The following is a 55,285-nucleotide window of genomic DNA, read 5'->3' as shown; positions in this document are numbered from 1 at the left end:
GCATGCGATTCAGTTTGGCCGGAGCCGGTAGAATCAGCGAATGGGGTGTTGCGGACATGCCGGTTCTCTAAAATGAAAGTGCAGGGCGATGAAGCGGCGCTTATTCGGCCGTGCGGCTGGCAGCTTGCCACTGGTTGACTACCAGGGTGATGCGTACCTCGCCGTAGTTCATCACCAGACGGCGGGGCAGCCACATCTCTTCTACCCGCTCCCAGTCACGGTAGTCGATTTCCCAGCCATCCTGCTGCAGGAAGCGGGGGAAGCCCAGCTCGTCGGTTTCCAGCTGATAGCTGGCGTGGTCGCCGGGCAAGCCGCGCACCCAGTCGGGCATGGCGCGTACCGGCAGTGACCAGCCCAACTGCTCTTCCATCAGGGCTTCCGGAGTTTCGGCTTCGAAGCGGCCATCGCTGGTGCTCAGCGAAAAGCGTCCTTCACGTCCTTCCAGTACGCTGCGTCCGCCGCCAAAGGGACCGCTGATCAGCATGCGGAAGTAGAACGGTGTCTGGTTCCAGTCGAGGTTGGCGCTGATGTTTTCCTGGGGGGTGCGCAAGCCTGCTTTGCCCACCAGTGTCCAGCTATCGAAATCTTCGACCTGCGCCTGCTGGCGCTCCCACTGGCCTGCCTGACGACCGCTTTCGTCGACTGGTGCCTGGTTGGCGCAGCCGGCCAAGGTCAAGAGAGCAAGGGCGGCTACCCATAGACGCGCAGTAGGCAGGCGACCAGACAGTCGGGGGCTTGCCGAACGAGCGAAGGGAAATGACGTAGTCAACATTAGAAGCTCCATGTCAGTAGGGTCTGGATCCAGAAGAGTGCACTATTAGGGCGTGCTGGCGGGCGTTAGTTCAGGATGCCGTTCCAGCAGTTCGTCTATTTGGGGGTGATGGTCGGCACGCCGCATGGCTCGGGCGATGGCTTGACGCGCTTCGTCGCTGCGCCCCAAGGCATGCAGCACTTCGGCCAAGTGGGCGGATACTTCCTGATCGGGGAGTCGCGAATAGGCGCTTTCCAGCCACGCCAGGGCGTCATCCAGTTTGCCCAGTCGGAAGTATACCCAGCCCAGGCTATCCATGATGGCCGGGTTGTCGGGATCGACTTCATAGGCGCGCTCGATCAGGTCCCGGGCTTCTTCCAGGCGCTCGGTGATGTTCAGGTCGGCCAGGGTATAGCCCAGCGCATTCAGGGCATCGGGGTTGTTGGGCTCGGTGCGCAGGATCTGCTGCAGGTCGCGCTCCATGGCGGCCAGGTCGCCCATCTCCCAGCCACGCATGGCACGCAGGTACAGCAGTCGCGTGTCGTCGGGCGTGCGGGTGATTTCTCGGTCCAGCAGGGCGCTTGCCTCTTGCTCCATGGCGAGATCGTCCAGCAGCTGCACTTCGAGCAGTACCAGATCGCCAAAGTAGGTGTCGTGGCGCATGCGCTCGATGCGCAGGAAGGCGCGCGCGTCCAGCAGGCGGTCGTCGTCGATCAGCATGCGAGCGGCGGCTGCTCGCGCAGGCAGGAACTCGTTGCCATCGCGCACCTGGCGGTAATAGAGCAGGGCGTTGTCGATATCGCCCTGAGATTGTGCAATGGCGCCCAGCAGAAAGTAGGCAATATTGGGAATTCTGTCCTGGCCGATCAGAGGCTGCAGCAGCCGATAGGCGGGCTCGCTGTGGCCCTCTTCGAGATAGAGCTGAGCCAGGGCGATGCGCAGTTCCTGATTGCCGCCGTGGGTTTCCAGCAGGGCGTTGGTCTGGGTTTCGGCGGCGGTAATGTTGTTGAGGCGGATTTCGGCCTGGGCCAGCATGAGAATGAAGCGCACGTCATCGGGTGACAGGCTCAGCCCTTGCTGGGCCGCCCGCTGAGCTGCGCGGTGGTCGCCGCTTTCCAGCGCCAGGCGTGCCTTGGCCAGCCATAGTGCTGCGGACTCGGGCTCGCGCTGCTCGACCAGGTCGAGGTGCTGCTGAGCGGTTTGTGTCTCGCCCAGGGCGGCTTCGATGAGCGCGGTGCCCAGCAGCACATCGCTGTAGGAGTCGCGCTCGGCAGCAACCGGTTGCGCCAGATAGGTGCGTAACGGCTGTACCAGGACATTGAGTGGCGCTGCTTCCGCCACCGCAAGCTCGGCGAAACTCGATATGTCGCCGTAGCCGCCCGATTCGGCAATCACCAGCCGCTGTTCCAGGCTGTCCAGCCAGTCACCGCGCTGCAGTGACAGGGCGGCCAGCAGCCGGTTGGGCGTTTCCGCGGTGGGCGACAGCTCGCGCCAGCGTAGCGCAGATGCTTCCATCAACGCGGCGTCGTTGCCAAAGCGTGCTGCAAAGGTGGCGCGCTCGGCCAGCCCGGGCGCGCTGTAGCGCTGGGCGGCTTCCAGGTAGCCACGGCTTGCATAACGATAGTCGCCGCGCTGGCCAGCCAGCTCGGCGGCCAGCAGCGTGCTGAGCCCTGCCGCATCCAGGCCGCGTGTGACCGGCGGGGCCGTCAGCATGGGGTCGCGGCTAGCACTCATGAACCCGCGATCTGGAAGCGTGGAGGACAGCTGACAGCCGCTCAACAGCAGCGTCGCGGCCAGCGGTAACAGAGGGAGACCCGATAGTGCTCGGGACAAACCCGGAAGTGTTGCGCGGTGGGGCATGCGTATCTCGATCAAGTGGCCGAGTGTTCAGCATAGCGGCTTGGCTGCCTGCGGCAAAGTGGTGTGCGCCAGAACATGCAGTGTTGTGATAGAATGTTCCACCTTGAAAGCGGGCCGAGTCAGCACAATTCACCCGTAAAGCTGCCTTGTTCGGCTCCTCTCCAAGCGATAACGACGAACAGTGACGTGACGACCGATCCACTAGCGAAGACGCAGACCGCATGACGCTTCTTGCCCTGGGAATTAATCATCGTACTGCCAGCGTGGCCGTGCGTGAGCAGGTGGCCTTTACGCCAACGCAGCTGGAAAGCGCGTTGGCCGAGCTGCGTGGCCTGCCACATATCCACGAAGCCGCGGTGCTCTCGACCTGCAACCGTACCGAGCTCTACTGCGTGACCGATGCCGCAGGCGAGCAAACCGTGCTGGACTGGCTGGGACGCTTTCACAATCTGCGGGTCGATGATTTGGCACGCTGTGCGTACCACTATCATGACAACGAAGCAGCTCGCCACCTGATGCGCGTAGCGGTCGGGCTCGACTCCATGGTGCTGGGTGAGCCGCAGATTCTGGGGCAGTTGAAAGACGCGTATCAGCAGGCGCGCCAGGCAAAGGGCTTGGGGGGAGAGCTGGAACGGCTGTTTCAACACACCTTTGCCGTGGCCAAGCAGGTGCGCACCGAAACGGGTATCGGCAAGAACCCCGTGTCGGTGGCTTACGCGGCGGTCAGCATGGCCAGCCGTATCTTCGATGATTTCAGTCGTGCACGGGCGCTTTTGATCGGTGCCGGAGAAACCATCGAGCTGGTGGCGCGCCATCTGCATGAGGCGGGCGTGCGTCAGCTCACCGTGGCCAACCGTACCCGGGAGCGTGCCGAACAGGTGTCTGCGGCGCTGGGCGGGACGGCCATCACTCTGCCCGAGATTCCGGATGCGCTGGAGCATGCCGATATCGTGATCTCGTCCACGGCTTCCCCGCTGCCGATTCTGGGCAAGGGTATGGTCGAGCGTGCCCTGAAGAAGCGCCGTCATCGGCCTGTCTTCATGGTCGATATTGCAGTGCCACGGGATATCGAGCCACAGGTGGGTGAGCTGGCCGATGTGTTTCTCTATACCGTGGATGACCTGGAAGAGGTCATCGAAGAGAATCGCCGCCATCGCCAAGTGGCCGCCGACCAGGCCGAGTCGCTGATTGAACACGGCGTCGGCAGCTGGCAGCATGAGCGCCGCATTCGCAATGGCGGCGAAGTGATTCGAGATTATCGTCGTCATGGCGAAGCGCTGCGCGATCAAGCGCGGGAGCAGGCGCTGGAACGCCTTGCCAAGGGGGAAGACCCGGCCAAAGTCATCGAGCGGATGGCTCATCAGCTGGCCAACCGCTTCATGCATCAACCCACGCTTGCCATTCGTGACGCTGCTTCGCAGGAAAACCATGAATTGCTCAACGCCGCGCCGCGCCTGTTACTGCCGCCCAAACCTGCCTTCGAGCAGCCTGCGCCTCCGGTAAAACGCCAGAAGGATGATACACCCGCATGAAAGAGACTTTGCGCCAACGCCTGGATAGCTTCTCCGACCGTTTCGAGGAGCTGGCCATGCTGCTGTCCGATCCCGAGGTGATCAACAATCAGCAGCGCTTCCGTGACTATTCGCGGGAATATGCTGAATTGGAAGAGCTGGTGGCCGCCTGGCAACGTTACCGCGGGGTCGAAGACAGCATCGCCGAGGCCGAACAGCTGAGCCGTGACAGTGATCCGGAGATGCGTGAACTGGCAGAAATGGAAATCAGCGATGGCCGCGAACAGCTGGCAGCGCTGGACGTCGAGCTGAAACGTCTGCTGATCCCCAAGGACCCTGACGATGGCCGTGGCGTGTTTCTGGAAGTGCGGGCGGGCACCGGTGGCAATGAAGCGGCGATTTTTGCCGGTGATCTGTTCCGCATGTACTCTCGTTACGCCGAGAAGCGCGGCTGGCGGGTAGAAATCGTCAGTGCCAGCCATGGCGAGCAGGGCGGTTATAAAGAGGTGATCTCCCGGGTCAAGGGCGACGGCGTCTACGCACGGCTGAAGTTCGAGTCGGGCGCCCATCGGGTACAGCGCGTGCCCGCGACGGAGTCTCAGGGGCGTATCCATACTTCTGCCTGTACCGTGGCGGTCATGCCCGAGGTGGATGAAGTGGGCGATGTGGACATCAACCCCGCCGACCTGCGGGTGGACACCTACCGCTCCAGCGGTGCCGGTGGCCAGCACGTCAACACCACCGACTCGGCGATTCGCATCACCCACTTGCCCACCGGCGTGGTGGTAGAGTGCCAGGAAGAGCGCAGCCAGCACAAGAACCGTGCCAAGGCCATGTCCTTGCTGGCGGCCAAGCTCAAGCGCAATGCCGTGGATTCACAGCGCCAGGAGCAGGCCGATGCACGCCGTTCGCTGGTCGGCTCGGGAGACCGCAGTGAGCGGATTCGGACCTATAACTTTCCTCAAGGTCGCATCACCGACCACCGCATCAACCTGACGCTCTACAAGCTGACCGAAGTGGTCAGCGGCGAGCAGCTCGATGACGTGATCGAGCCCCTGATCCATGAGTATCAGGCAGAGCAGCTCTCGGCCCTGCAGGACGGCTGATGACCTTCGACGCCTTGCTGTCACAGGCGGCCCAGCGGTTGGCGCAGGCAGGCTCGCCCACGCCGCGCCTGGATGCCGAGGTATTGCTGGGCTGCGCTGCCCAGTGCAGCCGCACGTGGCTCTATACCTGGGGCGATCGCGAATGCCCCACCTGGGAGCGAGCCCGTTTCGAGGCGCTGGTAGCCGCGCGTGCCCAGGGACAGCCGGTGGCGTATCTTACCGGTGAGCGAGAGTTCTGGGGGCTGCGGCTGGCGACTTCTCCCGACACGCTGATTCCCAGGCCCGACACGGAAACCCTGGTGGAGGTGGCGCTTTCTCGCGCCGCTGCCCCGGTGGGCAGGCTACTGGATCTGGGAACGGGCACGGGCGCCATTGCGCTGGCGCTGGCCAGTGAAAAGCCGGGCTGGCAGGTCATCGGTGCCGACATTCGCCCCGGAGCCGTGACGCTGGCCGAGCGCAATGCCGACGCACTGGGGATCACCAATGCCCGGTTTGTGTTGAGTGATTGGCTCAGCGCGTTCGTGCCTCCGGCAGAGGAGCCGCCTTTCGATATCATCGTCAGTAACCCCCCTTACATTGCGGCCGATGATCCGCATTTGAGCCAGGGCGACGTGCGTTTCGAGCCGCACTCGGCGCTGGTTGCCGATGCCAACGGCATGGCAGACCTGCTTCATGTGATCGAGGCGGCCAAGGCCCACCTGGCCCCTGGTGGCTGCCTGGCAATGGAGCATGGCTACCAGCAGGCGGCCAGTGTGCGTGAGGCACTGTTGGCGGCGGGCTATCAGAACGTTGAAAGTGTGCAAGACATGGGGGGCCATGAACGGGTTACTCTGGGGCACCTTTATTGACCGCCTGATTCATTTGTATTGGATCCTGCCATGAAACCAAAAAATAGAACGCTGGACCGTATCGACCTCAAGATCCTTCGCTGTTTGCAGGAAAATGCGCGTATTTCCTACGTGGATCTCGCCGCAGAAGTTGGGTTATCCACAACCCCTTGTCTGGAGCGGGTCAAGCGCCTGGAGCGTGCCGGTATCATTCGTGGCTACCAGGCCATTCTGGACCCTCGCGCCCTGAAGGCGAACCTGCTGGTGTTTGTCGAGATCAGCCTGGAGACCCAGTCGCCTGCGGTCTTCGATGAGTTTCGGCGCGCGGTGGAAAAGCTGCCGCAAATTCAGGAGTGCCACCTGGTGTCCGGGCAGTTCGACTACATCCTGAAATGCCGCATCCCGGAAATGGCCGCTTATCGCCAACTATTGGGGGATGTGGTCTTGACCCTGCCAGGGGTGAAAGAGTCCAAGAGCTATGTGGTGATGGAAGAAGTGAAAGAGAGCTTCAATCTCCACATTCCTGATTTCGAGGAATTCGAGGATAAGTAAGCCAATGATGGACGATCAGGCGCTGCTGCGTTACAGCCGCCAAATCATGCTGCCCGAAGTGGATATCGAGGGTCAGGAGCGACTGCGCGGCGCCCACGCCGTGATTATCGGGGCTGGCGGGTTGGGCTCGCCAGCCGCGCTGTATCTCGCGGCGGCGGGAGTGGGGCGGATTACCCTGGTAGATGCCGACCATGTGGAGCTTTCCAACCTGCAGCGCCAGATAGCCCACCAGCAGGCCAGCCTGGGCCTCAACAAAGCGCGTTCGGCGCAGCAGCGCCTTGAAGCACTGAACCCTGAATGCCAGGTGGTGGCTATCGAGCGTCACGCCGAAGGCGAGCTGCTGGCAGAGCTGGTGGCCTCGGCTCAGGTGGTGCTGGACTGTACCGACCGTTTTTCCAGCCGTTATGCCATCAATGCCGCGACGCAGCGAGCCGGTGTGCCGCTGGTCTCGGGAGCGGCTATCCGCTTTTCCGGCCAGCTGGCGGTATTCGACCCGCGTCAGCCAGATAGCCCCTGCTACGCCTGCCTCTATCCCCCTGAGGAGGGCGAAGACGAAGCCCTCAGCTGTGCCGAGAGTGGCGTCATGGCCCCTTTGGTAGGCTTGATTGGCTGCTTTCAAGCCGTCGAGGCCTTCAAACTGCTGAGCGGTGCGGGTGAGGCACATCAGGGGCTGTCGGCCTTCGATGGGCTCAGCGGGCAGTGGCGTCATTTCCAGGTGCCGCGTGACCCGGCGTGCCCGGTGTGCGGTGGGCGTGACTGACGTCGCCCACCGCCTGCATTACGCGCTGGCGGTGGAGTCCTCCGCCTTGGTCGCCTCCGATGTCTTCTTCTGACGAGGCGCGGAGCTGGGCGCAGGCTTGTCAGCAAAGACACTCTTGAACACCTCGTTGTCGGGGTTCATGTCGATGGTGCCGTGGAACGTGCTGCCATCTTCCAGCACCAGGCAGGGCGTCGTGATCGTGCCGGTGACCTTGGCGCCGCCGTGGATCGTGGCCTTGTGCAGCGTAACGAGATTGCCCTCTACGGTACCGGAAATTCTCAGCGTGTGTGCGTAGGCATCGCCCTGCAAGTGCCCCGTGGCGCCGAGCTTGACGGTATGCTGTTTGCAGAGGATGGTGCCGGTGACCTGGCCTTCGATGGTCAGGTCCTCGTCACTCTGAATGTCCCCACGAAGCTGTGTCTTGCCGCCGATCACCGACGTGCTCTGGCGGGCACCAGGCAGGCTCTTGAGCTCGCTTGGCGCAGGCTGAAGGTCAGTGGTGGGAAGGGCGGGGTGTTCAGCGTGAGGTTTGGTTTTTTTGAACATGAGATATGCCTGCGGAGTAGGGCAAGGTCGCCGTGCAGCGAAACGCCACCCTTTGGGCAGGCTTCACCAAAATAGACCGAATGACGTTAATGTACGCTTCGGGATGGGCTTGCAAAGCGTGAAGATACGTCTGTGGTTGTGCGATATTCCGGCTACCGCTGGCGCCTCCCTACGGCTATAAACAACGCTGGTTCGAGCGGGGGAAAGTGCCATGCAGATGGAAACATGGCTGATCATCGTGGGCGTTGTGGTCATGACGATCATCGTGATGGATGGTCGGCGCAAGAAGCGTCGTCTCGGCGTGGCGGTGATCACCCATCCGGAGCCTGAAGCGCTGATGGTTGAGGTCGCCGTCGAATGTGCCAATGAGGCGGTGGTAGGGAGTCATGTGGGCGCTGCCACGCGAATTCATGGCATCGTGACGGCACAAGAGAATATCTCGATCAGCGGCAGTATTCAGGGGGAGGTCCATACCACTCACGGCATCACCCTCACGTCACTGGCATCTGTCCAGGGGCTGCTGTCGGCCGGTGAGCTGGCGTGCCATGCCGGTGCCACGGTGAATGGGTCTATCGTGCCCAGTCCGCCTGTTCCGGCAAGCATGAAAAAGCCCGCCTGAATAGGCGGGCCTGGGTACGGTCTTTTGCTTTTTTATGCGGATGAATCAGTTGCGGATCAGGTAGTCGAAGGCGCCCAGCGACGCTTTGGCGCCTTCGCCCATGGCAATGATGATCTGCTTGTAGGGCACGGTGGTGACATCGCCTGCGGCAAACACGCCGGGCACCGAGGTCATGCCGTGGGCGTCGACGATGATTTCGCCACGCGGTGACATCTCGATGGGGGAGCCCTTCAGCCACTCGGTATTGGGCACCAGGCCGATCTGTACGAAGATGCCTTCCAGAGCGATGTTCTTGACTTCGTCGGTCTGGCGGTCCTTGTAGGTCAGGCCGTTGACGCGGCTGCCATCACCGGTCACTTCGGTGGTTTGCGCGTTCAGCACGATATCCACGTTGGGCAGGCTCTTGAGCTTCTTCTGCAGCACGGCGTCGGCGCGCATTTCACCCATGAACTCCACCAGCGTCACATGGCCGACGATACCTGCCAGGTCGATGGCCGCTTCGACGCCTGAATTACCGCCACCAATGACCGCAACACGCTTGCCCTTGAACAGCGGGCCATCGCAGTGGGGGCAGTAGGCCACGCCCTTGTTGCGATACTGCTGCTCGCCGGGCACGTTCATTTCCCGCCAGCGGGCGCCTGTGGCCAGTACCAGGGTCTTGCTCTTCAGTTTGGCGCCGGATTCGAAGGTCACTTCGTGCAGGCCACCTTCGGTTTCTGCTGCTTTGAAGGCGGTGGCACGCTGCAGGTTCATGACGTCCACTTCGTACTGCTTGACGTGCTCTTCCAGGGCGCTGACCAGCTTTGGGCCTTCGGTATGGGTCACGGAGATGAAGTTCTCGATCCCCATGGTGTCGGCCACCTGACCACCGAAGCGCTCGGCGGCAACGCCAGTATTGATGCCCTTGCGCGCAGAGTAGATGGCCGCTGACGCGCCCGCCGGGCCGCCGCCGATGACCAGCGTGTCGAAGGCTGCCTTGTCACTCAGTTTTTTGGCTTCACGCTCGGCTGCGCCGGTATCCACCTTGGCCAGGATCTGCTCCAGCGTCATGCGACCCTGGTCGAAGGGCTTGCCGTTGAGGTAGATGCTGGGCACCGACATGATTTCGCGGGCCTCGACTTCCTCCTGGAACAGGGCGCCGTCGATGGCGACGTGGCGCACCTTGGGGTTGAAGATGGCCATCAGGTTCAGCGCCTGGACGACGTCCGGGCAGTTCTGGCAGGAGAGCGAGTAATAGGTCTCGAACAGCATCTCGCCGTCCAGCGCCTTGATTTGATCGAGCTGCTCTTGCGACGTTTTGGGCGGATGTCCGCCGACCTGCAGCAACGCCAGTACCAGCGACGTGAATTCGTGGCCCATGGGAATGCCCGCAAACACGACGCCGGTCTCTTCGCCAGCACGGTTGAGAGCAAAGGAGGGCTTGCGCGCATCCTGGCCGTCGGTTTTGAGGGTGATCTGAGTGCTCAGGCTGCTGATGTCTTCCAGCAGGCCCAGCAGCTCGCGTGACTTGGCACCGTCATCGAGGGACGCAACGATCTCGAAGGGCTGAGTCACTTTTTCCAGATACGCTTTCAATTGATTCTTTAAATTGGCGTCCAGCATGACAGTGGTTCCTCGTAGTCAGCAGTAGAACGTTCTCGACCAGGCACGCCAGCCTTGGGTATGCGATAAGGGGCAAGCGTGTGGGAAAACAGGGATGCATTAACAGGGTGCTGAAAAAAAGACACCCGGGACATGCCCGGGTGTGATGCTGCCGACCGACACGCGCCGGGTCGGCAGCGGTAGGCGTTTAGATCTTGCCTACGAGGTCCAGAGACGGGGCCAGAGTCTCTTCGCCTTCTTTCCATTTGGCCGGGCACACTTCGTTCGGGTTGGCGCGAACGTACTGGGCAGCCTTGACCTTGCGCAGCAGCTCTTCGGCGTTACGGCCGATGTTGCCCGCGTTGATTTCGACGATCTGGATCTTGCCGTCGGGGTCGACAACGAAAGTGCCGCGCTCGGCCAGGCCAGCTTCTTCGATCAGTACTTCGAAGTTGCGTGAAATTTGCAGGGTCGGATCGGCAATCATCGGGTACTGCAGCTTACCAATGGTCTCGGAGCTGTCGTGCCACGCCTTGTGGGTGAAGTGGGTGTCGGTGGAGACGCTGTAGATCTCGACGCCCAGCTTCTTGAAGGCTTCGTAGTTGTCGGCCAGATCACCAAGCTCCGTGGGGCATACGAAGGTGAAGTCAGCGGGGTAGAAGAAGAACACTGACCACTGACCTTTCAGATCCGCTTCAGTAACGTCAACGAACTCGCCGTTCAGGTAAGCAGTCGCTTTAAACGGTTTTACTTCAGTATTGATCAAAGACATTGAAAACATCTCCGCAGTGAGTGAATGGTAGTTGGAAAAGTTGCTGAACATATTAGCGAACTACGACTAATAGCTAAAATTGGAAAAAATGATGCTGCCAATAGCCAAGGTCTATAGTTTGCCTGCGCCCTTGGATGTGGGGTCACCAACAGGGTAATGCAAGAATTTTTCACTTGGACTTGCGATGGACGTCGCTGCGTCGCAAAATTCGCACGGTCAGCAGAATGGCCTAAGCTGTTTTTCAGCAGCGGCAAACGAGTAGAAAAAGTGGCCACCATGACCGTTGCCTGATGCGGCAGACCCGCGGGCCGGGCGCTGTTGAAACAAGTGAACTTTCGAGACCGGGTAGGCTTTCGAGCCCAGGCAGATTTTCGAGATAAGGAGTAGCTAGATGGGGAACATCCCAAAACGTTCAGTGGCCGTTACGGCGTTGGCTTTTGCCGTAGCGGCCGGGACTGCTCACGGCAATGAAGTGCGGGTATACAACTGGTCCGACTACATTGCGCCGGAAACGCTGGAGAAATTCACCGAGCGCACCGGTATCTCCGTGACCTACGATGTCTACGACAGTAACGAGATCCTCGATGCGGCGCTGCTGTCTGGCCGCTCGGGCTACGATGTGGTCGTACCCTCCAACTACTACTTTACCCGTCAAGCCAGAGCGGGGGTGTTCCAGCCCCTCGACCACGAGCAGCTGCCCAACTTCGAAAACCTCAACCCGGAGTTGATGGCCAACCTGGAAGCCATCGATGAGGGCAGCCAGTACTCCATCCCCTACATGTGGGGCACCAATGGCATTGGCTACAATGTCGAGCGAGTGAAGGAGATTCTCGGTGACGATGCCCCGGTGGATAGCTGGGCACTGCTCTTTGATCCGGAAATTACCGCGGCTCTGCATGCGGCCGGTTGCGGCATCTCCATGATGGACTCGGCAGACGAAATGCTCTCGCCGGCCATTGCCTACTCGGGCGGCGACCCGCTGAGTGAAAACCTGGAGGACATCGAAACCGCCGGGCAAGTGATTGCGGCCGTACGCAACCACGTCACTTACTTCCACTCTTCGCGCTATATCTCGGATCTCGCCAATGGCGAAATCTGCGTCGCGGCTGGCTACTCGGGCGACGTGTTCCAGGCAGCAGACCGAGCTGAAGAGGCGGGGCGTGACTTCACCATCGCTTACAGCATCCCGAAAGAGGGCGCTGCGCTGTGGTTCGACATGATGGCCGTGCCGGCCGATGCGCCTAACCCCGAGAACGCGCATGCGTTCATCAACTTTATTCTCGACCCGGAAATTGCCGCCGAGATTAGCGAGTACGTTAGCTACGCCAACCCCAATCTGGCTGCGAACGAGTTCCTTTCCGAGGAGCTGCTGAATGATCCCGCGGTTTATCCGGATGCAGACGTCATGCAGAACCTGTACGTTCAGGCGGAAAAGCCGCAGGACGTGCTGCGTGCGCGTACTCGTATCTGGAACCGCGTCAAGTCTGGTCGCTAAACCGACCCTTGTCTGACAGCGAGCCGGGCAGTTGCCTGGCTCGCTGTTCGTCTTTTATCGCCCGGCTTCTCGGGCCTTTTGATGGGAGTGGCGAATGGTCACTACGCCCCTGTCGAACGACACTTCATCCTCGTCATCTGCCATTCCCCCGTCGCTGAGACCACAGGGAAAAGCTCCGCGCTTTGCTGAAGATATCGTGTTGGAAGTCAAACGCCTGAGCAAGCGCTTCGATGACGCGCTGGCGGTGGATGACGTGAATTTGCAGGTCAAACGCGGCGAAATCTTCGCCCTGTTAGGGGGCTCTGGGTCTGGCAAGTCGACCTTGCTGCGGATGCTGGCGGGTTTCGAGACGCCGAGCGAGGGCCGCATCCTGCTGAGTGGCGAAAACATTACCGACATGCCGCCGCACAAGCGCCCAATCAACATGATGTTTCAATCTTATGCGCTCTTTCCGCATATGACGGTGGCGCAGAACATCGCCTTCGGGTTGAAACAGGACAAGCTGCCCAAGGCGGAAATCGAGGCGCGGGTAGCCCAGATGCTGAAACTGGTGCATATGGAACGCTTTGCCAAGCGCAAGCCGCATCAGCTTTCTGGCGGCCAGCGCCAGCGGGTGGCCTTGGCGCGCTCATTGGCCAAACGGCCCAAGCTCTTGCTGCTGGACGAGCCCATGGGCGCCCTCGACAAGAAGCTGCGCACGGAAATGCAGCTGGAAGTGGTCGAGATCATCGAACAGGTAGGCGTTACCTGCATCATGGTGACTCACGATCAGGAAGAGGCCATGACCATGGCGGATCGCGTGGCGATCATGGCCGATGGCTGGATCGAGCAGGTGGGCTCTCCGGTCGATATCTACGAAAGCCCCGCTAGCCGCATGGTGGCCGAATTCGTCGGTACCGTGAACGTGTTCGAAGGGGAGATCATCGAGGACGCGGCCGACCATTGCCGCATCGCCAGCCCCTCGCTTTCAAGGCCTATCTATCTCGATCACGGGATCACTACCCAGGCGGTGGACCGTCGAGTATGGGCCGCTCTGCGCCCCGAGAAAATCTGGCTGACCCGTGAACAGCCAACCGGCGAATACAACTGGGAAGCTGGCAAGGTGGACGACATTGCCTATCTGGGGGGGTATTCGCTGTATTACGTGCGCACGGCCTCGGGCAAGCTGATCAAGGTGAGCATGGCCAACACGGAGCGTCGCGGTGATCGTCCCACCTGGGAGGATAGCGTTTACGTTTACTGGGAAGATCACAGCGCTATCGTGTTGAATCGCTGATGATTCGGTCTCTTGAAGGAGATTGCCTACCATGATGCCATCTGGCTTTACCGGCATGATCAAGCGCATGAAGCTGGGGCGGCGCGCGGTGATTGCGTTCCCGCTGGCCTGGCTGACGCTGTTCTTTTTGCTGCCGTTTGCGTTGGTGCTCAAGATCAGCCTTTCCGAAGGGGCGATTGCCATTCCTCCCTACGGGCCGCTGGTCGAGTATGCCGATCAAACCCTGAGTATCTTCCTGAATGTCGGCAACTATCTGTTCTTGCTGACCGACTCGCTGTATGTCGCGGCTTACTGGGGCTCCATCAAGACGGCATTTACCGCCACGGTGGTGTGCTTGCTGCTCGGTTATCCCATGGCCTATGCCATGGCTCGTGCCCCGGGTCGCTGGCAGTTGATTCTGCTGCTGCTGGTGATGCTGCCCTCCTGGACGTCGTTTCTGATCCGCGTGTATGCGTGGATGGGCATACTCAGCAACAATGGCCTGATCAACAATCTGCTGCTGAGCATCGGCCTCATCGACTCGCCGCTACGCATGATGAATACCCAGTTTGCGGTCGTCGTGGGCATCGTGTATGCCTACCTGCCGTTCATGGTGCTGCCGCTGTATGCCCATCTGACGCGTCTGGATACGTCGTTATTGGAAGCGGCCTCAGACCTGGGGTCGCGTAAAGTGAATACCTTCCTGAAAGTCACTTTGCCGCTTTCCATGGGGGGCATCGTGGCGGGTTCCATGCTGGTATTCATTCCTGCGGTGGGTGAGTTCGTGATCCCCGAGCTGTTGGGAGGGCCTGACACCCTGATGATCGGCAAGGTGCTTTGGGAAGAGTTCTTCCTGAATCGTGATTGGCCGGTGGCCGCGGCGTTGGCGATGGTCATGCTGTTGCTGTTGTTGATCCCGATCGTATGGTTCCACCGTTACCAGTCACGGGAGCTCGAACAATGATGACGTCTTCTCGGCGCCCCAGCTTTACCACGGTGATGCTGGTGCTTGGCCTGCTGTTTCTCTATCTGCCGATGTTCGTGCTGGTGTTCTACTCGTTCAACTCATCGCGCCTGGTGACGGTGTGGGCGGGTTTCTCGACTCATTGGTACGGCGAGCTATTCCGTGACCGGCAGATTCTCTCGGCGGTTTGGACCAGTCTCAAGATCGCCTTTTTTGCTGCCAGCATGGCGGTGTGCCTGGGCACGGTGGCCGCCTTCGTGATGACCCGCTATGGCCATTTTCGAGGCAAGACGGCGCTTTCCAGCATGGTGACGGCACCACTGGTCATGCCCGAAGTGATCACCGGGCTTTCTTTGCTGCTGCTGTTCGTGCAGATGGCTCAGCTGATCGGCTGGCCCGCTGACCGGGGGATGGCGACGATATGGATTGCCCATACCACGTTTTGCAGTGCCTATGTGGCCGTGGTGGTGTCGGCGCGGCTCCGGGAACTGGATCGCTCCATCGAAGAGGCAGCCATGGACCTTGGCTCGCCGCCGGTCAAGACGTTCTTCTGCGTGACGCTGCCGGTCATTGCACCAGCACTGGCGGCAGGCTGGCTACTGGCGTTCACGCTGTCGCTGGATGATCTGGTGATCGCCAGTTTCGTGTCAGGCCCCGGCGCCAATACGCTGCCCATGGTGGTGTTCTCCTCCGTGCGCATGGGCGTATCTCCCAAGATCAACGCGTTGGCGACGCTGATCATTCTGACCGTTTCGCTGGCGACGCTGCTGGCGTGGTACTTCATGCGCCGCAGCGAGGCCAAGCGGGTTGCTCAGATGCAGCAGGCTGACGCGGCCTGATCATGGCTCACAAGACGTCGTCGTCTCTACCCGTGATGACGGCGTCGAGTTCACCTGTGAAAGGCGATACCACCACCTGCAGTCGTATCGGCGCGCAACACTGATGGCAGTCTTCCCAGGTATCATGGCTGCCCTGTGACGTGTCGATCACGAAGGTCAGTGGCGTGTCGCAGTAAGGGCAATAAAAGTCGTGAGGAACCAGCGCGTCGTCATGCATGGCGGTTGCCCTGCCAGGTGAAAAAAGGATATCCAGTGTAACAGCCCTGCCTGGGGCGGGCACAAGCGGAACGAATCAGGTAGGATATGAGCGGGTTTGCCCAATTAACCTAGTGAGAAAAAACGATGATGAAACGTCACATGGCAGTAGCGGCCTTATTGGCCTTCCCGATGGTCGCTCTGGCGGAAACACCGAACGTGACGCCTGGCGAATGGGAGTTCGTCAGCGTAACCAGTATCAGCGGTGACATGCAGATTCCCGATCAGACCGAAACCGAACGTCAGTGCATCACTCAAGAAGAGCTGGATGGCGCAGAGTTTGGCTTCATCGAAGAAGAAGAGGGCTGCGAGCTGCAGCATCAAGACATGAATGCCGATGGCCTCTCGTACAGCATGGTATGTCGTGCTGAAGGCGGCGAAGCCAATATCGACGGTGAAATGCGCTTCATGGGTGAGCGTATCGAAGGCAGCGTGGATATCTTCACCCAGTCACCCATGGGCGAATTGACCATGAACACCGTGATCGAAGGCGAGCGCATCGGCGACTGCGAGTAATCGCGTACAGTGCGTTAGCGATCTTCAAGCGCAGTCTTCAACAGCACTCTTTAACAACCAGGGCGCCTTTTGGCGCCCTGGTTGTCTGTCTGCTCGGTAGAAGAGGTTGCTTAGCGCTCGGGCGTAGCCAGCGGTTCGTGGTCGGCCTCCGGCGCATTGGCAATTTCTTCTTCCAGCTGTCGCTTCACGGCGCCAGGGGAGCCTGAGTAGCGTGCCAGCAAATCGTAGGCCACGGGTACCACGAACAGCGTAAACACCGTGGCCGCGCCTACACCCGCCATGATCACCGTGCCAATCACCAGGCGAGACTCTGCGCCAGGGCCGCTGGAGATGATCAGCGGGATCGCCCCGGCCATGGTGGTGACTGCCGTCATCAGAATGGGCCGCAGGCGGGTGACCGATGCTTCGATCAGGGCCGAACGAAAGGCTTGCCCCTCATCGCGCAGCTGGTTGGCGAACTCGACGATCAGTATGCCATTCTTGGCCGCCAATCCTATCAGCAGCACCAGCCCCACCTGACTGTAGATATTCAATGACTGGCCGGTCATCAGCAGGGCCAGCAGGGCACCGCTCATGGCCAGCGGCACCGTCAGCATGATCACGAAGGGGTGAATCAGGCTCTCGAACTGGGCGGCAAGCACCAGGAATACCACCACGGCGCCAAGCACCAGCAGAAAGGTCGTCGCCCCACTGGCCTGCTGGAAGTCTCGAGAGGGGCCTGCCAGATTGGTCTGCACTTCTTCTGGCAGAATGGTATTCGCGGTGTCTTGCAGGTAGGCCAGCGCTTCACCCAGGGGGTAGCCATCGGCCAAGTTGGCCTCGATGGTAATGGCGCGCACGCGGTCGAAGCGGTTGAGCGTGCTGGCACCCGCGAAGTCAGAGAGCGTCACCAGGCTGGCCAGCGGAATCAGTTCACCGGACCGCGCGGAGCGTACCTGGATGTTGTCCAGCGCTCGCGGGCTATTCTGGCGGCCACGGTCGCCTTCCAGAATCACATCGTACTCTTCGCCGTCATCCACGTAACGGGTCACGTTGCGCCCACCGAGCAGCACCTCCAGCGTCCGGCCTATTTCCGTGACGGTGACCCCCAGCGCGGCGGCCCGTTCGTAGTTGATGTCGACCCTGAGCTGCGGCTGGGTTTCGTTGTAGTTGCTCTCAACGGCGGTCAGGCGCGGGTTGTGCTCGCGAATATGGTTGACCAGCGTATCCCGCCAGCTGGCCAGCTCCTCGTAAGTGCCACCCCCCAACACGAACTGGACCGGTTTCTGGGTGCGTTGACCAAACCCCTGGCGCATGACCGGGAAGGCCTGGACTCCAGGCAGGGACCCCAGAGTTTGACGCACGTCTGCCATGATCTCCCAGGCGCTGCGGCGGCTGCCCCAGTCGGCCATGTTGACGATGATGAAGCCGCTGTTGAAGTTTTCGATATTGCCGAACCCCCGCGGTGCCCTTACTACCACGCGCTCCAGCTCACCGCTATCGACGAAGGGTGTCAGGCGTGCTTCGATCTCATCCATGTAATCCATCATGTAATCGAAGGTGGCGCCTTCGGGCCCGTTGACCAGCACGATGAAGTTGCCCCGGTCTTCTTGAGGGGTGTACTCGCTGGGCAGTGCCGAGGCCAGCCAGGCAGTGCCCGCCACCAGAAGCGCAAACAAGGCCACCACTACCCATTTGAATGCCAGCACGACTTCCAGCGCACGCTGGTAACGTTTCCGAGCACCGTCCAGCAGCCACTGCACCCCTTGACCTATGCGGCTATCGTGCATCCCCGGCTTGAGGATTTTGGAAGCCATCATGGGGGTCAGGGTCAGGGCCAGCAGCGTGGAGACGACCACCGCGGCGGCCATGGTCAGTGCAAATTCGGAAAACAGTCGGCCGATATCGCCCTGCAGCATACTCAGGGGTACGAATACGGCTACCAGCACGAGGGTCGTGGCAATGACCGCAAAAGCGATCTGTCGAGTGCCGCGGAAGGCCGCCACCAGCGGCGTTTCACCGTAATCGTGCATGCGTCGGTTGATGTTTTCCAACACCACGATGGCGTCATCGACGATCAGGCCAATGGCCAGTACCAGCGCCAGCAGCGTCAACAGGTTGATCGAGAAATTCATGGCAGCCAGCGCGGTGAAGGCGCCAATCACGGCGATGGGGACGGTCACGGCAGGCACGATGGTAGTTCGCAGGTTGCCCAGGAACAGGAAAATCACGATGACTACCAGGCCCATGGCGATGAACAGCGTCATGACCACCTGGTCGATGGCACCCGACACGAACACCGAGGCGTCGTAGTTGAGCGTCAATGACATGCCCTCGGGCAGGGTGCCTTGCAAGCGCTCCAGCTCCTGCTGCACCGCTTCGGAAAGCTCCACCACGTTGGCGGTGGACTGCATGATCATGCCTAGCCCCACCATGGGCACGCCGTTGGCACGAAACACCGAACGGTCTTCCACCGAGCCCACTTCCACTCGGGCCACATCGGCCAGACGAATCAGGTGCCCGTTGCTGCCCTGGGTAACCGCCAGCCGCTGAAAGTCATCGGCGGTGGCGAAGTTGCGCGGCAGCCTTACGATGAACTGGCGATCATCGGACTCGATGGAGCCGGCGGGCAGCTCGACGTTTTCGGCGCGCAGGGCATCCTCGATATCACCCACGGTGAGGCCTCGTGCTGCCAGCGCGTTGCGGTCCAGCCAGACACGCATGGCATAGTCGCGGCCACCGCCCACGCGCACCCTGGCTACCCCCGGCTGCACCGACAGGCTGTCTACCAGAAAACGGTTGGCGTAGTCGGTGAGCTCGGTGATCGAGTAGTCCGCCCCTGAGAGACTCAGCCAGATGACGATTTCATCGCTGCTGTCGGCCTTGGTGACTTCAGGATTGTCGGCATCATCGGGAAGGTTGCGCAAGGCACCCGATATGCGGTCGCGCACATCGTTGGCCGCCGCGTCGATATCCATGCTGATGGCGAACTCGATCTGGATGCGCGATCGTCCATCTTCGCTCTGGGAGGTAATCAGCTCGATACCTTCTACCCCGGCGATACGATCTTCCAGCACCTGGGTAATGCGGGTTTCGACCACGCTGGCCGAAGCACCGGGGTAACGTGTATCGATGCTGACGACCGGTGGGTCGACCGTGGGATACTCCTGCAGCGGCAGGCGATTCAGCGCCAGCAGGCCGAAGGCCACGATCAGCGCGGCGATGACCATGGCCAGCACCGGACGCTGTACGGAGATGTCGGATAAGCGCATCAGCGGTCAGCCTCCAGCAGGGTACGGATGCTGGTCTCTTCATCGGTGATGCCCAGTAAACGTACCTGCTGGCCATCTCGTGCCAGCTGCAGACCGTGTACTGCCACCAGCTCGCCATCTGCCACGCCTTCGAGCACTTCCACTTCGCCACTGCGACGCTCACCCAAGGCGACCTCTCGGCGCTCCAGGCGATGCTCTCCTTCCTCCTCGTGAATGACCATCACGAAATGGCGATTGCCGCTCGGCTCGATAGCGGCTTCAGGCAGTACCAACGTATTGCGCACGCGTTGCTGCACGACGACCTCCATCAACATGCCGGGGCGCAGGCGCAGCTCTGGGTTGGCCAGCTCGGCCCGCACACTGATACTGCGAGACACCGGGTCGATACGGGTACCAATACTGGCGATTTCACCGCGGAAGACATCATCCGGGTAGGCGGCGGTGGTCGCGCTCAGCGCCAGCCCTGCCGACAGGCGGCCCAGAAACACTTCCGGTACGGTAAAATCCAGTTTCATGATATCCAGCTTGTCGAGGGTCACCAGCTCCATGCCCGGGGTCACCAGTGCGCCAGCGCTGACATTACGAAAGCCGACGCGACCACTGAACGGTGCCACTACCCGGTAGTTGGCCAGGCGTGCCTCTAACGCCTGGACATCGGCTTCTGCCTGCCTCAGCCGCGCTTGGGTATCTTCCAGTTCGGCGCGGGGGGCCAAGTTGCGTTCCTGAAGTTGAGACGTTCTGCCCACCGCATTACGGCGCTCATCGGTGATCGCCCGTGCTGCCCTCAGCAGCGCCTGTTCCTCGGCATCTTCAAGGCGTATCAGCAGCTCGCCCTGTTCGACCTGGGCACCATCTTCGAAGGTGATTTCGGCAATGGTATCGGTCACGGTGGCTGACAGCGTGACGCTCTCGTCGGCACGCAGGGTGCCCAGGGCTTCTAATGGGTCGGACCAGGCGGTGGCCGTGGCGTAGTGACCGATCACGGGTGGCGGGGTTTGTGCTATGGCGTATGGCGGCAAGGCGGCCAGCAGCAGACAGCAGAAGAGGCGTTGGTAAACAAGCATTGGCGTCTCAACGTAAACAGAGGTGACCTGCATTATCCTGAAATCGACTGCCGTGATAAGGGCAAACGGCAAGATAACGGAATGAAAAGATATTTGTTGTACATTATATGTACATCTATTTTGGGTTTGTAAAGTGCTGAGCAGCCTCACTGCTGCTAAGATAGTCAGCTTTTCATGTAGGGCTTCCAAGATGGTTTACGACGTCGTCGTCATTGGCGCAGGTGCCGCCGGGTTGATGTGTGCGGCTCAAGCAGGTTATGCAGGGCGGCGCGTGCTGGTGGTTGACCATGCCAATAAACCGGGCAAGAAAATCCTCATGTCGGGAGGAGGCCGCTGTAACTTTACCAACCTTGATGCCTCACCAAGCCATTTTTATTCGGAAAATCCTTATTTTTGCATTTCTGCGTTGAAACGTTACCGTCCAGAACATTTTGTATCTCTGGTGGAGCGCCATGGCGTGGAGTATGTGGAAAAAGCGCCGGGGCAACTTTTTTGTGCCGACTCCGCCAAGGAGATCGTGAGAGTCCTGCTGACCGAATGTGAATGGGCCGGTGTCGAACTGGCATTGAAGACGTCCATTTCCAAGGTGGAGCGCCTGGGCGAGGGAATGCAGTTGACTACTTCGATGGGCACCATCAGCTGTGGCGTGTTGGTAGTGGCCACGGGGGGGCTCTCCATCCCCACCATGGGGGCTTCGGGCTTTGGTTACGAACTCGCCCGACAATTTGGTCTTGAGGTGTTGCCTACCCGGCCTGGGTTGGTGCCCTTCACGCTCAGTGATGTCTGGAAAGCGCGTGCTGAAACGCTGTCAGGGCTCAGCGTGCCGGTATCGGTCAGCTGTGGTCAAGGGCGCTTCAATGAGCCCATGCTGTTTACCCATCGGGGGCTGTCGGGGCCGGCGATGCTCCAGATTTCGAGCGTCTGGCAGCCCGGTAGCGCCATTACGATTGATTTATTGCCGGGTGAGGAGGTGGCGGCTTCGCTGCGTCATGCGCGTGAGCAAACTCCCAAGCGCATGCTGTCTACCTGGCTGGGCGAGCGTTTTCCCAAACGTCTGGCACAGGCGATAATGGAGTGGTACCCCGAGCACGCCACCGCCATGCCATTGGCACAGTACAGCAACGAGGCGATCGACTGCTGGGCACAGTACCTCAATGAGTGGCAGGTGAAACCGGCGGGCACAGAGGGTTGGCGTACGGCAGAGGTGACCATGGGCGGGATCAGTACCGAGGCCATTTCGTCGAAGAATTTTGAAGTACGAGGCTTACCCCAGCTGCGTTTCATTGGCGAAGTGCTGGATGTCACTGGCCAGTTGGGTGGTTACAACTTCCAGTGGGCCTGGGCGAGTGGCGTCGCCTGTGGCCAAGCGTGTTGATCACCATTGAAAAAGCCGCCTGATGCAAGGCATCCGACGGCTTTGAACAGGCAAACGCCTCGTCAGCTGGCGACTTTGGCCAGCAGTTTCAGCTTGCGAAGCAGCATATAGCCTGCCAATGCGCGTTTGCCGACGGCCATGGCGCCACCAGGATGGCGAACCAGCCGCAGGGCAGCGAGCCCGCCCACGACGTACAGCGGTAAGCGCAGGCTTCGCCAGTGCCGATCGAGCGGCGCGGAAGTGCGTTGCAACGTCTCACTGCTCACCAGTATATCGATACGCTGCTGTTCCAGCTCGGCCAGCAGCGCTGCCTTGCGCTGCTGGCGACTCAACGGCTTGTCTGTGGTCTTAACGTCGACGGTCGGTGAGTTCTTCATCATTGGCCTCCAGCAGGGCGCGATCGGCTGCCAGCTGTTTCAAGGTTTCCTTGAGCAGCGAGTGCCGCTTTGCCTGACGTATGGCAATCACTGCCAGCAGCAGACTGAGTGCCATCAGTACGCCAGCACTCACGCCAATGGCCGTCAGCCGATAGGTGTCCCAGAACAGAACGACTACCAGCGCCGTCAGTGTGGCAACGCCCAACAGCAGCAGCAGCAGACTGGCGCCAGCCAAAAGCAGTAGTACCAATAAACGAGCGCGCTCTTCCTCCAATTCCAACACCGCCAAACGCAGGCGGGTTTCACCGTTGGCTAACAGTGACCTCAACAAGCGTTTGGCGGCAGAAAAGACGCGTTGGGTTGGCCCCAATGCCATTAGCGACGACCGAGCAGCATACCTACCACCAGGCCAGCTGCGGCACCGATACCGATGCTGGTCCAGGGGTTCTCATGTACATAGCGGTCGCAGCAATCGGCTTGCTGAGCCAGTGACTCGCGGGTGTCTTCATAGATGCGCTCGCCGCGGGCTTCCAGGCGGGCACGAGTATCCTTCAAACGACGTTCGGCACGCTCACGCAGGTCGCGCATTTCACCGCTGGCATCTTTCGATGTGGCGTTCATCAGCTCTTCGACCGTCTCGCTGAGATGGCGCAGGTCTTCTTTCAGCTGGTCGGCACGTGCGGAGGCGTCTGTGTTACGTTTAGCCATGATGTCTTCCTTTGACGAATGAATGAGTGACAACTTCAGCATAGCAGCCGTCACTCCATAGACAACCCCAAAGTTTAGTGGTTCCGCATCAACGGTTCAGGCCCGTGGCGCTGAACAGCGGGTTGAGGCTGAAGCCAAGACTCAGGCGATGCACGCGGTTGTCGTAATCGATCATGCTTTCGCCGTACCCGTAATAATACTGTACGTGTGCTCGCACCCCATTGAAGGCTGGCCAGCTGTAATCGATCTGAGTACCCAGGTTGCCGGGGCTAGGATTGCCACGCAGCTGTCCGGCGACTTCGTGATTGTTGTCCAGGCGCTTGGCCAGACGAATATCCCCATACCCCATGTAACGCTCGATATCCGGGTTGTCGTCGTCACCGTCGGACTCCGGCACGCGCCAGTGGGGTGCCAGGGTCAGTGCCCAGTCGCCGCGCTGCAGCGTGCTTTCCAGATAAACGCGGTTCCAGCTCCGTGACAGCGGGTCCGAGCGGCCATTGGATTGATGGTTGAAGGCGATACGATTGCGCGTATTCACCCAGCCCAAGGCGCTCCAGGCGTTATCGAAATCGATGAACACCTCGGGCTCGTAGTTGGTTTCCCGGAAAGGGGAAGAGGCATCAGTGTTATAGGCCTGCCACCAGCTTCGTTGGGTATAGGCGAAATAGACGTCGCCAATGTCGCCAAACACGTCTTCGGCCAGGTTGAACTTGGCACTGAACTGAAACTTCACTTCGTTGTTGTTGGGGCCTGAAGCATCGGTCACTTCACGAAAGTTGTTGGAGTCCTGATTGGTGTTGTAGCTCACGGGAAACAGGTAATTGGTGCGATGCGTCGTGATGGAGAACGGGTTCCGCGACGACTGCTGTTCCAGCTGGCGGCGTTCGGACAGGTCCTCCAGGGCCACTTCTTCTGGCAGCGGCGTCGGTGGAATACCCTGGGCGGCAGCCTCGGGTGCGTCAATTTGCTGCAGCTGCTGGCGGAGCTGATAGAGCTCGGTATTCAAGGCGCGAATACGCGCTTCGATATCGTCACGCGTCTCGGCCATGGCCGACTGCGTGGCCAAGGCAACCAGCAGGCCTGTGAACATCAGGGGTCGGATAACCATTGATATGGCTCGCAATGAAAAGTAGATAAATGTTAGCGACGTTCTATACAGGCGGATGAGGTAAGTCAACTGCCAATATTCTCGTGCCGGGCTGGATTGCGCCGCCGGGCCTTACGATTGACAATGATGCCTTGCCCGATGATGCGGGTCGACCAGTTAATGAGGCTTCTATACGTGGTGAAGAATGCCATGAAGGCGGTGAGCGGCGCGCTAGGAATATTGCTGTGTGTCGTGTTGTTGTGCGTGTCGCCCATGGGGTGGGCAGAAGATGGTGAGCGGGCGCCTTCTGAAAGCGCCCTGAACGAGCGATTGGCTGCGCTCGAGTCCCAGGAAGGGGAGCTTACCGCCGCACAGCAGCGTGAGCAGGCGGCCCTGAGTGCCGCGTTGCAAGCCTATGAGCGGCTTACGGCGCTGGAAGAGCGCCAACGGGCGCTGGAGCAGCGTGTCAGCCAGGCCCCTGAGCAGCTGCTGCAACTCGAACGAGAGCTGCGAGAAGCCGAGGAAGAGAGCCAACAGCTCTCCGTGGATAGCCTCAGCGACATGCCGCTGGAAGCCTTGGAGGCGCAGCAGGGCAGCGCGGTGATTGAGCTCCAGCAGTTGCAGAGCCAGTTGGCCGAGGTCAACTCACAGCTGTTGGCTGCGCAAACCTTGCCCGAACGTGCCCAGCAAGCCATCTCCGAAGCCCTGCAGCGGGCCGAGACCTTGCGCCGCGAGCACGATACCCGCGAAGCGCTGTTGGCCGACCGCCAGCTCTCGGCTCGCGAGGATGCGCAGCTGATTCAGTGGCGTCTGGAACGTTCCCTGGCCGAGCAGGAAGTCTCCCTCAATCAACGTGAGCTCAGTGCCAACAGCCGACTGCGGGAGCTGGCTCAGCAGCGGCGTGAGCTATTGGCTTTGCAGATCGATCATCAGGAGCAGCGGCTTAACCTGCTGCAAGGGGTCATCGATCGCCAGCGGCGCTTGCAGTCCGAGCAGGCGATTGCCGATGCCGCGCGGGATGACCCGCTGATCGCCGAAGGGCATCCGGTAGTGCTGCGCGCCCAGCAGATGAACCAGACCTTGAGTCTCGAGCTGCTGCGGGCCACTGACCGCGCCAACAGCATCGTGCGCGAGAATATCGAAGCCCAGCGTCAATTGGAGTTGGTGCGTCAGTTGCAGCGTAGTCTCAATGAGCAGTTGGAAGCCATTCGCGGCAGCCAGCTGCTATCGCGGATACTCCGTGAGCAGCGTCAATCGCTGCCGGTAATCGTGCCGCGCCGGGACCTGCAGGATGAAATTGCCGACTTGCGCCTCAAGCAGTTCGATCTGATACGTCAACGTGATCAGCTGCGCCAGGGGGAGCGATTGGCCACCCAGCGGCTGCAGGAAGCGGGTGTCGAGGTGACGCCTGGGCTGGTGGACTCCCTGACGCGGCTTTATCAATCTCGCCGTGAGCTGGTGGAGCAGCTCGAGCAGTCCTATGGCAGCCTGTTGAGCGCCGCCATCGAGCTTCAGCTGAACCAGCAACAGCTCTTGACCACCACCCACGACCTGCGCGCCACCATCGATGAACAGCTCTTCTGGGTAGCCAACAGTCGTCCGCTGGACCTCAACTGGGTGCGCCAGTTACCCAATTACCTGCAGCAGGAGTGGCAGCAGGGCGAATGGCGAGCCGTGCTGCCCAACCGCTGGCAGGGCCTTGGCTGGGACATGCTGGTCGGTGCGCCGCTACTGCTGCTGAGCCTGACCTTGCTGGGGCTGCGCTCTCGTATCAAGGCCGCCTTGGCGCGGCTGCACTCGCAAATAGGTCGTTTGAAGAGTGATACGCAGCTGCATACGCCCAAAGCGGTTCTGATGAATGCGCTGCTGGCGCTGCCAGGCCCGCTGGCGCTGGCGGGCGCGGGTGTTGCCCTGCGGACGGCAGAAGGTGCCCTGGCGATGGGGCTGGCACCGGCCTTGCTGCAATTGAGCCTGAGCTGGGGTGTGGTCGCGCTGGGGCGCCGCCTGCTGGTGCCCGATGGCGTTGCTGAGCGTCATTTTACCTGGGCGCCTGCCTACAATGCGCGGCTACGTCAACTGCTGGGGGGCCTGGGCATAGCGCTGGTGCCTGTGGTGGGGATCGCGGCCATGTCAGAGCAGATGGAAACCCCGCTGGCCATGCGTCCGGTAGCCATGGGGCTATTCATGCTGGGGCTGTTGGCCATGGCGTGGTGGTTGATGCAGTTGATTCTGGCACACGTGCCGATTTTTGGGGTTCGGCTGTTCCGGTTGGTCCTGGGGCTGGCCATGGCCAGCGTGCCGCTGGTCATGCTGGGGCTGGTGGCCTGGGGGTATGAATATACGGCGCTGCGACTGGTAGCACGTTTTGCCATGACGCTTTACCTGTTGGGGCTGTGGGTCGTGGTGGAAGCCACGGTGGTTCGCAGCCTGGCAGTGGCCGCTCGTCGCTTGGCGTATCGCCGAGCCCTGGCGCGGCGGCGAGCCCAGGTACAGGAGGGAGCCGAGGGTGGGCTGGAAGTGGTCGAAGAGCCACCCCTGGACATGGAGAAGATCAACACCCAGTCGCTGCGGCTCTCCAAGCTCATTCTGCTGATCGGGTTCAGCCTGCTGCTTTATCTGGTCTGGTCGGACCTGCTGGCGGTGTTGGGGTATCTGGATCAGGTGGCGCTGTGGGATGCCGATGAAGGCGACCTAGTGGACAATTCGCTTTCGCTCTCTGATTTTTTCACGGCCTTGCTGGTGGTCGCCATCACCTTCATCATGGCGCGCAACCTGCCAGGGTTGCTCGAAGTCATGGTGCTGTCGCGGCTAGCCCTGAAACAGGGCAGCGCCTACGCCATCAGCTCGCTGCTCTCTTATACCATCGTGGGGACGGGAGTCGTCATGTCGCTGGCCACCCTGGGGGTCTCCTGGGACAAGCTGCAGTGGCTGGTGGCCGCGTTGAGCGTGGGGCTGGGTTTTGGTTTGCAGGAGATCTTTGCCAACTTCATCTCTGGCCTGATCATTCTGTTCGAGCGCCCGATTCGGATTGGCGACACCATCACGCTGGGCAACCTGCATGGCACCGTCAGCCGTATCCGCATCCGTGCCACCACGGTGACCGACTTCGATCGCAAGGAGATCATCATACCCAACAAGACGTTCGTCACCGACCAGTTGATCAACTGGTCGCTGTCGGACAATGTCACCCGAGTGGTGCTGACCTATGGCGTGGCGCACGGCTCTGATTTGCCGTTGGTGCATCAGCTGTTGCGCCAGGCTGCCGATGAGAATCCGCGTGTACTGGCGGACCCGGAACCCCAGGTGTTCTACCTCAACTATGGCCCGCACAGCCTGAACTTCGAGCTGCGCATCTTCGTCAACGACCTGCTGGACCGACTGTTTGCGGCCGACGAAGTGAACTGCCGGGTGGATGAGCTGTTCCGCGAAGCGGGTGTACGGGTGGCCTTCGAGCAGATGGACGTTTGGCTGCATCGAGATCAGGGGGAGTCGGTGAAAGTACAGACCCGCAAGCCGCTGCCCCCTGAAAACTTGGGCTAAGGCGTCTATTTGCAGGCCAGCATGAGAAATTCCCGATTGCCGTCCCCGCCGGTGATCGGGCTCTCCTGCCAGTGGGCGATGCGCAAACCGCAGGCCTGGCAGGCCATGCGTATCTTGTGCTCCACCTCGCTGTAGCGGGCTGGATCGCGCACCACGCCGCGCTTGTCCAGCGCGCTGGGCTCCAGCTCGAACTGCGGTTTGACCAGAGAGATAAGCTGGCCCTGGGCCGGTAGCAGGGCGGCGATTTCCGGCAGGATCAGCGTTTGGGAGATAAACGACACGTCCATGATGGCCATCTCGATGGGAAATGCTTGCAGTACCTCCCGCAAGGCGGCCGAGGTGCTCATGTGGCGTGCGTTCAAGCCTTCCAGGCACACTACCCGCGGGTCCTGGCGCAGCGCTTCGGCCAACTGGTCGTGGCCTACCTCGACACCCACTACATGGCGGGCTCCGAAGCGCAGGGCGCAGTCGGTAAAGCCGCCGGTGGACTGGCCCACATCCAGCACCCCCTTGCCCTCCAGCCGCATACCCAGCGTGGAGAGCGCCCCCTCGAGTTTGAGCCCGGCCCGGGAGGCGTAGCGCTCCTCGGGGTCTTCCTCGACGCGCAGTGATGTGTCGGCGGGCCACTTTTCGGAAGGCTTGGTGAGCGGGGTGCCGTCGGCCAAGAAGACACGCCCGTTCTTGATGAGGCGCTGGGCGCGGGTGCGTGAGCTGGCCAGCGCCTGGCTGACCAGCAGTTGATCGAGTCGTATCATGGCGGGGTATCAGGATCTTTGAAAGACCGCGCATTATGTCATGTTGCGCCTGGCTCTGCCTGCAGCTCGGTGGGTGGGATTCGTGTGGCCCCCCAACTACGATGCAGATAGCCCTTGACGCGCTCCAGCTCCTCCTCGCTGACGGTGGCCAGTTTGCCGCTCTCCAGAGGGTCGTAGTGGTAGATGTATAGCCGCGAGAGAAACTGCTCGAAGGGCAGTGACGCCTCACCGAAGCGCTCGCCGTTGCCAGCCGTGCTGACCTTCAACCCGTCTCCCCAGTCCTGGCCGCTATCGTTGTTGGGGTTGTAGAAGTAGACGCGCATGACATCGCTGGGGTCGAGCGAGGCGCGCAAAATGGTGATGGCGTGCCAGCCGATGAAGCGCGCAGCGCTGTCCGTGACCGCAATGCCGGCAGGCTGGGGGTGGATCAGCGGCTGATTACCGTTGTAGAAAGGGTGATAGCTGGCGTAGAAGTGGCGAATAAAGGTGTCGACGTCATCCAGCTGCCCGGTGGCCACGTCCACATTGATGCTGAACCCTCGGCCAGACCACCAGCCGTGAAACTCAGGATTGACCCAGCGGTGCGGGTCGCCTTCCCGGCCGATGCAGCGTCGGCCCATTTCCGCATAAATGCGATCCAGGTGCGGGACGACGACCAATGACACAGGATCGAGGTCGAGGGGCAGTTCGCTGGCCAGGCCTGCTACGCTCTCTTGGGAAGAGATGGGCTGGCCTTCGAAATGCATAATGATTTCATCGTCTCGGGCGGCCCAGGTCACCATCTGGAGCAGGTAGTCCGGGTCGTTGTAGGCCCACATCGACAGCGCTCGCGCCGATTGGCAGGTAGGGTTGTTGCCTTGGCCCACACCCAGCGGTAGCCCCAGCATGCACAGCACGCCCTCGATCAAGCGTGCTCTGGGCGATGCCGTATCGCCATACGCCAGCGTCAAGCGCGAGATGGCCCAGTCGGAGAGCGGCAGGCTAAGCTGCCGCCACATGGCGGGAGCCACCGGCGGTTGATAGAGAATCCCGCGTTCCAGCAGTAACGCCAGACCATAGACGGCTTGGGCGGTGGCAGGGTAGACGCCGCTGCGAATCAAGGTGTGCGCCAATTCGCGATAGCACAGCAGGCAGTCGCGCCCCGTGGACGAAAGCCCCAGCGCTTCGGAAAGCAATTGATCTGCTTCTTCCAGCAGGAAGCGCAGCAGCACGGCATGGTAGGGCGATACGAGGCCGGTATCGTGCATGGCGCGTGCAAAACCGGTGGACTCCGCTTGAAGCGTCGCGTGGTCCATGCGCTCCAGGCGTGCCTGGTATATCTCGATGCCAGGGTCTTCTCGGCAGGCTTGGGTGGGCCCATAGAGCGAGCTGACCAACCGGTCGGCGCCTTGGCCGCTGGCGCCCAGGTCGATCTCCGGGTTGGCCTGGCACAGCGCGATCTGGGTGATCATCTGCTTGATCGAGTCGACCTGGATGGGCCGCTGCTTGAGAATCCGCCAGATTTCATCGATCAGTTGATCGATGACGTGCTCGTGCCCGACCCGCTCGGCCAGGTGCTGAAACAGCTGGCGTGGAATGGTCGCCAGCCGCCCTTGGGTTTCGCGCTCGGCCTCGCTGGGGGCGTTGAACAGCAGGCCCAAGTTGATGGCCATGACCTGGGTAAGGTAGTGATGGGCGTGTTCTGGCGATACCTGTGGATGCTCGTAGCCTCCCTTGGCTACCGCCAGCAGCCGCAGTTCACTCAGCGTCTCGATCACCACCACATTGGCATCGGCGCTTTTCAATGCAAAGGGCGTCAGGGTCGGGATCAGGTACTGCGGTGTGTCCCAGTCCGAGCCGGCAAACACGCCTGCGGCTTCGAAGCAGGCAGCGCGTGCTTCCAGCGCTGCGCAGCCTCCGCTGAGCATTAGGATGCGCCTGGCGGTGTCCATCACACGGGGTAGCTTGGCCAGCTTGGAGACGGCGGGAGCCTGGGCAAGCAGCGCCACGGCTTCATCGAACTTGCTCAGCAGCCCCTCGAGTTTGCCTTCTTTCCCCTCAGGGGTGGAACGCTGATTGGTCACGCTGACTCCTTATCCCGGCAAGGGGGAGAGTTAAACATAGAAGTCGAGTGCTTCCTGGCGTTTGAGCAGGTCGCGAAGCGTATGAGCATCGTCACCCTTGAAATAGACCAGCCCCCAGTGGGTGCCAAACGCGGTGCGCTTGGTGACGGTCTCTTCGACGGGTGGGGTCAGCTCATGGGACTCGAAGTAGTCATGATCTTCGGTCTCTTCGGGTATCTCCAGGCGGCTGACCACGCGGCGGCGTGGATAGACGCCAAAGCAGCCTGCAAACCCGTTGGCATCGACGATCTCCTTGGGAAAGAACTCGGCCACTTCTTCTGCCGTGGCTTTGGGGTCGAAGACCAGCATCGACGCTTGATAGGCGTTGAAACCATAGACGCGCTCAAGGAGTTCGAACACCTTGAACCCTGGCGGACGATAGGCGACTTCACCAAAGTACATCTCGCCATCGCTGGTGACGAAATACTCCGGATGGATCAGGCCAAACTCGATATCGAAGGCCTTGATCAGTTTTTCGATCTGGGCGGTGATCTGCTGGCGATACTGCTCGAGCTCCGGCGAGGCGGGAACGAACACCGAATAGCCCAGCGTGACGTATTCCGAAATGTTCAGGAAGGCGATTTTGCCATCGTGAATCCACGCTTCCACGGCAAATTCCCAGCCATCGAGGTGCGACTCCATCAGCACGGGAAACTCTTCGTCCGGAATGGTATCCACCTCGTCCGGGGTGCGGATGACGCGGTGCCCCAGGCAGCCCGCCTTGTCGAAGGCCTTCAGGTGGATTGGATCGTTGGGGTCGCCGTCCAGCTTGAGCAGGGTCTGGTTGACCCGCTTCAGAAAACGGATGACATCGTCTCTGTCGTGGGCCTCTTCGAAAATGCCCACGCGGATCCCGCCCAGTTGGGCTCGCCGCTTCATCAGCGCCTTGTCACGCAGGAGCAGGGACTGGCCGTAAAGACGGGGGTTGTCGAGCAGCACGGAGTTGATGGCACCGGCCCATTCGACGGTCTCCTCGAACAGCGGGATGGCGACATCCACGCCTTTTTCCTTGAGGGTTTCGGCAATCTCCATGGAGCGATCGTTTAGGCGCTCGAAGTTCCAGGGAACGTAGGGGATGTCGTGTTTCTGGCAGTGCTCTTCTGCCCAGTCGGGGGCAACCACGATGTAGCGCCGGTCGAATTACTCGGCTGCTTCGATTGCATTGAGGCTCCAGCCGAGGAGGGCGATATAGCCCTTGTTGGGATCCTTCTGCATGGTGGTGACTCCTGTTGGGTAGATGAATGATCGTGCCAACCACTCACCTCACCATACACGACCCAAGCGACCCGGGGCTAATTAGCACCCACTGAAGGGCGGGAGGGAATTAGTGGGCATTGATGATGTCTGCTAAGGGGCTGCCCTGTGAGTGTGGTAGGCTACCCCGTTGTTGGATACGTTCAAGCGTCAAGAGGAACAGGCCAAGATGGCGGCCAAGCCGATCTACCGTGTGGTGGTTCACCAGCAGGGTGAAATTTGGGATTTATACGTAAGAGAGATCTTTCAGAGCGAACTCTGGGGCTTTATTGAAGTCGAGGAGTTTGTCTTTGACGATGCGTCGCGAGTCGTGGTGGATCCAGGAGCGGAAAAACTGCAGCGTACCTTCGAAGGCGTCAAGCGCAGCTACCTGCCGCTCAATGCCATTGTGCGCATTGACGAAGTAGAGCGTGAAGGCCCCTTGAAGGCAGTGAAAAGTGATGCTCGCGTCGCAGAGTTTCCTCGTCCCTTCCCGTTACCGCCCAGGGGGGAAGGGTAAGCGCCCAAGAACGCGCAACGCTATAGCGATACGCAGGCTGGCTTCGTCGGTCAGCTGCGTTTTTATGATCAGGACATGACGTCATGCAAGTAGAGAAATTTCGCAGGAATTGTTACGCCGCCGCCATGGGCGTGCTGTTGAGTGCCAGTGGTCATTCAGCGTTTGCTCAATCCGATAGCCAAGCCTGGGTCAGTGACGAGCTGAGCACCTATGTGCGCAGTGGGCCCACGGATGGCTATCGCATTGTGGGAACGCTGAATGCGGGTGAGCAGGTAGACGTACTGGAAACCAGCGGGAACTACACCCGAGTGCGCAGCAACAGCGGCGATACCGTGTGGGTGCTGAGCAGCGAACTGCAGCAAACGCCTAGTGCTCGTCAGCAGTTGCCTGAGCTTCAGGCGCAGGTGGAAGAGCTGACCCAGGAGCTTGACGGCATCAACGATACCTGGGAGCAGCGGGTCTCTTCGATGACGGAAACTCTGGATGTCCGTGAGCAGCGCATTGCCGAGCTGGAAGCGCGTAATCACGAACTGGACGCCCAATCCGAGCAGGCTCGCCGCCAGGTGCGTGCGCTGCAGGCCCGCCTGGATACCCAGGAAGAGGACCTGTTGATGCGCTACTTCATGTACGGCGGGGGTGTGGCCGGTGCAGGCCTGCTGGTGGGGCTGGTCGTGCCGCACTTGCCGCGTCGCCGCAAGAAACGTGACCGCTGGTTCTAAGCGTCTTGCTGGTCATCATCCATCACGGCCTGACGAGGTAAGTAACATGGACAACCCCTGGCGGTTGCGCTGGCAGGAAGGGCGCATTGGCTTTCATTTGGCGGCAACGCACGCCGCGCTGCCGCAGTACTGGCCCGAGCTGGGGGTGGAGGAGGGCGCCAAGGTCTTGGTGCCGCTGTGCGGCAAGAGCCTGGACATGCGCTGGCTGGCCGAGCAGGGTCATCCGGTGCTGGGCGTCGAGCTGGCCCCGGAAGCCATCGAGCAGTTTCTGGCTCAGCGGGAAGAGGGCGTTTCACGCTACCGCCAGTCAGGTTTCGAGGTGTTTCGTCAGGGGAGTGTCGAGCTTTGGTGCGGGGACTTCTTTCATCTGCATATCAAACAGGCTGCCGAAGTCGGGGCCTTCTATGACCGGGCGGCGTTGATTGCCCTGCCACCCGCCACTCGGGAGCGCTATGCGTTCCATCTGGCACAGCTGATACCGCCTGGTGCCAAGGGATTGCTCGTCGCGCTGACCCATCAGGAAGGCGAAGCAGGGCCGCCCTTCAACGTGCCCGACCAAGAAATAGAGCGCCTGCTGGCGCCCAATTTTCGCGTTGATCGGCTCTCTACGGAGCCCGCCGATGAGCGTGGCCGTCGCGAGAGCCTTTGGGCATTGGAGCGGCGCGGCCCTCGCGTGTGAATTGACCCAGATCAGCGCGCCAGCAGGCGGCCCAGTTCCGGGTCGCTGAAGGCGCGGTTCAAACCATCGCTCAACAGGTCGTTCAGCATGCGGGTATTGCTGTCTTCACCAGGTTTGATGGCGTATCCCTGCGTACGGCGTGATGTATAGGTGCCGGTGTAGGTCGTGCCCTGATGCTGCGCAATGGCGCGGAAGACACCCTCGATACGGGCCTCGTCGATGAGCGGCTGGCCGCTATAGCCCCGCAGGTAGGCCAGACTGGCGAGCTCCAGCGTCAGAGTGGGGCGGCCCTGGGCGGTTTCCCGGGTGGGGTTGAAGCCCATGTCGCGCACCGCACGCTCTGCTTCGGCCTGAAGTTTCGGAATCAATTCATGTCGGTTGACGGTGATTTGCGCCGTCGACATGCTGCCGCCTGCCCGTGTGCCAATGACTTCACTGGGCCGGGCATCCACGGCCACCACGGTTACCTGCTGCCCGGAGCCTACCTGCGGCACGTTGGCCGTGCGGGTGGGGTTCAGCTGCAGGAACTGGGGGCTGGCGCAGCCGGCCAGCAGGGCGGTGGCCAACAGCGCACCGGAAATACGTAAAAAATGACGCCGACGCATACAACTCTCCACACTCTACTTGTTTGGGGCGTAACTTGCTTGGATAGTAACCTGATTGGGTAGTCACTTGCCTGGATAGTAAAAGCCTGTCGTAACAAGGCATTGCTGTCCAGGGTCGGTACAGTATAGCCCTGCTGCGACAGGCGAGGCCAGCGGCTTACGTGACCCGGCTAGGCTGCGGCTGGGGCGCGGTCTCTTCCTTGAAGCGATGCCACTGGCGCGGATGCGCAAACAGCCGCTGGCCGCGCTGCAGGTTCAGCCGTTCGAAGTCGGCATGACGCACGGTGGCCAGCCAGGGCTTGGCAAGCCAGTCCGCCTCCAGCTCGACCCGTACTTCGGCCCCCACAGGGGAAAGCGCGGTGACCGTGACAGGCAGGTGGCTTTCCGGGCTGGGTGCTTCAGTCAGGCGCACTTCGTGGGGGCGCAACAGCAGCTCTTCGTCACCGTCTGGCAGGTCTACCTGCAGGCGCGCATCTCCGCAGGTCAGCACACCTTGCTGCACGCTGCCCTCCAGGTGGTTCACGTCACCGAGGAATTCGAACACAAAGCGGTTCTTCGGCGAGCGGTAGAGGGTTTCCGGCGTGTCGATCTGTTCGATACGGCCATTGCTCATCACCACGACGCGATCCGAAAGCTCCAGCGCCTCTTCCTGGTCGTGGGTCACGAATACGCTGGTGAAGTTCAGCTCATCATGAAGGCGACGCAGCCAGCGGCGAAGGTCCTGACGTACCTTGGCGTCCAGCGCGCCGAAGGGCTCGTCCAGCAGCAGCACGTCGGGTTCTACGGCCAGTGCCCTGGCCAGCGACACACGCTGCTGCTGGCCGCCCGAGAGCTGCGCAGGCAGGCGGTTGGCCAAATGCTGGAGCTGAACCATTTCCAGCAGCCGAAATACTCGTGCACGAATCTCGCCGCTGGAGGGGCGACGCTTGCGCGGCATTACGGTCAGGCCAAAGGCCACGTTGTCGTAGACGCTCATATGGCGAAACAGCGCATAGTGCTGAAATACAAAACCGATGCGCCGGTCACGCACGTGCACATGGGTGACATCGCGATCGCCAAACAGAATTTTACCGGGCGTTGGCGTGCGGTCAGCGCTCTCCAGCCCTGCAATGATACGCAGCAGGGTCGTCTTGCCCGACCCGGAGGGGCCCAGCAGGCCGACCAGCTCGCCCTCATGAATGTCCAGGTCGATGGGTTCGAGGGCCTGGGTATTGGCAAAATGCTTGGCAATATTCTCTAAGCGAATACTCATACGAGTGCCTCCCGGCGCGATGCGCGCCATTCCAGGCCTGCCTTGGCCGCAAGGGTTAACAGGGCAATCAGCGCCAGCAAGGCCGCGCTGGCAAATGCCCCCACGGCGTTGTAATCCTGATAGAGCTGTTCGAGGTGCAAGGGCAGCGTATTGGTCTGCCCGCGAATAGCCCCTGAGACCACGGAGACCGCGCCGAATTCACCTACCGCGCGAGCATTGGTGAGGATGATGCCGTACAGCAGTGCCCAACGGATGTTGGGTAGTGTCACGCGCCAGAACGTGGTCCAGCCTGAGGCGCCCAGGGTCACGGCGGCTTCCTCTTCGCGGGAGCCCTGGGCCTGCATCAATGGAATCAGTTCACGAGCGACGAAGGGGCAGGTGACGAAGATGGTGACCATCAGAATGCCGGGCCAGGCAAACATGAGCTGAATGTCATGGGTGTCCAGCCAGCTGCCGATCCAGCCATTGCGGCCGTAGAGCAGCAGGTAGATCAAACCGGCCACGACTGGCGAAACGGCAAAGGGTATGTCGATCAGGGTTTGCAGAATGCGGCGGCCGGGGAAGCTGAAGCGGGTCACCAGCCAGGCCAGCGCGACGCCAAAGACCAGGCAGACCGGAATGGTCATCAGCGCGATGACCAGCGTCAGGCCGATGGCGTGGAGGGTGAAGGTATTGGTCACGTTGGCCCAGAACACCGCCACGCCCTGAGAAAAGGCCTGAGCAAAAATGGCGACCAGCGGCAGCAGCAGAAACAGCGCCGACAGCAGCAGGGCGCTGACAATAAGTACGCGCCGCACCAGCGGCGCATCCCCTACGCGATGCATTAGCCTTTTCCTCCATGCAAGCGGCGCACGAAGCGCCCCTGCCAGATGTTGATGACCAGCAGCAGTGCCAGCGACACGAACAGCACCACCGAGGCGATGGCCGAAGCGCCTGCGTAGTCGTACTCCTGAAGCCGAACGAAGATCATCAATGCCGTGATCTCCGTTTCGTAGGGCATGTTGCCCGCGATGAAGATGATCGCCCCGAACTCGCCTAACGAGCGCACGAACGCCAGCCCCGTACCGGTGACCAGCGCTGGCCACAGGTGGGGCATGATCACCCGGCGAAATGCCACGCTGTCGGTAGCACCCAGCGACATGGCGGCTTCATCGATCTCGGCGGGCAGGTCTTCGAGTACTGGCTGCACGGTGCGCACCACGAAAGGAATACTGGTGAAAGCCATGGCCAGGGCAATGCCGACCCAGGTATAGGCGACCTGAAAGCCCAGCGGTTCGAGCAGGCGGCCCATCCAGCCATTGCCGGCATACAAGGTGGCCAGGGTAATGCCCGCCACCGCCGTGGGCAGGGCGAAGGGCAGGTCCATCAGCGCATCCAGCAGACGCTTGCCGGGGAACTCGTAGCGCACCAGCACCCAGGCCAGCAGCAGCCCGAAAACGGCGTTGACCAGCGCGGCCACGGCGGCAGCGCCAATGGTCACGGTGTAGCTGGCCACCACGCGGCCATCGGTGATGATGGCCCAGTACTCGCTGAGGCTGAGCCCCGCCAGTTGGCCAAACAGCCCGGTGATGGGCAGCAGCAGTACCAGCGAGATAAACAGCACGCTGATACCCATGGAAAGGCCAAAACCCGGCAGCACGCGTGTGCTGCCGGATCGCCAGAATGCAAGTTGGCTCATGGGGCTCCGTTAACGACGTTGCAGTTGATCGAGCAGTGCGCCGCCTTCGAAATGGGCTTCCATGGCTTCTTCCCAGCTACCAAACACGTCTTCGACCTGAAGCAGTTCGGTCTCGGGGAACTGGTCGGCAAACTCGGCCACCACGGTCTCGTTATGCACACGGTAGTTGAAGCCTGCCAGCAGGCGCTGAGCCTCTTCGCTATAGAGGTACTCAAGGTAGCTCTGGGCCAGATCGCTATTGCCGTTGCGCTCGGCGTTAGGGCCGACCACGGCGACCGGGAATTCGGCCAGGATGCTGACCGGCGGCACGATCACTTCATAATCGTCGCTGCCGTATTCGGTGCGGATATTGTTGACTTCGGACTCGAAGCTGATCAGCACATCGCCAATGCCGCGTTCGATGAAGCTGGTAGTGGCACCACGACCGCCGGTGTCAAATACCGCGACGTTGCGCAGGAAGGTGCGCATGAAGTCCTGAATCTGCTCGTCGTCACCGTCGAAAGCCTGATCGGCGAAGCCCCAGGCGGCCAAATAGGTGTAGCGGCCATTGCCGGAGGTTTTCGGGTTCGGGAAGACCATGCGGACGTCTTCCTGTACCAGGTCGTCCCAGCTCTCGATGCCCTTGGGGTTGCCCTTGCGCACCAGGAACGCGGTGGTGGAATAGTAGGGTGACGCATTGTTGTCGAACGCCTGCTGCCAATCTTCCGCGACCAGGCCTGCATCCGCCAGCGCTTGAACGTCGGTGACCTGGTTATAGGTCACTACATCGGCGCGCAGGCCTTGCAGAATGGCCCGTGCCTGAGCCGAGGAGCCGCCGTGAGACTGGCTGATACCGATCTCTTCGCCGTGCTCTTCCTGCCACCAGGCCTGGAACTCAGGGTTGATGGCCGAAAAAAGCTCACGGGCGATATCGTAGGAAGAGTTGAGCAGCTCACGCTCCTGGGCCACGGCGCTGGTGGAGAGCGTCATGCCGGCAACGGCGGTGCCGACGGCAGCGGCGAGCAGGCTGCGGCGCAATCCATTACGAAGCAGGCTGGTGCGAAGTAGAGTATGGCGTGTCATGGCAGGCTCCTGATAGCAGGGGGCGACATAGTCGCGATGGTGCTAAGGTTAAACCTGTCATTGTGGAATTACAATTGTGTTTTATATTCTATTTGTGAATATATGAGGAAGGTTAGGCAATGATACATGCCTTTCATGCCGCTCAAGGGCTTCATCCTTGCGTGGGGCTGGGCGCAGCGCTCTGGTAAGATAGCGCGATACCGTTAATCCGCGCTAAGGACCCCATGATGAGCACTGCCCAGGATTTCTTGATTGCCCCTTCCATTTTGTCGGCCAACTTCGCCCGTTTGGGGGAAGAGGTAGACAACGTTCTGGCCGCCGGTGCAGACGTGGTGCACTTCGATGTCATGGACAACCACTACGTGCCCAACCTGACCATTGGCCCAATGGTCTGCAAGGCGCTGCGCCAGCATGGCGTGACCGCGCCCATCGATGTGCACCTGATGGTCAAGCCGGTGGATCGCATGATCGGTGATTTCATCGACGCAGGCGCGAGCTACATCACCTTTCACCCCGAAGCCTCCGAGCATATCGATCGCTCTTTGCAGCTGATCCGCGATGGCGGCTGCAAGGCCGGGCTGGTTTTCAACCCGGCAACGCCGCTTTCCTATCTCGATTACGTGATGGACAAAGTGGATATGGTGCTGCTGATGAGCGTCAACCCGGGCTTTGGTGGGCAGTCGTTCATCCCGACGACCCTCGACAAGCTGCGCGAGGCGCGGGCGCGGATCGATGCTTCGGGCTTGCCGATCCGGCTCGAGATCGATGGGGGCGTCAAGGTGGATAACATCGCCGAGATTGCCGCTGCCGGTGCCGATACGTTCGTGGCTGGCTCGGCCATTTTCAATGCGCACCAAGCCAGCGACCCCCACGGATACGATAGCGTCATTCAGCAGATGCGAGCTGCGTTGGCCAGCGTCCGCTGATCGAGGCAGGCGCTCAATGTAACTTCATGCGTGGCTTGAGGTAGCGGTTCAGTTTATCTACCAGCCAGGCAAGACCCGTCTTTGGCGCGCCATGTATCGACAGCTGATGCATACGATACAAGGAAGCATACGCTTGGCGCGCCAGCCAGCCCTCCAGAAACAGCCCGCGAGAAGCGGAGCTGCGCATCAGGTTGCCCACCGCATCGTAGCGTGCCAGCGATACCAGTGAGCCGTGGTCACGGTAGTGAAACGCGGCCAGGGGTTTCTGTTCCAGGCAATTGATCAGGTTCTTCGCCAGTACCTTGGCCTGCTGATGGGCGGCCTGGGCACGGGGCGGCACGGTGGCATCCTCGCCTTGTGGGCAGCTGGCGCAGTCGCCCAGGGCAAAAATGGCAGGGTCATCGACGCTTTGCAGGGTTTGGTGCACGGCGACCTGATGGCGCTTGTTGGTAGTGAGCCCCAGCTCGCTGAGGAACTCGGGCGCCTTGATGCCCGCGGCCCAGACGTTCAGGTCGGTATCGATGACTTCGCCATCATTGGTGACCAGATGATACTCCTTCGCTTCCTGAATGGCCGTGTTGACGTGCACGGTGACGCCAAGGCTTTCCAGCTCCTGCTGTACGGTGCCGCTGATGCGTTCGGACAAACCCGGCAGCAGGCGCGGCGCGGCCTCGATCAAGTGTACGCTGATGGATTGGTGGTCCACCGCCGTCACCCCGTAGGCGTTCAACAGACGTGAGGCATCCAGCAGCTCCGCCGACAGCTCTACCCCTGTGGCGCCACCGCCGACGATACCGATGGTGAGCTGGGTATGTTGGCGCAGCGATGGGTCGGTGTAACGCAGGAAGGTGTTGATCATGTCCCGTTGGAACGCCTTGGCCTGTTGGGGCGAATCGATGAAGTGGCAATGCTCGGCCACGCCCTGAGTGCCAAAGTCGTTGGAAACGCTGCCCAGTGCCAGCACCAGGTAGTCATAGGTGATCTGCCGAGCGGGCAGCACTTCTTCGCCCTCTTCATCGACGATGGCCGCCAGGTGAATCACCTTCTGTTCACGATCCAGCCCGCTCAGCGAGCCCCGCTGGTAGCGGTAGTGATGGGCGGTGGAGTGGCCACGATAGTCCACTTCGTCCATGCTCGAGTTCAACACGCCGGTAGCCAGCTCATGGAGCAGCGGTTTCCAGACATGGGTAGCGTTACGGTCCAGCAGCACGATCTCGGCGCGTTTTTTCTTGCCCAGCGTGTGCCCCAGCTTGGTGGCGAGGGCCAAGCCTCCGGCGCCGCCGCCCACAATCACGATTCGGGGAGTGGCCATTACTCTCTCCTTGGCTAATATAGCCTCAGCATAGAAGCTTCCACGCGGTATGGGTAATCGCAGGCCGATAAGATGATAAAATTGATCGAGATTATCGCGTCCAGTGCCATGACCAAGGAGCCCGTGTGCATACCATTCTGCAGCAGAAGCAACTGATCGCCTTCGACCTCGATGGCACCTTGATCGATTCCGTGCCCGACCTGGCCGTGGCCGTACAGCAATCCATGCGGGAGATGGCGCTGCCGCTGCCCGATGAGCAGCAGGTGCGCCACTGGGTAGGCAACGGTGCACAGGTGTTGGTGGAGCGCGCACTCAGTTGGGCGACTTCGTCAGCGCCGGAGCCGGGGCTTGTCGAGGCTGCGCTGGCGGCGTTCATGCGCCATTATGCGGCGGCGCCCAACGCACGCACCGTGCTGTACCCGCACGTGGCGCAAGCGCTGCAGCAGTTGCATGACGCAGGCTTCACGCTGGCACTCATTACCAACAAGCCCGAGCGCTTCATTGCGCCCATTCTGGAGCATTTCGAACTGCTGGCGCTGTTTGCCCACTGCGTGGGTGGCGACTCGCTGCCAGAGAAAAAGCCCAGCCCCGCACCGCTGCTACATATCGCACGTTTGTTGGACGTTGCGCCGAGTGCCTGCGTGATGGTCGGAGACTCACGCCACGATATCGAGGCGGGCAAGGCAGCGGGTTTTGCCACGGTGGCGCTGCCTTACGGCTACAATCACGGCGACCCTATCGAACAGAGCCAGCCGGATGTGCTGATCGAGTCCTTGGCTGAGCTGATCGGCTCTGACGCTTAGGTGTCAGTGATCGGCGCGGGCGCCCCCCAGCGCCTCATGCAGCAGCTCGGCGTTGTGCAGCAGCAAGGCAGGGTAATTGTAGGCAGGGCCATCGGCCTCGCTGAGCGTATCGATGTAGAGCGGGCCTGCCAGGGCCAGGCCTGACTCTCTCGCCAAGGCGTCCATGTGAATGTCGGGCACCGTGCTTTCATAAAAGAGCGCAGGCGGACGCTGCTCGGCGAGCTGTATGCTCATCGCCTCCATGGCCGATGCGCTGCCCTGGGTTTCGCTATTGAGGCCCCAGATGGCGCTGTACTCGAACTCGTAGGCGCGGGCAAAGTAGCCCATCGAGGCTTCGCTGGTGATGAGGGTGTGGTTGGTCTGCGGGATGCCCTGCAGCCGCTCTCGCACCTGCTGGTCCAGCGCCAGCAGGGCTTCCCTGGCTTCAACGGCGCGTTGCTGGAAGGCGTCGGCCTTGCTCGGGTAGCGTTCGCTCAGCGTCTCGGCAATCACATCGAGGTAGGCGGCAGCGCCCTTGGGGTCCATCCACATATGCGGGTCGGGGTTGCCCTTGTACTGGCCCATGGGAATGGTCAGCGGCGACATGGCCGCGTTTTCCGCCAGAGCAGTCAGTGTCAGTGTGTCATCCGCCATGGCCTGTACATGGCGCAGCCAGGGCTCCAGGCCATAGCCGTTGTAAAACACGATATCGGCCTCTTCCAGGGCCAGCACGTTGGGGGGCGTCAGTTCCCAGCGGTGAACATCCTCACCGGGTGGTACGATGGTCACAATGCGCACGTCACTGCCTGCCACGCGTTTCACCAGGTCCTCGATGATCGAGAACGATGCAATCACGTTGATGGTGGCGGTCGCGAAGGCGGGAGGGGCAGCAAGCAGTGCCAAGAGCAACAGCGTGATCGTCCCAGGGAATCGCCTATCCATGTCACGCTCCTAACCCGTAAAAAAACAGCAGATCATAAAGAGTGTTGGGCAGTGTTGCCAGTGTCGGCCACTTCCTATGCAGGGTAGTCGATGAACGATGCCCCGCCTATTCGTCGAATGATTACCTCACTCTGATTTAACCTCTTTGCTGTATAAAAAACGATAACGCGAATTTGGCGCTCTGCTCCTGGCCTTTGCGAACGTGTTGTTGACAGGTCCCAGGCGTTTCAAACACCTCTGACACTGCATAGTGACCAGTGCTTCTTTATCCCTACGCTTGACGCCAATGGCCATTGTGTTCAAGTCCGAAACTGAAGAACGCCCTCTTGTGTAAAAACGAACCAAGGCGTTACTGCATTAGTCGCTGATTGCCTCTGCAAGGAGGCCTTGGGTTGGGTTATCACCCTGAGCAGAATAGCTTTATGAGTGTCACGGAGTAAGTGGAACAATGGCGCAGTCGGAACCGTCAGTGCCTGTGCTGGTGATCTCTCGCTGCCGCCGGAGTCTGCTGAACCCATCTGGCAGCGCATATTGCTCTCCCGTCGGCAGTTCGCGTTGCTGTGCTTTGCGACACTGGAACGCGACACCGCGCTGGTGTAGCAACTCCTCCCCTCTGAACGCTGCCAGGTTAAGCGCCTGTCCCGGATGCTCAGCAGCACCGCTGCTACCTTGCGCAGGGGGGCAGGAAATTTGCTTATAGTCCGGTGTATATTGCGCGACTCGTCGGTATCAATCATGGCGGCCTGCGTGGCGTCAGCCATCCAATACGACGGCAGCATGGTATCGGCGTTGATTGAGGTCTATGTGGCGACCACGGTCATTACCCTTGGCAGTGACCCGCCACGAAACGGCGAGGCGTGCTCCATCGCACCCGTGGCGCGCAGCCTGTATGGTTTGTAAAGAGATCAAGTGTTGCAGTGTTCAGAATGATTAGAAATAAGCACCTGCGTGCCGAGATCAATCAGGTTGGTGGCGAGCGTGCATCCGCAATGACTGGCACCTATGTTCGAAACAGGTATGTGCTTGGAGTCTTTTCGCAAAGCGATGCATCGCAAGCACGATGTATACCATCTTAACGACGCAGCATAGAAGCTGCCGCCGCCACCATGATCGTTGCCGCCCCGCGGAACAGATGTTGCTGCGCGCGCGGGCTGGACAGCAGGTGCCGCATACGCACAGCCGTCACAATGAACAGCGCGCCAACGCTCAGTAATACCAGAACGGTTAGCGGCACCAACATCATTACCCAAGTTTGTAACGAGACCGCCTCTAAGTTGATGACCAATGGAAGGATCGCCAGGTAAAAAGCGATGGTCTTCGGGTTGCCCAGCGTTATGGTCAGTCCAGACAATGCCGCCGACAACAGTTCCCGTTTCTTCGCTGACTTGCCCTCTTCTATCGTTTGATGATTGGTGAACCAGAACTGCCAGGCCAGGTAGCACAGATACAATGCCGCCCCCCAGCGAACCACCTCGAACAGTGCGTTGAAGTGTTCCACGACCATCGCCAGCCCAAAGACCGCGAAAGACAAATAGATCAGGTCACCAACTATCAAGCCGAGCAGCAGGCAAAAACCCGGCAAGGTACCGCCACTGACGCTACGGGCGACGAGAGCGGCCAAGCCAGGGCCGGGGATGGCAGCGGCAATCCCTAGTGCCATCGAATAGGAAAATATTTGCGTTACATCGAGCATGTCTCGGTCCTGATGAAGTGGTTATTTTGTCAACAGCGTGTAGAGCGCCACCGTCTGATGGCCTCGCGGGAAAAAACCAAGTCCTGCACCGCCAGTCCAACCGACTTGAAGATGCTCAAGCGCTGTTCATGCAGTGGTGTGAGACCGGCATGCAGGTTACCGATTTCTGTGCCGACCTTTTGCGAGGGCAACAGGCCTTTCTGGACAGCCTTGATCACGCACTCGGCTGAGGCAAGTACCGAACGATTGCAGTCCGTGAACAAGGCGCTGTGTTCATACACATCTTCGTGCAACTCTTGAAAACCGAGAGCAGAAGAGCCAATGGCGTTGATATGGCAGCGTGCGGGCACTGCGGCCCGGCTCAGAATAGGCGAGCGCGCGGCTGTGGTGGTACATATGATGTCGCTGCCATGCACTGCCTCGGTTACTGTTGGGTGGGTTGAGATCGGGAAGTTGCAGAAGCGCTGGCTCCAGGCGGCAAACTCTTGCCGGGCTGTTTCGGTGCGCCCCCATATGGAAAGCTGTTTGACCGGTCTGACGGCCTGCATTGCCATGAGATGGGCGCGGGCCTGTAGGCCTGTACCCAGAATGGCCAGGCGGCTTGCATTGGGCGCGGCAAGTAGGTCTGTTGCGTATGCCGAAGCTGCAGCCGTGCGGATTTCGGTGATCGCCCCTGCATCGACCGCAACGACTGGGGATGTCCCGGCCTCGTCATAGATCAAGACGCTCCCCGTATGAGACGGACCAAGCTTCTTGGCCCCAAGCCTGACCACCACCGATTTCAAGCCAAAGCCTTTGTAGGGGCCGGACTTGATATAGGCTGGCATAACACCCATCAGATCGTTGTCGTTTCCACGGATGATTGTGCGTAGCGGCTGCTGTACCTGATTTGAGGAGTGCAGCCTGAATGCTTCCTCGCTGAGAATCAGGCCTAGTTGAAAGTCCAAGAGTTTCCTGACTGAGTGGCCATCCACGTGAAGCATAGTTCAAGCCTCGTCCGTCTGTTTGATCCCTAGAAATGCCTCCCACTTGAAGCGATGATCGACCTCCGTGATGGCGATGCTGTTCAGGATGGTCGACATGTGTTTCTGCGAAACGCCCAGAATCACGTCCAACATGTTTTGTTTGCTGAAACCGGCATGCAGGACAGCCTCAATTTCCTGTCTTTTCAAGCGGCCGCCGCAATGAATAACTTCCTGTGTGAAGTTGTACAAGGCCCGCAGCCGGTCATCAAGGTTATCTGGATCGTGCGCAGCAGCTTCGACCACACGGGCATCAACGCCTTTGGACAAAGCGATGAAGGCATGTGCCTGAACCGTGTAGGTGCAGTTATTTTCGACACCGCAGGTTATCCATACAACGGCCTTTTCTGCTTCGTCCAACGAGCTGTCGATGAACAGGTCGTGTGCTTGCTGGTAGGCTGCCAATAGTGCTGGTGATTCGGCCATATATGCACTCTGGTTGGGAATCCAGCCAAAGCTGTCGATTGAGTTTTGGAGTAACGCTTTGCTTTTCTCCGGTGCCGAATCGATTGTGTGTCGCTTCAAAATAGACATCATGACCTCGTTTGTGCATTGGTAGTTCAATTAAAGGGCAAGCTCCACGCTCAGCCTGAACGGGTCGGTTTCAGCGAGACGTGCACTCCAGTGCGTGTGAGTAAAGACAGACCAGAGCATTCGGATCGGACGGGTGTTGGAGATGAAATGCAAATCATGGATTTTGGCCGCCACCTCAGTGGTCAGAGCAACATCCACTTCGCTTCTGGCCGCCGCCGCAGCGGCGGCACTGGTGGAAAGTGTGAGAATCACGGAATCTATCTCAAGCCCCCGAGGTAGTAATTCTTCTATCAGGAGCCGCGGTGCCGGGTGGGTTGCGATGGTTGGCTTGCTGGTCGTCAGTGGCCCCTTGCTCGCTAGTCCGTACAAAGGGGTGTCGAAAACAAAGGTAGCGACTAGATTCAAGCGTGGCTCCATATAGAAGTTATGTATCTCTGGATAGGCGTTAGCCACGATCAGCACTGCTGGTGTTTCCTTCTCCATGGAGGAGCAGGCATTCTCATAGGAATCGTTAAGTTTGATCCGAACGCATGATTCGGGGTGTCGTTGCTCAAGCCATTTTGCAAAGAATCCGGCGGCGGCTTCACTGCTGGTTCCGCTGGGGCCTAGGGTGTGAATGATGACGTCGTGCCAGTCCCCAATACCTAGGTTCAGTAAGCTGTTGTCCATAGCCACAAGTCTCCAATGGAATCAGTTAAATATAGGGGTCAGCCAATGAGCGTATTTGGCATTCAGGCCTCTCACGCTCTCCAAGTAGAGTCTTCTGATTGCGGTACTAACTTTTCCGACGCCACTTTCTTGCAGCTTGTAGTGGTCGATTTGAGTTACTGGCACGATCTCGACGCCGGTGCCAGACAGAAAGCATTCTTCGACTGAGAACAACTCTGAAAAAGGAACATCCCTCTCGATAACCTCCATCCCCAGTTCATCTCTGGCCAGCTTGATGACGGTATCGCGTGTAATGCCCTCAAGAATGTGGGCACTCAAAGGCGGAGTAATGAGGTGGCCACCTTTGACGATGAAGACGTTGGAAGAGGTCGATTCGGCCAAGTTGCCATGCACATTCAGCATCAAAGCGTCATCGCACCCAATGCGCTGCGCCGATTCCATAGCTAGCGCCGAATTGGCGTAGCTGCCAGTGATTTTGGCCCGCGCGGGGAGTGACGAGTCGGGAATACGCCGCCAACTTGAAACGGCGCAATGGATGCCGTTTGCTGGCATGTAGGCTCCCATGTCAAGGGTGTTGATTGCCAGACCTGTGCTGACCCCAGCGAGCTTGACGCCGAAGCTGAATCCAGGAAGCAACGTTTTCTTGTAGGCCAAAGGTCTAATGTAGCTATCGGTTGATGCTTGGTTGCGTTGCAGCAGATCGAGAATGATTGCTCTCATCTCCGGGCGTGGCGGCAGGCCTTCCAACTGCAAAAATTTGGCCGAGTGCTCTAGTCGCTTAAGGTGGTCGTCCAGCCGGAAGACATTCAGTTGACCATTGCCGGAAGCATAGGCACGGATGCCTTCGAAAACGGCAGTGCCATAATTGAAGGCTTGGGTCGTTGTTGGGACTAGGGCTTCTGCAGCTGGCACTATCTCTCCATCTAGATATACCCAAGGGTGAGGTTTGCGCGGCACAGTCGAGACGGTGCCAAGCGAATCCGCCATGGTCAGGCCCTCCACGTTGCAATTTTCAATGCGGTTTCGCGCTCCTGGTTATCACTGCCTTGACGCTTGTCATGGAGTCTGGCGGCTTTCCAGCTAACCATTGCCGCAGTACCCGTCACGGCATCAGTCGAACCGACCGCGATGCGAACGCGAGTATTAAGCTTTTCCGCCATGGAGCTGGCAATGAACTGCAGGTTGTTCAGGGTAGCGCTGCTGCTCTCTAATTCCAGCGTGACGCTCAGTTGGTCGGCGCCTGCAACGGCCTCCACTAGGATATGGTAATCTAAGCAGCCTTTGAGATTCTCGAGCAGTGTGGCTTCGATGTCGTAGGCGCAGTGGGTGCTGCCATTGATTATCAAGGTGTCTCTGACCCGGCCGATAGGAATGATGTGCCACTGGCCCGTATTCAGCACTTGGGCTCTGACCATATCGCCAGTGCGATAGCGGATCAGTGGCTTCTGCCCTGGATAGAGGTGGGTGATGACCAGTTCGCCTGTCATTCTGTCGTCCTCGGGTTCCAAGACTTGCCCCGTCAGCGGATCTATCACTTCATAAACAATATTTAAGGGAACCGTGCAGAGGTTTCCTTGAATGTTGCTCACTGCAAGGATTGATGACTCCTGTGACGCATACATGCAGTTGTAGATGGTACTACCCCAAACCTCACCGATATTTCGCAGCAGGGCAGGCGTAGTGAGCTCGCCTAGGGTAAAAATCAGCTTCACGCCCAAGTGGGAAGGTTGGCAATCTCTTTGGAGCAGATGTTTGGCTAGGCTGATGGCAATGGCTGGTGTGCAGACTAGCGCGGTGATCTTCAGTTCCCTGATCAGCGTCACGGCCCGGTCCAGCCCTACAGTGGGTGAGCGCGGCCACATTTTCACGACAGTGTGGCCCAAGCTGCGACACACATCCTCGAAAGTATCTCCAGTCGAATGCAGTTCCGTAGGCCCCATTACACCGATAATATGCTGAGAACCGTGGGCGCGGAAAATCTCGCCATAACGGAGTATCAGCGGGCTGTTGTTGAAGATGGAGTCCTGCTCGTTGCGAGGACATGGGGTGGCTGCGCCAGTGGTGCCCGTAGTCTCATAGTAGATCCAGGCTTCAGTCAGCGGCGCAGCAGCCATCTCATGCCCGGCTGTGCGCAAATCACTCTTCGTAGTGAATGGCAATTTACGAAATGCATCCCAGTTCAGATCATCTATGTCTGAATCAGACATGGCGGACAGTGCAGTACGATAAAAAGGCGCATATTCCCTGACATAGCGAAGCGTGCTTTTAAGCCGCTCAAGTTGGATGCTGTTTAACTCGTCAGCGGAGACTTTGCCATTCTCAAATAGCTCGTGTTGATGATAAACAGTATGAGCCAGCTTCAGAAGATCAGGCTTGAATAAGGCGTACATTGAGGCCCCCTTGTTACTTGAATAGCGGAAGACTGCCAGTTAGCTTGGTGATCTTTTTTTTGGAGCCGACCAGTCCAATGGCGACCAGTTCAATGGAAGAGCTATCGGCTGCTGACATGCGCTCTTCGTACTCTTGATAGGTTCTACAGGATTGCGCCAGGGCACTGAACGGGATGTTGTGAATCTCATCCTCCTCCAGTGTTTTTACAAGTATTTCGCGCAGCTTTTCTTTGCTGGAGAGCAGTATTGGCAAGGGGGTGTAGATGACGCCGGGGTAATTCACGTTATCCTGACTTCGCATGTCTGGCCCTACCAGGTTTTCTACCGAGCGTCCCATGCTGACACCTATGACGCTAACAGCATTAGCCGCATGCCCTAGCCCCAGCTCCTTGTCGACTACGATGACGCACTTGTGGGTGGCTGCATCAAAATTCATTGGCTTCTCCTTTTTTAAAAATCAGCTCTGCACGAGTTTCCCGCTGACGCCAACCAGAGCGTTCAATAACCCAAAGAACCTTGTTGTGTCGCTGCCGAGCTCAATATCAACCACTTTCCAGTTGGCAATTTTCTTCCACTTTTGGACGCCCTGTTGATGATTGGGGTGGATTAAATATGCAGAAAGGTCTTCCTGGTTTTCAAATAGTCCCATTACAACGAAGTCCATGGCTTGTTCGCGTGGACTTATATTCCGGGCGCAAAGCCAACCACGTATTTCGCTAATATGTTTTGGATGTTCGCGAGTCGCTGCCTCTGCCTCGATGACCTCTTTGTCACACCACTGTAAAGAGCTATTAAGCTTAAAAGCCACTAGGTGGAAAATCATTTCTCATCCTCATGTCTCGCCTAGTAAACGCGATTATCTAATTTTCCGATCAACTTGGTATTTAAAATAAAGTGCTTAGCACTCAGTGCAGCATGGCAGTTATTTAGTCTTATGCAACTGGATTAAAATGTTAATTGATAGGGTCGGAAAAGTGCTTTCTATTCTTGTTGCAAGTCATATCAGGAATGGTAGGATTTACCAGAAATTCGCTGATGAGTGAAAAATATGACCGATCAAGCGTTAAGTCTGACAGATGTCAAAATTCTGACCGCGCTGCAGCAAGATGGCAGGATCACCAACCAAATGCTGGCCGATCAGATCGGCATGTCTGCATCTCCGTGCTGGCGTCGAGTGAAGCATTTGGAAGATCAAAACTACATTCAGGGCTACCGTGCAGTCTTGGATCGCCGAAAGATCGGGCTTGGGGTCATGGTTTTCATACGGATCAAAATCGACCGCCACAGTGAATCTGAGGCTAGGAAGTTCGAGCAGGAAGTCATGCAACTTGAGGATGTCGTTGCGTGCTACAGCATCGGTGGTGACGCCGATTTCCTGCTGCAGGTGGTGGCTTCTGACCTGGATTCATTCGCTGATTTTGCGATGTCCAGTGTTCGGCAGCTGCCTGGCATCAAGGAAATGCAGAGCATGTTCGTGCTCAAGGAAATTAAGCCTTTCGTCTCATTCCCGGTCAAACGTCTGCGAGCTGTTTGAAGAGGCCTGTGTCGCGCCTAGCCAAGAGTGGCTTGCAATCGCTCTCCATCAGGGGTGGCGCCGAGCAGCCGCATTCGGCTAGCTGATTCTCAGGCGGTTAAAGTCGGCGCTTCGAACTCGACGCTGAACAGATCACTGGTCTGGGCGCTCAGTGGATTGCTTTCGACGGGTAGCACGATGCCGCGAAACACCGCATTGACCTCGACTTTCACCTAGTTGGTCTGTGCTCAACGATCAGCGTCCTACGCCTTGGTTCCTTAATCAAGACCCATTTGGTGTCTGGTGTTTTATGGATGGTCTAATTGGCCTTGCATTGGCGCTGCATCCATACCGTTTCGATTGGTTTTGTCCGGGAGGTTAAGCCGGTTAGGCCTTCTCAGCTTTCTGATAGAGCAACATGACAACGGATCTTCTTGAGTTGACTATCTCAAGGTTAGATTTGCAGTGGGCGAGGGAGTACTTCGGTCCTATATATACTTTGTTGACCTCAAGGCTACTCAGACCGAGCGTAAAGGTGAAACCGAGCCCTTCATTATGTTCGTAAAGCACGGACATGCACAGGTGGGGGCAGGCGTGCTAATCAGCTGGTTATGTCATTGGGAGCACTCCGCTTGCCGCTCGGTGAGGGCCTGTGGGTACCGCAGAAGGGACATAGCCTGAGGAGAGTGCGATAATACGGATTGGCGGTTCTGTGGGCAAGTAGTGGACGAGGGGCCGAGGGGCTGTGTTATCATGAAAGCCTGAGGGTGCTTTGGGAGCCTTGGTGCCTGCACAGCTCTTATAATCAATTGAATGAATTTCGATCTGCCATGGCCCGTACCGCATCGGTCAATGTTGCTCAGCAGTGGTGGCGCTTCCAATAGGAAGCGGCGTATCGTTGCGGCCTCGCCCCGTACCTTGCCGTCGTACCGCTAGGCAAGGCTCTGTAGATAGCTTTCTGTCACGGCGGCTCCAGGACCCAAGGAGATTGCCGGATGACCTTGACCTCCCTCACTATTGCGCATCGTGCTGTTGCCGGTGCCCGCTAGAGTTTACTTGTCGCCCCTTTGCCACTTCAGCCCCTTGCTATGTACGTTGCAAGAGTATGGCGTGATGTGTTCTGTTTCAACCTGCCCTCAGGGGTGTCCGATGGCCCACGTTCCACTGAACTCCACGTTCGATGTGTATAATGGCGTGTATAACAGGCAGGCTTTCATGGCAAAATTCATCAGAAAATTAAAGGGTTGTCATGAATAAAGTCTTAATGGTCGATAATTACGATAGCTTCACCTTCAACATCGTCCAGTACCTGGGGGAGCTGAATGCCGAGGTGATGACCTACCGCAACGATGAGATCACCTTGGCGCAGATGGAAGCGCTGGCACCTACCCATCTGGTGATTTCGCCGGGGCCATGTACCCCGAATGAGGCGGGCGTCTCGCTGGCTGCCATCGAACACTTCGCGGGCCGACTGCCCATTCTGGGGGTTTGTCTGGGTCATCAGGCCATCGGGCAGGTATACGGTGGCAAGGTGGTGCGCGCTCCTCAGGTGATGCACGGCAAGACGTCTGCGGTGGTACATGGTGGAGCCGGGGTGTTTGACGGTCTGGAAAATCCGCTGGAAGTCACGCGCTACCACTCGCTGGTGGTCGACCAGCACCGCTTGCCCGACTGCCTGGAAGTCACCGCCTGGACCGCAGAGAGTGACGTGACGCCGGGGCTCATCATGGGGTTTCGTCACCGTACCCTGGACGTCGAGGGCGTGCAGTTTCATCCGGAGTCGATACTCACGCGCCAGGGCCATGCGTTATTGGCCAATTTCTTGCGACGCGGCTGATCGCCAAATTCATACGCTTTAGGGGCTTATCTGCTCATGCAAATGCGAGACGCAATTAACGCGGTGATGCGCCGCGAAGACCTCTCTTTCGATGCCATGCACGCGTTGATGCGCCAGATCATGACCGGCGAGGCCTCCGATGCACAAATTGGCGGCTTGTTGGTAGGGCTGGCCATGAAGGGTGAGAGCGCCGAGGAGATCAGCGCCGCCGCCCAGGTGATGCGCGACCTGATGAAGCGCGTCACGCTGCATGCTGATAACGTGGTGGATATCGTCGGCACCGGTGGTGATGGCGCCAATCTGTTCAATGTCTCCACGGCGGCCAGTTTTGTGGCGGCGGCAGCCGGTGCCCATGTGGCCAAGCACGGTAATCGCAGCGTTTCCTCGTCATCTGGCAGTGCGGACCTGTTTGATATCGCGGGCATCTACCTTGATTTGAAGCCGGAACAAGTGGCGCGCTGTATCGAGCAGGTGGGGGTCGGCTTCATGTTTGCCCCCAACCACCATCCGGCCATGCGCTATGCGATTGGGCCGCGTCGTGAAATGGGCGTGCGCACGCTGTTCAATATTCTTGGCCCGTTGACCAACCCGGCCGGTGCGCCCAATCAGGTGCTGGGCGTGTATTCCGCCGAACTGGTGCCGCTGATGGCCGAAGTGCTACGCAAACTGGGCAGTCGCCACGTGATGGTCGTCCACTCCGATGATGGCCTGGACGAAATTTCCCTGGCAGCCCCCACCCAGGTGGCCGAGCTGAAAGAGGGTGAGATCACCCGCTACACCATTGCCCCCGAAGCGCTGGGCATCGAGCGCCAGAGCCTGGCGGCGCTGAAAGCCACCAGTGCCGAAGATAGCCTGCGGTTAGTAAAGGCATCCCTGAGTGGCGAAGGCGCCGCGGCAGATATCGTGGCCCTGAACGCCGGTGCCGCGCTCTACTGTGCCGGCATAGCCGACAGCTTGAAAGAGGGCGTGATGGTGGCCCAGGATGCGCAGGCCTCCAAATTGCCCCTCGAAAAGCTCAGAGAGCTTTCGCACTTCACCAGTGTTTTCAAAGGATGATCAACGCCATGACAGAGCAGGCTACTCCCACCATTCTCACGCGCATTCTGGCTCGCAAGGACCAGGAGGTCGCCGAGCGCGAGCAGGCGGTTTCCGAACAGGACCTGTTGGCACTGGCGGGTCAGCAGAGCGCGCCGCGCGGCTTCATCGAGGCGTTGAACCAGCGCATCCAGGTGGGTGATCCTGCGGTGATTGCCGAAGTGAAGAAGGCGTCCCCCTCCAAGGGAGTCATGCGCGAGAAGTTCCACCCTGCCGACATAGCCCGCAGCTATGCCCAGGGCGGCGCCGCTTGTCTGTCGGTGCTCACGGATGCCGACTTTTTTCAGGGCCACGAAGATTATCTGATCGCCGCGCGGGATGCCTGCGAACTGCCGGTCATTCGCAAGGACTTCATTACCCACGGCTATCAGGTGACGGAAGCGCGAGCCATTGGCGCAGACTGTATCCTGCTGATCGTGGCGGCGCTGGACGATGCGAAGCTTCGGGACCTGCATCAGCAGGCCAACGCCATGGGCATGGACGTGCTGGTCGAAGTGCACGATGCCGATGAACTCGAGCGTGCTCTGGCGCTGAATCTCAAGCTGGTCGGCATCAATAACCGCAACCTGCATACCTTCGATACCCGCCTGGATACCACACTGGACCTGCTGACGCGCATTCCGCACAGCGTCACCGTGATCACCGAATCGGGGATTCATACCCGTGACGATGTGGAGCGCATGCGTGATCACGACGTCAACGGTTTTCTGGTAGGGGAAGCCTTCATGCGTGAAGAGGACCCGGGCCTTGCATTGAAGCGTCTGTTTTTCTGATCCTGGGGGTCGAAAAAGCGCTGCGGAAAGCGGTTTTCAGGAGAGCTGCCGATGTTTCAGCGTCGCCTGCTGGTGGCACTGTTGGTGTTGATCATGCTGACCCTCGCTCAGGGCGGCGTGGCCGTGTGGGCCATCGACGGCGCTCGGCAGAAGGTAGAGCTGGGCAGGCTTTCCAGTGACCTTCACGCGGGTTTTCTGGCGTTTTCCGACAGCAAGAACCAGCTGCGTACCTGGCTGGCCAACGCTCAACAGGGCGGCCAGCCAGCCGACGTGCAAGAGCGCGATTTCATTCTTCACGAGATGCACACCCATCTTGAACGTTTGCATGTCAACAGCGACCGCCTGGCGGCCAGGATGCAGCCCTCCAGTGAGCTGACGGCTGCGCTGGTCGAGGAGCGCCAGGCGGCGCTGGCGACCTTTGATAAACTGTTGCCATGCTGCTGACGCGTTTACATGGAGGTACGCTCAGCCTGAGGGCCGCCCCTGAAGGCGGCTGTGAGGCGCTGCTGCAGCTGCCGGTGCACGCCCAGGCGGGCCCCGCGCTGAGCGTCATGAGGTAATCAGGATGCACATAGTCGTCATCGAAGATGACCCCAGGATTCGCGATTTCTTGAGCAGAGGCCTGACGGCCGAAGGCTACCAGGTGGAGGCTTTCAGTGAAGGGCAGGTGGCGCTGCTGCACCTCGTGCAGTGTGCACGGGAGCCCGATCGGCAGCCGGTGGTGATTCTGGATCGGCTGCTGCCGGACATCACCGGCACCGATATCTGTCGCAGCTTGCGCACGGCGGGGGTGGCGTTCCCCATTCTGATGCTGACCGCGCTGGACAGCATTGAGGATCGTGTCTCGGGCCTGGAGTCCGGGGCCGACGACTATCTGGTCAAGCCGTTTGCCTTCGAGGAGCTGCTGGCGCGCATTGCCGCCCTGCAGCGCCGTTCCTGGGGCCACCCGGCCAGCCAGGAAGTGAACGAGCTGCGGGTGGGCGACCTGTGCCTGAATCGTGAGCAGCGTAGCGTGACCCGGGGCGGCCAGCGGATCGAGCTGACACCCAAGGAGCTGGCGATCCTCGAACTGCTGATGAGTACGCCCGGCAAGCTGTACAGCCGAGAGCGCATCCTGGCCAGTGTCTGGGGTGCCCACGAAGACCCGCTGACCAATATCGTCAATGTCTATATCCGGCGGCTGCGTAGTAAACTGGACGTACATGGTGCCGGGGAGTCATTGATCACGACCCAGCGCGGTTTTGGCTACCGTCTGGACCCCGCGCCCTCCCCGTGACGGGGCGGTTATCGAACATCGCGAAAAACCTCGTACTTCTAGTGCGAGGATGGATAGCGAGGGGCGCGAGAGCGCCCCTAGTCCGGCCTCGATTATTGCTCAATATACTGCTTGACCATGCTCAGGGGGGGCGCCTCCGACACTTCCCGCAAAGTAGCTTGGACTCCACAGCGAGTTCTTCCGGTAGGCGGGCTGCACCGGTTCAGGGTGTAGTAACTTCATCCGCCGGCTGGATACCCCCTTCAAACTATTCACCAGCTTGGATACCGCCACTTTGGGTGGAAAGTTGACAAGCAAATGGACGT

56 protein-coding genes and 2 pseudogenes (1 of these 58 cut by a window edge) are annotated in these 55,285 nt (G+C 59.6%); 25 read left to right on the top strand and 33 right to left on the bottom strand.

Features of this window, described 5'->3' with window-relative positions; genetic code table 11:
- The 3 genes in view from ispE to IE061_RS00280 are tightly spaced (at most 45 nt apart) and all read right to left on the bottom strand, a layout consistent with a single transcriptional unit that may run on beyond the window.
- Positions 1-58: the 5' end (the start) of a 4-(cytidine 5'-diphospho)-2-C-methyl-D-erythritol kinase gene (gene ispE / locus IE061_RS00290; RefSeq protein ID WP_193460670.1), read on the bottom strand. 803 nt of this gene lie to the left of the window's left edge; the window shows 58 of its 861 coding nt (coding positions 1-58); the start codon lies at positions 56-58; its stop codon lies beyond the left edge, outside the window.
- Positions 59-100: 42 nt separating this feature from the next.
- Positions 101-772, bottom strand: coding sequence for a lipoprotein insertase outer membrane protein LolB (gene lolB / locus IE061_RS00285; protein ID WP_039181075.1), 672 nt, complete (start codon positions 770-772; stop codon positions 101-103).
- A gap of 45 nt (positions 773-817) precedes the next feature.
- Positions 818-2,485, bottom strand: a complete 1,668-nt coding sequence (locus IE061_RS00280; protein WP_373294907.1) for a tetratricopeptide repeat protein — start codon at positions 2,483-2,485, stop codon at positions 818-820.
- 347 nt (positions 2,486-2,832) lie between these two features.
- On the opposite strand from IE061_RS00280, the gene hemA reads away from it, so the two are divergent.
- Genes hemA through IE061_RS00255 form a run of 5 tightly spaced genes read left to right on the top strand, consistent with a single transcriptional unit; the run spans position 2,833 to position 7,367 of the window.
- Positions 2,833-4,143, top strand: a complete 1,311-nt coding sequence (gene hemA, locus IE061_RS00275) for a glutamyl-tRNA reductase (protein ID WP_039181071.1) — start codon at positions 2,833-2,835, stop codon at positions 4,141-4,143.
- The gene (prfA, locus tag IE061_RS00270) at positions 4,140-5,228 is read left to right on the top strand and encodes a peptide chain release factor 1 (RefSeq protein ID WP_193460669.1); all 1,089 of its coding nucleotides are present in this window, start codon (positions 4,140-4,142) and stop codon (positions 5,226-5,228) included. Before hemA ends, prfA begins: the two co-directional genes overlap by 4 nt.
- Entirely contained in the window at positions 5,228-6,076 is an 849-nt protein-coding gene (prmC, locus tag IE061_RS00265) for a peptide chain release factor N(5)-glutamine methyltransferase (RefSeq protein ID WP_081195661.1), read from the top strand. The genes prfA and prmC overlap by 1 nt, the downstream gene beginning before the upstream one ends.
- Before the next feature lie 30 nt (positions 6,077-6,106).
- Positions 6,107-6,607, top strand: coding sequence for an Lrp/AsnC ligand binding domain-containing protein (locus IE061_RS00260; protein ID WP_016914425.1), 501 nt, complete (start codon positions 6,107-6,109; stop codon positions 6,605-6,607).
- Between the two features lie 4 nt (positions 6,608-6,611).
- Complete coding sequence (locus IE061_RS00255; RefSeq protein ID WP_189463327.1) at positions 6,612-7,367, top strand: HesA/MoeB/ThiF family protein; 756 nt, start codon at positions 6,612-6,614, stop codon at positions 7,365-7,367.
- A gap of 18 nt (positions 7,368-7,385) precedes the next feature.
- Here IE061_RS00255 and IE061_RS00250 read toward each other — a convergent pair whose 3' ends face one another.
- Complete coding sequence (locus IE061_RS00250; protein WP_193460668.1) at positions 7,386-7,913, bottom strand: bactofilin family protein; 528 nt, start codon at positions 7,911-7,913, stop codon at positions 7,386-7,388.
- A 211-nt stretch (positions 7,914-8,124) separates the two neighbouring features.
- Between IE061_RS00250 and IE061_RS00245 the strand changes: the two genes are divergently transcribed.
- The gene (locus tag IE061_RS00245; protein WP_193460667.1) at positions 8,125-8,532 is read left to right on the top strand and encodes a polymer-forming cytoskeletal protein; all 408 of its coding nucleotides are present in this window, start codon (positions 8,125-8,127) and stop codon (positions 8,530-8,532) included.
- Positions 8,533-8,577: 45 nt separating this feature from the next.
- Here the strand turns inward: IE061_RS00245 and ahpF are convergent, their stop codons facing one another.
- Together ahpF and ahpC are read right to left on the bottom strand one after the other, a co-directional pair.
- A complete protein-coding gene (gene ahpF, locus IE061_RS00240; protein ID WP_100731922.1) occupies positions 8,578-10,134 on the bottom strand; it encodes an alkyl hydroperoxide reductase subunit F in 1,557 nt (518 codons plus the stop codon).
- A gap of 187 nt (positions 10,135-10,321) precedes the next feature.
- Positions 10,322-10,885 (bottom strand): alkyl hydroperoxide reductase subunit C, encoded by a 564-nt coding sequence (gene ahpC / locus IE061_RS00235; protein WP_026001768.1) that lies wholly within the window; start codon positions 10,883-10,885, stop codon positions 10,322-10,324.
- 391 nt (positions 10,886-11,276) lie between these two features.
- Here ahpC and IE061_RS00230 point away from each other — a divergent pair, with 391 nt between their 5' ends.
- The 4 genes from IE061_RS00230 to IE061_RS00215 all read left to right on the top strand — a co-directional run bounded on the left by IE061_RS00230 (position 11,277) and on the right by IE061_RS00215 (position 15,438).
- Positions 11,277-12,380 (top strand): polyamine ABC transporter substrate-binding protein, encoded by a 1,104-nt coding sequence (locus IE061_RS00230; RefSeq protein WP_016914421.1) that lies wholly within the window; start codon positions 11,277-11,279, stop codon positions 12,378-12,380.
- Positions 12,381-12,474: 94 nt separating this feature from the next.
- Positions 12,475-13,656, top strand: a complete 1,182-nt coding sequence (locus IE061_RS00225; RefSeq protein WP_230478335.1) for an ABC transporter ATP-binding protein — start codon at positions 12,475-12,477, stop codon at positions 13,654-13,656.
- Between the two features lie 31 nt (positions 13,657-13,687).
- Entirely contained in the window at positions 13,688-14,599 is a 912-nt protein-coding gene (locus tag IE061_RS00220; protein WP_039181044.1) for an ABC transporter permease subunit, read from the top strand.
- Positions 14,596-15,438, top strand: a complete 843-nt coding sequence (locus IE061_RS00215; protein WP_186299150.1) for an ABC transporter permease subunit — start codon at positions 14,596-14,598, stop codon at positions 15,436-15,438. The genes IE061_RS00220 and IE061_RS00215 overlap by 4 nt, the downstream gene beginning before the upstream one ends.
- Before the next feature lie 7 nt (positions 15,439-15,445).
- Here the strand turns inward: IE061_RS00215 and IE061_RS00210 are convergent, their stop codons facing one another.
- Entirely contained in the window at positions 15,446-15,655 is a 210-nt protein-coding gene (locus IE061_RS00210; RefSeq protein ID WP_039181041.1) for a CPXCG motif-containing cysteine-rich protein, read from the bottom strand.
- A gap of 125 nt (positions 15,656-15,780) precedes the next feature.
- Between IE061_RS00210 and IE061_RS00205 the strand changes: the two genes are divergently transcribed.
- The gene (locus IE061_RS00205) at positions 15,781-16,209 is read left to right on the top strand and encodes a DUF3617 domain-containing protein (RefSeq protein WP_016914416.1); all 429 of its coding nucleotides are present in this window, start codon (positions 15,781-15,783) and stop codon (positions 16,207-16,209) included.
- A 110-nt stretch (positions 16,210-16,319) separates the two neighbouring features.
- On the opposite strand, the gene IE061_RS00200 is transcribed toward IE061_RS00205, so the two are convergent.
- Together IE061_RS00200 and IE061_RS00195 are read right to left on the bottom strand one after the other, a co-directional pair.
- Positions 16,320-19,460, bottom strand: a complete 3,141-nt coding sequence (locus tag IE061_RS00200; protein WP_193460666.1) for an efflux RND transporter permease subunit — start codon at positions 19,458-19,460, stop codon at positions 16,320-16,322.
- A complete protein-coding gene (locus tag IE061_RS00195) occupies positions 19,460-20,524 on the bottom strand; it encodes an efflux RND transporter periplasmic adaptor subunit (protein ID WP_193460665.1) in 1,065 nt (354 codons plus the stop codon). Before IE061_RS00195 ends, IE061_RS00200 begins: the two co-directional genes overlap by 1 nt.
- A gap of 190 nt (positions 20,525-20,714) precedes the next feature.
- Between IE061_RS00195 and IE061_RS00190 the strand changes: the two genes are divergently transcribed.
- Positions 20,715-21,899, top strand: coding sequence for a BaiN/RdsA family NAD(P)/FAD-dependent oxidoreductase (locus tag IE061_RS00190; RefSeq protein WP_144983759.1), 1,185 nt, complete (start codon positions 20,715-20,717; stop codon positions 21,897-21,899).
- Positions 21,900-21,961: 62 nt separating this feature from the next.
- Here the strand turns inward: IE061_RS00190 and IE061_RS00185 are convergent, their stop codons facing one another.
- The 4 genes from IE061_RS00185 to IE061_RS00170 all read right to left on the bottom strand — a co-directional run bounded on the left by IE061_RS00185 (position 21,962) and on the right by IE061_RS00170 (position 24,092).
- Positions 21,962-22,276, bottom strand: a complete 315-nt coding sequence (locus IE061_RS00185; RefSeq protein ID WP_193460664.1) for a YqjK-like family protein — start codon at positions 22,274-22,276, stop codon at positions 21,962-21,964.
- Positions 22,248-22,652: a phage holin family protein gene (locus IE061_RS00180; protein ID WP_016914411.1), complete on the bottom strand. Its 405-nt coding sequence runs from the start codon at positions 22,650-22,652 to the stop codon at positions 22,248-22,250. Before IE061_RS00180 ends, IE061_RS00185 begins: the two co-directional genes overlap by 29 nt.
- Entirely contained in the window at positions 22,652-22,984 is a 333-nt protein-coding gene (locus IE061_RS00175; RefSeq protein ID WP_016914410.1) for an ElaB/YgaM/YqjD family protein, read from the bottom strand. The genes IE061_RS00180 and IE061_RS00175 overlap by 1 nt, the downstream gene beginning before the upstream one ends.
- 88 nt (positions 22,985-23,072) lie before the next feature.
- Positions 23,073-24,092, bottom strand: coding sequence for a phospholipase A (locus IE061_RS00170; protein WP_096922657.1), 1,020 nt, complete (start codon positions 24,090-24,092; stop codon positions 23,073-23,075).
- Between the two features lie 174 nt (positions 24,093-24,266).
- Between IE061_RS00170 and mscK the strand changes: the two genes are divergently transcribed.
- Positions 24,267-27,611, top strand: coding sequence for a mechanosensitive channel MscK (gene mscK / locus IE061_RS00165; RefSeq protein WP_096922658.1), 3,345 nt, complete (start codon positions 24,267-24,269; stop codon positions 27,609-27,611).
- Positions 27,612-27,616: 5 nt separating this feature from the next.
- Here mscK and IE061_RS00160 read toward each other — a convergent pair whose 3' ends face one another.
- The 3 genes and pseudogenes from IE061_RS00160 to IE061_RS00150 form a co-directional block, all read right to left on the bottom strand.
- Positions 27,617-28,366 carry a TlyA family RNA methyltransferase gene (locus IE061_RS00160; RefSeq protein WP_193460663.1) on the bottom strand — a complete coding sequence of 250 codons (750 nt, stop codon included), beginning with the start codon at positions 28,364-28,366 and terminating at the stop codon, positions 27,617-27,619.
- A 38-nt stretch (positions 28,367-28,404) separates the two neighbouring features.
- A complete protein-coding gene (locus IE061_RS00155; protein WP_144983768.1) occupies positions 28,405-30,429 on the bottom strand; it encodes a hypothetical protein in 2,025 nt (674 codons plus the stop codon).
- Between the two features lie 30 nt (positions 30,430-30,459).
- Positions 30,460-31,683: pseudogene (locus IE061_RS00150) on the bottom strand (ATP-grasp domain-containing protein).
- 208 nt (positions 31,684-31,891) lie between these two features.
- Here IE061_RS00150 and IE061_RS00145 point away from each other — a divergent pair.
- The 3 genes from IE061_RS00145 to IE061_RS00135 all read left to right on the top strand — a co-directional run bounded on the left by IE061_RS00145 (position 31,892) and on the right by IE061_RS00135 (position 33,619).
- Positions 31,892-32,221 carry a DUF1820 family protein gene (locus IE061_RS00145; RefSeq protein ID WP_009100748.1) on the top strand — a complete coding sequence of 110 codons (330 nt, stop codon included), beginning with the start codon at positions 31,892-31,894 and terminating at the stop codon, positions 32,219-32,221.
- A gap of 83 nt (positions 32,222-32,304) precedes the next feature.
- The gene (locus tag IE061_RS00140) at positions 32,305-32,940 is read left to right on the top strand and encodes a TIGR04211 family SH3 domain-containing protein (RefSeq protein WP_039181012.1); all 636 of its coding nucleotides are present in this window, start codon (positions 32,305-32,307) and stop codon (positions 32,938-32,940) included.
- 46 nt (positions 32,941-32,986) lie between these two features.
- On the top strand, positions 32,987-33,619 hold the full coding sequence (locus IE061_RS00135) for a thiopurine S-methyltransferase (protein WP_193460662.1): 633 nt from the start codon (positions 32,987-32,989) through the stop codon (positions 33,617-33,619).
- An 11-nt stretch (positions 33,620-33,630) separates the two neighbouring features.
- Here IE061_RS00135 and IE061_RS00130 read toward each other — a convergent pair whose 3' ends face one another.
- The 5 genes from IE061_RS00130 to cysP form a co-directional block, all read right to left on the bottom strand.
- Positions 33,631-34,224 carry a YajG family lipoprotein gene (locus tag IE061_RS00130; RefSeq protein ID WP_193460661.1) on the bottom strand — a complete coding sequence of 198 codons (594 nt, stop codon included), beginning with the start codon at positions 34,222-34,224 and terminating at the stop codon, positions 33,631-33,633.
- 157 nt (positions 34,225-34,381) lie between these two features.
- Entirely contained in the window at positions 34,382-35,476 is a 1,095-nt protein-coding gene (locus IE061_RS00125; protein WP_193460660.1) for a sulfate/molybdate ABC transporter ATP-binding protein, read from the bottom strand.
- Complete coding sequence (gene cysW / locus IE061_RS00120) at positions 35,473-36,300, bottom strand: sulfate ABC transporter permease subunit CysW (protein ID WP_016914400.1); 828 nt, start codon at positions 36,298-36,300, stop codon at positions 35,473-35,475. The genes IE061_RS00125 and cysW overlap by 4 nt, the downstream gene beginning before the upstream one ends.
- Positions 36,300-37,154 (bottom strand): sulfate ABC transporter permease subunit CysT, encoded by an 855-nt coding sequence (gene cysT, locus IE061_RS00115; RefSeq protein ID WP_016914399.1) that lies wholly within the window; start codon positions 37,152-37,154, stop codon positions 36,300-36,302. The genes cysW and cysT overlap by 1 nt, the downstream gene beginning before the upstream one ends.
- Positions 37,155-37,163: 9 nt before the next feature.
- Complete coding sequence (cysP, locus tag IE061_RS00110; protein ID WP_052196450.1) at positions 37,164-38,216, bottom strand: thiosulfate ABC transporter substrate-binding protein CysP; 1,053 nt, start codon at positions 38,214-38,216, stop codon at positions 37,164-37,166.
- Positions 38,217-38,443: 227 nt separating this feature from the next.
- On the opposite strand from cysP, the gene rpe reads away from it, so the two are divergent.
- Positions 38,444-39,142: a ribulose-phosphate 3-epimerase gene (rpe, locus tag IE061_RS00105; protein ID WP_039181002.1), complete on the top strand. Its 699-nt coding sequence runs from the start codon at positions 38,444-38,446 to the stop codon at positions 39,140-39,142.
- A gap of 13 nt (positions 39,143-39,155) precedes the next feature.
- On the opposite strand, the gene IE061_RS00100 is transcribed toward rpe, so the two are convergent.
- Positions 39,156-40,454 carry an NAD(P)/FAD-dependent oxidoreductase gene (locus IE061_RS00100; protein ID WP_039180998.1) on the bottom strand — a complete coding sequence of 433 codons (1,299 nt, stop codon included), beginning with the start codon at positions 40,452-40,454 and terminating at the stop codon, positions 39,156-39,158.
- A 125-nt stretch (positions 40,455-40,579) separates the two neighbouring features.
- On the opposite strand from IE061_RS00100, the gene IE061_RS00095 reads away from it, so the two are divergent.
- A complete protein-coding gene (locus IE061_RS00095; RefSeq protein ID WP_039180995.1) occupies positions 40,580-41,257 on the top strand; it encodes a phosphoglycolate phosphatase in 678 nt (225 codons plus the stop codon).
- A gap of 3 nt (positions 41,258-41,260) precedes the next feature.
- Here the strand turns inward: IE061_RS00095 and IE061_RS00090 are convergent, their stop codons facing one another.
- Entirely contained in the window at positions 41,261-42,178 is a 918-nt protein-coding gene (locus IE061_RS00090; RefSeq protein WP_193460659.1) for a metal ABC transporter solute-binding protein, Zn/Mn family, read from the bottom strand.
- A 747-nt stretch (positions 42,179-42,925) separates the two neighbouring features.
- On the opposite strand from IE061_RS00090, the gene IE061_RS00085 reads away from it, so the two are divergent.
- Positions 42,926-43,078: a hypothetical protein gene (locus IE061_RS00085; RefSeq protein ID WP_156808482.1), complete on the top strand. Its 153-nt coding sequence runs from the start codon at positions 42,926-42,928 to the stop codon at positions 43,076-43,078.
- 172 nt (positions 43,079-43,250) lie between these two features.
- Here IE061_RS00085 and IE061_RS00080 read toward each other — a convergent pair whose 3' ends face one another.
- Genes IE061_RS00080 through IE061_RS00045 form a run of 8 tightly spaced genes read right to left on the bottom strand, consistent with a single transcriptional unit; the run spans position 43,251 to position 49,309 of the window.
- A complete protein-coding gene (locus IE061_RS00080; RefSeq protein ID WP_016914392.1) occupies positions 43,251-43,871 on the bottom strand; it encodes a LysE family translocator in 621 nt (206 codons plus the stop codon).
- A 29-nt stretch (positions 43,872-43,900) separates the two neighbouring features.
- Positions 43,901-44,818, bottom strand: coding sequence for an ornithine cyclodeaminase family protein (locus IE061_RS00075; protein WP_198517601.1), 918 nt, complete (start codon positions 44,816-44,818; stop codon positions 43,901-43,903).
- Positions 44,819-44,857: 39 nt separating this feature from the next.
- Positions 44,858-45,427, bottom strand: coding sequence for a carboxymuconolactone decarboxylase family protein (locus IE061_RS00070; protein WP_016914390.1), 570 nt, complete (start codon positions 45,425-45,427; stop codon positions 44,858-44,860).
- Positions 45,428-45,457: 30 nt separating this feature from the next.
- On the bottom strand, positions 45,458-46,096 hold the full coding sequence (locus IE061_RS00065; protein WP_016914389.1) for a hypothetical protein: 639 nt from the start codon (positions 46,094-46,096) through the stop codon (positions 45,458-45,460).
- A gap of 21 nt (positions 46,097-46,117) precedes the next feature.
- Positions 46,118-47,083, bottom strand: coding sequence for a branched-chain amino acid transaminase (locus tag IE061_RS00060; RefSeq protein WP_050980294.1), 966 nt, complete (start codon positions 47,081-47,083; stop codon positions 46,118-46,120).
- A 2-nt stretch (positions 47,084-47,085) separates the two neighbouring features.
- Positions 47,086-48,486, bottom strand: coding sequence for a phenylacetate--CoA ligase family protein (locus tag IE061_RS00055; RefSeq protein ID WP_016914387.1), 1,401 nt, complete (start codon positions 48,484-48,486; stop codon positions 47,086-47,088).
- Between the two features lie 13 nt (positions 48,487-48,499).
- Positions 48,500-48,922, bottom strand: a complete 423-nt coding sequence (locus IE061_RS00050; RefSeq protein WP_016914386.1) for a DUF2000 domain-containing protein — start codon at positions 48,920-48,922, stop codon at positions 48,500-48,502.
- A gap of 21 nt (positions 48,923-48,943) precedes the next feature.
- A complete protein-coding gene (locus IE061_RS00045) occupies positions 48,944-49,309 on the bottom strand; it encodes a Dabb family protein (protein ID WP_016914385.1) in 366 nt (121 codons plus the stop codon).
- Between the two features lie 225 nt (positions 49,310-49,534).
- On the opposite strand from IE061_RS00045, the gene IE061_RS00040 reads away from it, so the two are divergent.
- Positions 49,535-50,020 carry an Lrp/AsnC family transcriptional regulator gene (locus IE061_RS00040; RefSeq protein WP_016914384.1) on the top strand — a complete coding sequence of 162 codons (486 nt, stop codon included), beginning with the start codon at positions 49,535-49,537 and terminating at the stop codon, positions 50,018-50,020.
- 89 nt (positions 50,021-50,109) lie between these two features.
- On the opposite strand, the gene IE061_RS18160 is transcribed toward IE061_RS00040, so the two are convergent.
- Entirely contained in the window at positions 50,110-50,232 is a 123-nt protein-coding gene (locus IE061_RS18160) for a hypothetical protein (protein WP_016914383.1), read from the bottom strand.
- Positions 50,233-51,248: 1,016 nt separating this feature from the next.
- On the opposite strand from IE061_RS18160, the gene IE061_RS00030 reads away from it, so the two are divergent.
- The 5 genes from IE061_RS00030 to IE061_RS00010 all read left to right on the top strand — a co-directional run bounded on the left by IE061_RS00030 (position 51,249) and on the right by IE061_RS00010 (position 54,980).
- Positions 51,249-51,836, top strand: a complete 588-nt coding sequence (locus IE061_RS00030; protein ID WP_040460858.1) for an anthranilate synthase component II — start codon at positions 51,249-51,251, stop codon at positions 51,834-51,836.
- A gap of 36 nt (positions 51,837-51,872) precedes the next feature.
- Positions 51,873-52,892, top strand: coding sequence for an anthranilate phosphoribosyltransferase (trpD, locus tag IE061_RS00025; protein ID WP_026001760.1), 1,020 nt, complete (start codon positions 51,873-51,875; stop codon positions 52,890-52,892).
- An 8-nt stretch (positions 52,893-52,900) separates the two neighbouring features.
- Positions 52,901-53,704, top strand: a complete 804-nt coding sequence (gene trpC, locus IE061_RS00020) for an indole-3-glycerol phosphate synthase TrpC (protein ID WP_189463340.1) — start codon at positions 52,901-52,903, stop codon at positions 53,702-53,704.
- 51 nt (positions 53,705-53,755) lie between these two features.
- On the top strand, positions 53,756-54,148 hold the full coding sequence (locus IE061_RS00015) for a hypothetical protein (RefSeq protein ID WP_016914379.1): 393 nt from the start codon (positions 53,756-53,758) through the stop codon (positions 54,146-54,148).
- 121 nt (positions 54,149-54,269) lie between these two features.
- Positions 54,270-54,980, top strand: a complete 711-nt coding sequence (locus IE061_RS00010; protein ID WP_016914377.1) for a response regulator transcription factor — start codon at positions 54,270-54,272, stop codon at positions 54,978-54,980.
- A gap of 92 nt (positions 54,981-55,072) precedes the next feature.
- On the opposite strand, the pseudogene tnpA reads toward IE061_RS00010, so the two are convergent.
- Positions 55,073-55,285: pseudogene (tnpA, locus tag IE061_RS00005) on the bottom strand (IS200/IS605 family transposase); the annotation flags it as partial.

Origin of the sequence: Vreelandella hamiltonii, from assembly GCF_014651795.1 — a bacterium.
Lineage (GTDB): Bacteria > Pseudomonadota > Gammaproteobacteria > Pseudomonadales > Halomonadaceae > Vreelandella > Vreelandella hamiltonii.
Note: the sequence above shows the minus strand (reverse complement) of the source record. Positions and strands in the feature narration are given on the sequence as shown.

What these genes read in the sequence shown, in the direction of transcription:
- IE061_RS00225 (WP_230478335.1), top strand. Translation starts at nt 12,475, where the DNA reads ATGGTCACTACGCCCCTGTCGAACGACACTTCATCCTCGTCATCTGCC.
- IE061_RS00220 (WP_039181044.1), top strand. Translation starts at nt 13,688, where the DNA reads ATGATGCCATCTGGCTTTACCGGCATGATCAAGCGCATGAAGCTGGGG.
- IE061_RS00080 (WP_016914392.1), bottom strand. Translation starts at nt 43,871, where the DNA reads ATGCTCGATGTAACGCAAATATTTTCCTATTCGATGGCACTAGGGATT.
- IE061_RS00160 (WP_193460663.1), bottom strand. Translation starts at nt 28,366, where the DNA reads ATGATACGACTCGATCAACTGCTGGTCAGCCAGGCGCTGGCCAGCTCA.
- hemA (WP_039181071.1), top strand. Translation starts at nt 2,833, where the DNA reads ATGACGCTTCTTGCCCTGGGAATTAATCATCGTACTGCCAGCGTGGCC.
- IE061_RS00190 (WP_144983759.1), top strand. Translation starts at nt 20,715, where the DNA reads ATGGTTTACGACGTCGTCGTCATTGGCGCAGGTGCCGCCGGGTTGATG.
- cysP (WP_052196450.1), bottom strand. Translation starts at nt 38,216, where the DNA reads ATGACACGCCATACTCTACTTCGCACCAGCCTGCTTCGTAATGGATTG.
- ahpC (WP_026001768.1), bottom strand. Translation starts at nt 10,885, where the DNA reads ATGTCTTTGATCAATACTGAAGTAAAACCGTTTAAAGCGACTGCTTAC.
- IE061_RS00175 (WP_016914410.1), bottom strand. Translation starts at nt 22,984, where the DNA reads ATGGCTAAACGTAACACAGACGCCTCCGCACGTGCCGACCAGCTGAAA.
- IE061_RS00090 (WP_193460659.1), bottom strand. Translation starts at nt 42,178, where the DNA reads ATGGATAGGCGATTCCCTGGGACGATCACGCTGTTGCTCTTGGCACTG.
- IE061_RS00210 (WP_039181041.1), bottom strand. Translation starts at nt 15,655, where the DNA reads ATGCATGACGACGCGCTGGTTCCTCACGACTTTTATTGCCCTTACTGC.
- cysT (WP_016914399.1), bottom strand. Translation starts at nt 37,154, where the DNA reads ATGAGCCAACTTGCATTCTGGCGATCCGGCAGCACACGCGTGCTGCCG.
- lolB (WP_039181075.1), bottom strand. Translation starts at nt 772, where the DNA reads ATGTTGACTACGTCATTTCCCTTCGCTCGTTCGGCAAGCCCCCGACTG.
- IE061_RS00200 (WP_193460666.1), bottom strand. Translation starts at nt 19,460, where the DNA reads ATGCGCTTATCCGACATCTCCGTACAGCGTCCGGTGCTGGCCATGGTC.
- rpe (WP_039181002.1), top strand. Translation starts at nt 38,444, where the DNA reads ATGAGCACTGCCCAGGATTTCTTGATTGCCCCTTCCATTTTGTCGGCC.
- trpC (WP_189463340.1), top strand. Translation starts at nt 52,901, where the DNA reads ATGACAGAGCAGGCTACTCCCACCATTCTCACGCGCATTCTGGCTCGC.
- IE061_RS00100 (WP_039180998.1), bottom strand. Translation starts at nt 40,454, where the DNA reads ATGGCCACTCCCCGAATCGTGATTGTGGGCGGCGGCGCCGGAGGCTTG.
- IE061_RS00185 (WP_193460664.1), bottom strand. Translation starts at nt 22,276, where the DNA reads ATGAAGAACTCACCGACCGTCGACGTTAAGACCACAGACAAGCCGTTG.
- IE061_RS00065 (WP_016914389.1), bottom strand. Translation starts at nt 46,096, where the DNA reads ATGGACAACAGCTTACTGAACCTAGGTATTGGGGACTGGCACGACGTC.
- IE061_RS00260 (WP_016914425.1), top strand. Translation starts at nt 6,107, where the DNA reads ATGAAACCAAAAAATAGAACGCTGGACCGTATCGACCTCAAGATCCTT.
- IE061_RS00245 (WP_193460667.1), top strand. Translation starts at nt 8,125, where the DNA reads ATGCAGATGGAAACATGGCTGATCATCGTGGGCGTTGTGGTCATGACG.
- IE061_RS00060 (WP_050980294.1), bottom strand. Translation starts at nt 47,083, where the DNA reads ATGGCGGATTCGCTTGGCACCGTCTCGACTGTGCCGCGCAAACCTCAC.
- IE061_RS00145 (WP_009100748.1), top strand. Translation starts at nt 31,892, where the DNA reads ATGGCGGCCAAGCCGATCTACCGTGTGGTGGTTCACCAGCAGGGTGAA.
- IE061_RS00170 (WP_096922657.1), bottom strand. Translation starts at nt 24,092, where the DNA reads ATGGTTATCCGACCCCTGATGTTCACAGGCCTGCTGGTTGCCTTGGCC.
- prfA (WP_193460669.1), top strand. Translation starts at nt 4,140, where the DNA reads ATGAAAGAGACTTTGCGCCAACGCCTGGATAGCTTCTCCGACCGTTTC.
- IE061_RS00045 (WP_016914385.1), bottom strand. Translation starts at nt 49,309, where the DNA reads ATGATTTTCCACCTAGTGGCTTTTAAGCTTAATAGCTCTTTACAGTGG.
- IE061_RS00040 (WP_016914384.1), top strand. Translation starts at nt 49,535, where the DNA reads ATGACCGATCAAGCGTTAAGTCTGACAGATGTCAAAATTCTGACCGCG.
- IE061_RS00030 (WP_040460858.1), top strand. Translation starts at nt 51,249, where the DNA reads ATGAATAAAGTCTTAATGGTCGATAATTACGATAGCTTCACCTTCAAC.
- IE061_RS00255 (WP_189463327.1), top strand. Translation starts at nt 6,612, where the DNA reads ATGATGGACGATCAGGCGCTGCTGCGTTACAGCCGCCAAATCATGCTG.
- IE061_RS00250 (WP_193460668.1), bottom strand. Translation starts at nt 7,913, where the DNA reads ATGTTCAAAAAAACCAAACCTCACGCTGAACACCCCGCCCTTCCCACC.
- IE061_RS00230 (WP_016914421.1), top strand. Translation starts at nt 11,277, where the DNA reads ATGGGGAACATCCCAAAACGTTCAGTGGCCGTTACGGCGTTGGCTTTT.
- IE061_RS00180 (WP_016914411.1), bottom strand. Translation starts at nt 22,652, where the DNA reads ATGGCATTGGGGCCAACCCAACGCGTCTTTTCTGCCGCCAAACGCTTG.
- IE061_RS00055 (WP_016914387.1), bottom strand. Translation starts at nt 48,486, where the DNA reads ATGTACGCCTTATTCAAGCCTGATCTTCTGAAGCTGGCTCATACTGTT.
- ahpF (WP_100731922.1), bottom strand. Translation starts at nt 10,134, where the DNA reads ATGCTGGACGCCAATTTAAAGAATCAATTGAAAGCGTATCTGGAAAAA.
- trpD (WP_026001760.1), top strand. Translation starts at nt 51,873, where the DNA reads ATGCAAATGCGAGACGCAATTAACGCGGTGATGCGCCGCGAAGACCTC.
- IE061_RS00280 (WP_373294907.1), bottom strand. Translation starts at nt 2,485, where the DNA reads ATGAGTGCTAGCCGCGACCCCATGCTGACGGCCCCGCCGGTCACACGC.
- IE061_RS00140 (WP_039181012.1), top strand. Translation starts at nt 32,305, where the DNA reads ATGCAAGTAGAGAAATTTCGCAGGAATTGTTACGCCGCCGCCATGGGC.
- IE061_RS00195 (WP_193460665.1), bottom strand. Translation starts at nt 20,524, where the DNA reads ATGCTTGTTTACCAACGCCTCTTCTGCTGTCTGCTGCTGGCCGCCTTG.
- IE061_RS00015 (WP_016914379.1), top strand. Translation starts at nt 53,756, where the DNA reads ATGTTTCAGCGTCGCCTGCTGGTGGCACTGTTGGTGTTGATCATGCTG.
- IE061_RS00050 (WP_016914386.1), bottom strand. Translation starts at nt 48,922, where the DNA reads ATGAATTTTGATGCAGCCACCCACAAGTGCGTCATCGTAGTCGACAAG.
- IE061_RS00010 (WP_016914377.1), top strand. Translation starts at nt 54,270, where the DNA reads ATGCACATAGTCGTCATCGAAGATGACCCCAGGATTCGCGATTTCTTG.
- IE061_RS00070 (WP_016914390.1), bottom strand. Translation starts at nt 45,427, where the DNA reads ATGTCTATTTTGAAGCGACACACAATCGATTCGGCACCGGAGAAAAGC.
- IE061_RS00130 (WP_193460661.1), bottom strand. Translation starts at nt 34,224, where the DNA reads ATGCGTCGGCGTCATTTTTTACGTATTTCCGGTGCGCTGTTGGCCACC.
- cysW (WP_016914400.1), bottom strand. Translation starts at nt 36,300, where the DNA reads ATGCATCGCGTAGGGGATGCGCCGCTGGTGCGGCGCGTACTTATTGTC.
- IE061_RS00215 (WP_186299150.1), top strand. Translation starts at nt 14,596, where the DNA reads ATGATGACGTCTTCTCGGCGCCCCAGCTTTACCACGGTGATGCTGGTG.
- IE061_RS00125 (WP_193460660.1), bottom strand. Translation starts at nt 35,476, where the DNA reads ATGAGTATTCGCTTAGAGAATATTGCCAAGCATTTTGCCAATACCCAG.
- prmC (WP_081195661.1), top strand. Translation starts at nt 5,228, where the DNA reads ATGACCTTCGACGCCTTGCTGTCACAGGCGGCCCAGCGGTTGGCGCAG.
- IE061_RS00135 (WP_193460662.1), top strand. Translation starts at nt 32,987, where the DNA reads ATGGACAACCCCTGGCGGTTGCGCTGGCAGGAAGGGCGCATTGGCTTT.
- IE061_RS00205 (WP_016914416.1), top strand. Translation starts at nt 15,781, where the DNA reads ATGATGAAACGTCACATGGCAGTAGCGGCCTTATTGGCCTTCCCGATG.